This window comes from Tabrizicola sp., assembly GCF_030694085.1.
In the GTDB taxonomy this organism is placed as follows: Bacteria; Pseudomonadota; Alphaproteobacteria; order Rhodobacterales; family Rhodobacteraceae; genus Tabrizicola.
The window spans coordinates 1-53,186 of record NZ_JAUXZE010000032.1; the positions used below are offsets into that span (position 1 = coordinate 1).

Below are 53,186 nucleotides of genomic sequence, written 5' to 3' on the forward strand. Positions count from 1 at the left end.
CTCGACCCCCGCCGCCGCATAAAGCGCGTCCGAAAACCCGGCCCTCGCCCCCGCCCCCGACTGGATGCAGCTCTCATGCCCCAGCTTCGCCAGCTGCAAAGCCGAATCCGGCGTCATCGAAACCCGGTTCTCGCCCGGGAAAACCTCCGTCAAAGCGCCTATCTTCACCCTTTTCCCCCGATCTGGCCTGCGCGGTCATAAACTGACCCGACGCACATAGCATTGCGCAACATTATTTCAAACCCCACTTTTCCGCCCCAGCCACCGTCTTGTCCGGTTGGCCCAGAGATCGAACTCCGGTCCAAAAGCCTCGGTGAGCCGGGCCTCCTCGTCGCGGATGAAACGGGTCTGGATCAGCCAGACGAAGCTGGCGATGAGCGGAAGTGCCAGCACTGCATCCAGCCACAGGATCGCCCCGGTCAGGATCACCGCATCGGCCAAATATATCGGATTGCGTGACCAGGCGAACAGCCCGCCCGTCACCAGGGCCGAGGGGTTCCGTCGTGGGATCACCGTTGTACGCGACAGCACCATCTGCAGCGCCGCAGCCCCCATCACAAGCGCCCCCAGCCCGACAAGGATCTGCCCCAGGACCGCCCCCCAGGCCTCGAAGACCTGCGGGGAGACCAGCGACAGACCCCAGGCCGCGCCGATGTGCAGCACAAGCCAGCTGGGCGGAATGTCGATGTCGCGCAGGGTCAAAGGCACGGGCCGGCTCCTTTTCGTTCCGTCTAGACGCTGGGTCCCACTGCCGCAAGGGCAGCTGTCGCGCGTTGTGGATGAAACGTCGCTACGGTGACATGCCCCGCCCGGAACAGTTTCAAGCTTGAAATTTCTGACGTTCCAAAGCATAACCGGACAAACCATGAAGGACCCCTGCATGCCCGTTGATTTTGCCGCAACCAAGGCCCTCTTTCACCTGCCCGAGGGCGTCGTCTACCTTGATGGGAACTCGCTTGGTCCGATGGTGAAGACCGCGCCGGCCAGGATGCTGCAAGCGATGCAGGAGGAATGGGCAGAGCTTCTGATCCGCGGCTGGAACAAGGCCGGCTGGATGGCGCAGCCTGCCGTTCTGGGCGACCGGATCGGCAAGCTGATCGGGGCCGGGCCCGGTACCGTGGTCCTGGGCGATACCTTGTCGATCAAGGTCTACCAGGCGCTTGCGTCGGCGCTGGAGCTGAACCCCAAGCGTCGGGTGATCCTGTCCGACACCGGCAATTTCCCCTCTGACCTTTACATGGCCGAGGGCCTGTGCCGCACGCTGGGCGGCCAGTACCGCCTGAAGACCGTAGCCCCCGAAGAGGTGATGGCCGCCATCGACGACACCGTCGCCGTGACCCTGATCACCGAGGTCGACTACCGAACCGGACGGCGGCACGACATGGCCGAGATCACGAGGCGCGCGCATGAGATGGGGGCGCTGACGATCTGGGATCTTGCCCACAGCGCCGGCGCGATCCCGGTCGACCTGACTGCCGCAAAGGCCGATTTTGCGGTAGGTTGCACCTACAAGTACCTCAACTCCGGCCCCGGCGGCCCGGCGTTCATCTATGTGGCCCCGAAACACGCCGACACCGCCCGCCCCGCCCTCTCAGGCTGGCTTGGCCATGCGTCTCCCTTCGCCTTCGACCTAACCTACCGCCCCGGCGCAGGGATCGAGCGGATGCGCGTCGGCACCCCTCCGGTGCTGCAGATCGCCGCCCTTGACGCTGCGATGGCGGTCTGGGACGGCGTCGACCTGGCCGAAGTGCATGCCCAGTCGCTGCGCCTTCAGGACCAGTTCATCAAGGGCATCGAGACCCGTGCCCCCATGCTGCAACTGGCCACCCCCCGCTCGCACCTGATGCGCGGCAGCCAGGTCAGCTTCCGCCACCCCGAGGGCTACGCGATCATGCAGGCGCTGATTGCCGAAGGCGTGATTGGCGATTTTCGTGCCCCCGACATCCTTCGTTTCGGCTTCACGCCGCTGTATATAGACGAGGACGACGTGGCCCGCGCGGTTTCGGTGCTGGCGAAGATCATGGACTACGGAACCTGGGACAAGCCCGAGTTCAAGGAACGCGCCCGGGTTACCTGACCCATCGGAGGGATCGATGCCGCGCCTGACCTTTGTTCTGCTGGCCCTGCTGGCAGGTACCGCCCAGGCCGAGCCGATCTCGTTGCAGCGGGGGGTCAACACGACCCTCTGGCTGGAATGGCCCAGCATGAGCGATATGCTGGCCGATCTTACACACCTTGAAAACTTCCCGGACGTCCGCCGCGACGTGACGCCAGCGATGTACGAAGGCCTGCTGGCCCAGGGCTTCGACTTCGTGCGGATGCCGGTGGACCCCGGACCGCTCATCGCCTTCGGCCCCGGCGACCGGCAGAACCAGCTGGTCCAGGGTATCCGTATCGCCGCCGAAACGGCCGTGGACGCCGGTCTCAAGGTGGTGGTCGATCTGCACCCGATCCCGCGTGGCGAAGATATCGGTGGCGTCGAAAGCATCATCGGCGACAAGTGGCCCGACTATGTCACCCTGGTCGGTCGCATTGCCGAAGGCCTGAACGACCTTCCCGCCGACACGGTCGCGCTGGAACTTTTGAACGAACCCCCCTTTGACTGCGACGCGGTCTATGGCGACGCCCCCGCCCGCTGGCCCGCCAAGCAAGCCGAGGCCCATGCCGCCGCCCGGGCCGCAGCGCCCGACATGACCATCGTCCTGACCGGTGCCTGCTGGAGCCAGGCCAACGCGCTGGCCTCGCTTGACCCGGCGCTGATCCCGGACGACAACGTGCTCTGGACCTTCCACAGCTACGAGCCGTTCCTCTTCACCCATCAGGGCGCGGGCTGGACAGGACCGCCGGCGAAACACATCTGGGACCTGCCCTATCCGCCCTCTGCCGTCACCGACGAGATTGCGGCCGAAGTCGCCGCCGCCGCGATCCAGCACATGACCGCCGAGGTCGGCCAGGCTGACGTCGAAGCGATCGAAAAGGCGATTGCCGACTACCGTCAGCTGCCCGAAACCGCCGTCACCTACGACGTGACCCGTGCGACCGAATGGGCGGATCAGCACGGCATCCCCCGGTCGAGCCTTTTCCTGGGCGAGTTCGGGGCCCTGCATACTGCCGGGGACCGAAGCCTGCCGCGCGACTGGTTTCACGCCTTCCTTGCCGACAAGCGTCAGGCCGCACAAGACGCCGGGATGAGCTGGGCCGTCCTTGGCTATGTCGGCGGCATGGGCGTCGCGCCCGACGACGACCCCGAACGCCGCCTTGCCCTGGAAACCTGCGCTGCCCTGGGGCTATCATGCGCCCCGTGACGCTGCCTCCCCTCTGCCGTCCAGCGGGATGGGTCGCCCTCTGGCGACGCATGGGCAATCTGTCGATCCTGAACCGGAAACCCCGTCTCTCCCGCTGAAACCCCTTTCACATCGGAGACACGAGATGACCACCTGCCCCTTCAACCCCGCCGAGGATGGCGCCCAGATGGCCTTTGACGGCCGCATGTCCTATGGCGACTACCTCCACATCGACCGCATCCTCGGTGCCCAGACGCCGCTGACCGATGCGCATGACGAGATGCTGTTCATCATCCAGCACCAGACGTCGGAGCTTTGGATGCGTCTTGCCCTGCACGAGATCGACGCCGCCCGCCGGATGATCGCCGCCGACCGCGCGCAAGAGGCGTTCAAGATGCTGGCCCGCGTCTCGCGGATCTTCGAGCAACTGAATTCGGCCTGGGACGTCCTACGCACCATGACGCCCGCAGACTACACAACCTTCCGCGAAAAGCTGGGCCAGTCCTCGGGCTTCCAGTCCTGGCAATACCGGCTGATCGAATACGCGGTCGGCAACCGCAATCTTGCCATGCTGAAGCCCCACGCCCACCGCCCCGACCTGACCGAAAGACTGGAGGCCGAGCTGGCGCGCCCCACCCTTTACGACGAGGCGCTGCGCCACCTTGCCCGCCAGGGCCTGCCCGTCCCGCAAGACGTCCTGGCCCGCGACCTACGGGACACGTGGACCCTGCACCCCGGCGTGCAATCCGCGTGGGAGATCGTCTACCGCGACCCTACCGCCCATTGGCAGGCCTATGAGCTGGCCGAGAAACTGGTGGATTTCGAGGATTACTTCCGCCGCTGGCGCTTCAACCACCTGACGACCGTCGCCCGCGTCATCGGCATCAAGCGCGGGACGGGGGGCACGTCGGGGGTCTCCTACCTGCGCCGGATGCTGGACGTCGAGCTGTTCCCGGAACTCTGGGCCTTGCGCACCACGCTCTGACCGGACTGCCCGCGCGCCAGAATCTGCGGCACGCGGGCAACTATGCCTTGGAAATCAGCCGTTTTCACGGTCCCGTGATCCGTTTCAAAACCCCACGCGGTTTGACCTGCACGTGACGCTCGGTTAGCGTGCGCGGTAACGGACCTGCGACATTGTGCCGATGGGTCGATCAAGTGTGGATGCTTTTATGCTGCAGACTTCCCGTCGCTTTATCCGACTGACCCCGGCGCTTCTGGCCGCGGCCCTGCTTGCCGCCTGCGTCGATCCTGCCGCCGGACCCACGGCGTCCACCCAGGTGATGCCAAAGGCAGGCGAGAACGTCTACGTCGCCACGATGGACGCCGGGATCCAGATCCCCGCCCTGCCCGTCGAGAAGATCCCCGAAACCCACCGCCGCCAGGTCGTCGCCTACGAGACCGACCAGCCCGCCGGCACGATCATCATCAACCCCAAGACCCGGCTGCTGTACTATGTCGTCGGCAAGAACAAGGCGATCCGCTACGGGATTTCCGTCGGTCGTGCCGGGTTCGAATGGTCGGGCGAGGCGATCGTCGCCGAGAAGAAGCCCTGGCCGACCTGGACCCCGCCGAAGGAAATGATCGCCCGCGACCCCAAGCTTGCCAAGTGGGAAAATGGCCAGCCCGGTGGCCCGACCAATCCGCTTGGGGCCCGTGCGATCTACCTGACCTCGGGCGGCAAGGACTATGGCTACCGCATCCACGGCACGCCGGAATGGCAGTCCATCGGTCGCAACGCGTCCTCCGGCTGCATCCGTATGATCAATCAGGACGTGATGGACCTCTATGGTCGGCTGTCCGGCGGCGAGAAGGTCATTGTCCTCACCGCAAGCGGCGAGATGCCAAAGGGCCTTTACATCCCGAAGCCGCCAGCCCCGAAGGTCGCGGCCAAGCCCAAGGCGGCGAACCCGGTCGTGGTGCCTGCGGGCGCAGTTCCGGCCCTCAAGGTGCTGCCAACGCCCTCTATCGCCGTTGCCACTCCCGCTGCGACATCTGCCGTGGCCCCGGCAACTCCGGCTCCGGCGGCGACGACCACCACCGCTCCGGCTGCCGCAGAGGCCGACTGCAAGGTCCCGCTCGTGAACGGCGCCTGCCCGCCCGGTAACTGAGCCTACCCTCGATGCATAAGGGGGGCGCCCTGCGGCGCCCCCTTTTTCATGTCCAGCCCTTCACTTCAGCCACTGATCGTAGTCGCTGACCAGCAGATGCCAGGGTGCCTCATCCTCGTCGATCTCGGCGAAGCGACCGATAGGTTCGCGGAAGATGTTGTCCGTCAGGTCGTCATTCACGGTCGAGACCTCACCAATCAGCACATCCCCGCCCTCGCCCCAGAAGGCATGCCAGTCACCCGGCATCAGCGTGACGCTTTCACCCGGCGCAAGCTTCAGCTTGGTCCCCGGCCCGTAAGGCGTGTCGATCCCGTCGCAGCGCACCATCCCGCCCTTGTCCCAGGCGAAGTTGCCTTGGTCATCCGACCCGTAAAGCTCGATCACCAAGGTCGCCCCACCCCGGTTGATGATGTCCTCGGCCTTGATGACATGGGTGTGCATCGGCGACAGTTGGTCCTGGCGGCTGATCAAGAGCTTCTCGGCATAGCACATGCCCCCGCCGCGCTGCAGGTCGGCGAGCCGCCCGTTGCGCAGGGTGAACAGGAACAGACCCATCTCGTCGAACTTGCCCTGGCCGTAATCGGTGATGTCCCAGCCGCAGCGCGCCTCGATGATGGCGCTCACGTCCTTGCGCGCCTTGAACTGGTCAGGGGACCAGTTGGCAAACGGCGGCAGCACGAAGCCATAGTGTCGGATCATGTCATCCGCCGCACGCATGATGTCGTTGATACGTGACCGTTTCATCCTGTCTCCTCCCGGTTTCCCGGCACTGTAACGATTACGGAAGACGCCTCAACGGTCTTCTCTCAACGCTTCCCGAAGATCGACCCCAAGATCCCCCGTACTAGCGCCTGCCCGGACTTGGTGCCCAGCTGCCGCGCGAAGCTTTTGGCAAAAGCGGTGCCAACCGAATCCGATCGGCTGGAGGTGCCAGTCCGCTTCGGCTTGTCGGCGCCATAGCCATTCCCGTCATACCGCCGCGCCCGCTCGAACTCGCGTTTTTCTTCGACCTGACGCTCTTCAAGCGCGGCCGCATCGCGTGCGGCTGCGTCGGCTCGGGCACGCAACTTCTCGAAGGCGCTTTCCCGGTCCAGCACCTTCTCGTACTTCCCCCGCACCGGAGACCCCGCAATCACCGCCGCCCGTGTCGCCTCATCCAGCGGGCCAAGCTGGCTTGATGGAGGCCGCACCAGCGTCCGCTCGGCGATGCCCGGAATTCCCTTTGCCTCCAAGAGCGAAGTCACCGCCTCGCCCGTGCCGACGTCGCGGATCGCCTCGTCGATCTTGAAGCGCGGGTTCGGTCGGTAGGTCTCGGCCGCCTTGGCCAGGTCCTTCTGGTCCTTCGCGGTGAAGGCCCGCAGCGCGTGCTGCACGCGGTTGCCCAGCTGACCCAGGATGTCATCCGGTACGTCTGCGGGGTTCTGGGTGATGAAATAGACCCCCACCCCCTTCGACCGGATCAGCCGCGCCACCTGCTCGACCTTCGAGACCAGCGCCTTCGGGGCATCGTCGAACAAGAGGTGAGCTTCGTCGAAGAAGAACACCAGCTTCGGCTTGTCCGGGTCGCCCACCTCGGGCAGCATCTCGAACAGCTCGGACAGCAGCCACAACAGGAACGTTGCGTAAAGCCGAGGCGAGTTCATCAGCTTGTCTGCTGCAAGGATGCTGATCCGCCCGGCTCCGCTTGCGTCCACCGTTATCAGGTCCGCAAGGTCCAGCGCCGGCTCACCGAACAGGCTGGCACCTCCCTGGTTCTCCAGCACCAGCAGCCGCCGCTGGATCGCGCCCACGGATTCCTTCGACACCAGACCATAGCGCGCCGAAATCGCCTGGGCATTCTCGGCCACAAAGGTCAGCAACGCCTGCAGGTCCTTCAGGTCCAGAAGCGGCAGCTCCTCCTCGTCCGACAGGCGGAACGCCACGTTCAGCACCCCCTCCTGCGGCTCGGACAGTTCCAGAAGACGCGACAGCAAAAGCGGCCCCATCTCGGCCACCGTCGCCCGCACCGGATGCCCCTTCTCGCCGAAGAGGTCCCAGAAGATCACCGGAAAGGCCCGGTACTGCAGGTCCAGCCCGATCTGCGCCGACCGCTTGGTGAAGGCATCGTGCAGCTTGTGGCTTTCCGACCCCGAGGCCGCAATTCCCGCAAGGTCGCCCTTCACGTCGGCCATGAAGACCGGAACCCCCGCTGCCGAGAAACCCTCGGCCAGGATCTGCAGCGTCACGGTCTTCCCGGTTCCGGTGGCCCCCGCGATCAGCCCGTGCCGGTTGCCGTATTTCAGCAAAAGCCGTTGCGGGGCGCCGTAGCCCTCGCCGCCGCCACCCACGAAGATGCTGTCCGCCGCCATTCCCTGTTCCGTCACGTCCGCCCCTCACAACCCCTGGTTGAACCATGCCGGAGATACACTCCAGACCACCGACGGGACCAAACATACATTGTTAACTCCATTCTGCCAGACTCAAGAGGTCGGACCCGGCCATCTGTCGGGGCTGACGGTGACTTCCTCCCTGTTAACTGGCCGCGCCCTTGAAAAGGCGCGGTTTTTTTCTGTGACGTTCCGCAAAAGAACCCGTTGACGACGTCCACTTTCCGCCTTAGCGTCCGTTTCCATGAAGTCGGCCAGTCCGACAGGGAGCAAAAAACAATATGCAAAAGGGCCGGAATTCCGGCCCTTTTTCAATTTGGGGCGTGCGGCGGGCAGAACCGCGCCAGAACCACACGGGACACGTTTTTCTCACCTGACTTGCCCGGGACCCCATGCTAGAGACCCAGACAATAATCGACCGACCAAAGGACATGTCGAAGATGGCAAAGACCACGAGCACCGCCCTGGCCCTGATCCTGGCACTGGCAGCCACGCCGCTGATGGCGCAGACGGAAGCGGCCCCGGCGACGGAAGAAGCCGCTCCTGCCGATGGCGTCGACACCCTGGCAATGGGTCAGGAGGTTGGTGCACCCGACGGTCCGGGCAGCACATACACCGCCGCGACCTTCGAGGCCTGGGAGCAGAAGTGCGTCCGCACCGAAAGTGGTGCCGACCCCTGCCAGCTTTACCTGCTCCTGAAAGACCAGGAGGGCAATTCGGTCGCCGAGTTCACGATGTTCAACCTGCCCAAGGGCAGCGAGGGCCCCGCCGTTGCCGGAGCCACCTTCATCGCCCCGCTCGAGACCCTGCTGACCGCCGGGATGACCTTGCAGATCGACCAAGCCAAGAGCAAACTCTACCCCTTCACCTTCTGCGCCCAGATCGGCTGCGTGGCGCGCATCGGCTTTACCGCCGAAGAGATTGCCGCGATGAAGGCCGGGGCCAATGCCAAGATCACCATCGTTCCCTTCGTGGCCCCGGACGAGAAGGTCGAACTGACGCTCTCGCTCAAGGGCTTCACGGCGGGCTACGCAGCAGTCACTGCAGCGAATGACGCCGCGGACGCGGCATCGCAGTCCGCGGCTCCCGCTGAAGCAGCCCCGGCCGAAGGTGCTGCGAAAGAATGATCTGACGATCGTTCCGCTTCCGGGCCGGTCTCTTGACCGGCCCCGCTTCATTCAGCCGCGCCGAAACGCCAGAACGGCGTTCAACCCCCCGAAAGCAAACGCGTTCGACAAGGCGGCAGCGACGCGGGACTGGCGCGCGACCCTGGGTATCACATCCAGCGCGCAGTCCGGGTCCGGGACCTGAAACCCGATTGTCGGGGGCAGCACCCCTTCGGTCAATGCAAGGACACAGGCGATGGCCTCCAGCGCCCCGGTCGCACCGATGGCGTGGCCGTGCATCGCCTTGGTCGAGGACACCGGAGGCGGTGTCCCGCCGAACACCACACGGATCGCCGCCGCCTCGGCCCGGTCGTTGGCCAACGTCCCGGTGCCATGCGCGTTGATGTAACCGATCTCCGCGATCTCCATCCCGGCGTCCGCCAGCGCCGCCCGCATCGCCCGGCCCGCACCCTCGGCACTTGGCGCCACGATGTCTCCGGCATCAGCCGTCATCCCGAAGCCAGCGACCTCGGCAAGGACACGCGCGCCCCGCGCCCGTGCATGCTCCTCGGCCTCGAAGACCAGAACCCCGGCGCCATCGCCAATCACCATGCCCTTTCGGCCCAGCGAGAACGGACGGCACGCATCGGGCGCCAGCACCCGCAGCCCTTCCCAGGCCTTCACGCCGCCAAAGCAGAGCATCGCCTCGGCTCCGCCCGTCAGCATCACATCCGCTGCCCCGACGCGGATCTGCTGCAGCGCCAGGCCCATCGCGTGATTGGCACTGGCACAGGCCGAGGACACTGCCAGCACCGGCCCGGTCAGCCCGTGCCGGATCGACAGATGCGACGCCGGGGCATTGTGCATCAGACGTGGCACCACCAGCGGCGAAACCCGGCTCTTTCCGTCAGCGAAAACGGCACGATAACTGTCTTCCCAGGTCTGGATGCCGCCCGCCGCCGTGCCCAGGATCACCCCGCCACGGGACCCGAGAGCGCCGGACAGACCAGCCATCGCCACCGCTTCCGCCCCGGCCACCAGCGCATATTGCGTCACCCGGTCATAAAGTGGCAGATCGCTGGCTGCAAAGCGGTCCGCGGCCTGCCAGTTGCGGACCTCCGCTCCGACCCGGATTGTCAGGCGGTCGGCATCGCGAAAGCTTAAGGGGCCGATACCGCAGCGCCCCTCGCGGAAGGCCTGGAACGTCCCCGGCACGTCGGGGGCCAGGGCGTTCACCGTGCCGATGCCGGTAATGACGACGCGCCTCATGCCGCCCGCTGGGCGATCAGGCGCTCGACGCCCACGACGATGCGGGGGACGCTGGAAAAGTCGAAATCGGGCTGGTCAGGCTCGTTAGCGTTGAACGGGATCGAGATGTCGAAGCGTTCCTCCAATGCGAAGATCGCCTCGACCTTGCCAAGGCTGTCCAGCCCCAGATCGTCGATCACGGCCTCTGCCGCAATCTCCTCGGGCTGCAGCAACAGCTGCTGCGCCAGGATCTCGATCACCGCCGCCTCGATATTGGCCCGTTCCACCTATTCGACCTCCGGCTCGGCCTGGCCCTTCTCAAGCCGGGCCACCCGGGCGGCCAGCCTGGGCAGACGGCGCAGCGCCTTCTGGATCTCGACATGCGTCTCCATCTTCACCGCCGGATAGCCCAACAGGACCCGGCCCGCCGGCGCGTTGGTGAAGATCTTGGTGGCGCCGCCCGCGATCACGTCGTTGCCGACAAAGATGTTGTCGTTGACCCCGCATTGCCCCGCCAGCACCACCCGGTCGCCGATCCGGGCAGATCCCGCTATGCCCACCTGCCCGCAGAGCAGGCAATCTCGGCCGATCTGGACGTTGTGGCCGATGTGGACCAGATTATCCAGCTTGGTGCCCGAGCCGATCTGCGTATCCCGGATCGTGCCTCGATCGATACAGACGTTTGCGCCGATTTCCACATCATCCCCGATGGTTACGGCGCCCAATGAATGTATCCGCGTCCAAGTCTGATCCCTGATCTCGGCGCGGCTACCCAGCGTCTCCCGGATCTCCTCGACTCCCGACTTCTCGGGCGTCACAAAGGAAAACCCATCCGCCCCGATCACCGCTCCAGGCTGGCAGATGAAGCGGTCCCCGATGGTCACCCGCGCCCCGATCCGTACGCCTTGCAGGATCAGGGGTTCGGCCCCGATGCGGGCACCTTCGGCAATCGTCACGTGGCTGGCAATGCGCGCGCCCGGCCCGATCCGGGCCCCAGCCCCAATCACCACGAAGGGACCGACGGCCGCCCCGGCGCCGATCTCGGCCGTGGGGTCCACCAGGGCCATCGGATGCACCCCTGCCGCAATCGCGGGTCCCGGGTCCATCAGCCGCGTCAGCCCCGCCATCGCAAGCCGACCGCGCGGTGCGAAGATCGCGGCCTGCAGCCCCATGCCGCGCCAGTCCGCACCCGGCCAGACAATCGCAGCCAGCGCCTGTCCCTTGGAAATTCCGTCCGCGTAGCGCGGGTCCATCGCCAGAGCCAGGTGCTCCGGCCCGGCAACCTGTGGCTCGGAGGCACCCGCGACCTCAAGGTCAAGGTCGCCCTCGGCTTCGGCCCCCAATGCGCGTGCGATATCCCCGATCCTGTGGGCCATGACGTCCTCGGCTGTCCAAGCCCCAGACTTAACCCTGAACGCCCGCCAGTTCCACCCCGGCCTCTGACAAGGCGCCCCAAAGCACCGCATCCCGCCCATAGACATCGCGGCGATAGGTCATGCGACCCTTCGCGTCTGGATAGGCGGTGAAATAGACCAGGTGCACCGGAAGATGCTGCTTCAGCTTCACCGTGGTTTCCTTGCCGGTCTTCAGGGCCGCCTCGAACTCGGCCTCGGCATTGTCGGTCTGCCAGGACAGAAGTTCATGCGCCAGCGCGAAGGGGTCAGCGACCCGGATGCAGCCGTGGCTGTAGGCGCGAACTTCCTTGTCGAACAACGACTTCGACGGAGTGTCATGCAGATAGATGTTGTGCACGTTCGGGAACATGAACTTCACCTTCCCCAGCGCGTTCCCGTCCGAAGGCGGCTGACGCATGCTGAAAGGGAAGGATCGCGCGCTGTAGGCCCCGAAGTTCACCGAGCCGCGCGGCACCACCCGCCCCCGTCCGTCGATCACCTGGATATGGCTGACAGCGTTCGGGTTGCGCTGCAAAAGCGGTAAGTATTCCTTGACGATGATCGACCGCGGCACCCCCCAGGAAGGGTTGATGACCATATGCTCCATCTCGTCCGAGAACTCCGGGCTCCGCTGGTCGGGGACGTTCTTCCCGATCACGACGCGGGTCTCGAAGACGGTCTTGCCGTCCTCGATGATCTTCGCGCGGAAGTCCGGCAGGTTCACCCAGACATGCTTGACCTCACGGTCAAAGTGCATCCAGCGCTCGCGCTCCATCGCGACGATCACCGACTTCAGCCGTTCTTCCGGGCCGACGTTGAGTTCGGCAACCGTGCCTTCGCCCGCAGCGCCATCCGCCGTCAGTCCGTGGTTCAGCTGGAACGCCGTCACCGCCGCCTGCATGGCCCGGTCGTAGCTCGCCACGGCTGACGGAGCAAGATAGCCCATCCGCACCAGACGGTCGCGCAGGGCGATGACCGCAGGCCCCGTGTCTCCAGGCTTCAGCGCCACCGCCTGGATCGCCGAACCCCATCCACCTGCCGCGATCTGCGCCTCAATCCCAAGCTTGGCCTTCATCAACTGCACGTATTGCAGAGATTTCGGCAGCAGCCAGGCCAGCACTGCCTCGGGCTCGCCGTTCGCAATGCGCGCAAGCAGAACCTTTGGCTCGATCCGGTTGATTTCACGCACGATACCGGCATCGATCTTCTGCGGCTCCAGCGCGCCTGCCGTAAGGTCCTGCGCCCAAGCCAGATAGGCCCGCGTCATCTCGACCTCGACCCGCCCTCGGTCGCCCTCGGTTTCAGCAGATTGAAGCGCCACCGTCAGCGCCGTCGCATCATAGCGTGGCACCGGCAGCCCGTGATCCCCGGCCGTCGCAATAGCCGCCAGAAGGGCCGCCCGTCGCGCCGCATCCTCGGGCCCGGTCCACAGAGTTTCGTAGTTCGTTGTCCGGTACCACTCGGCAATCGCCGCGTCAGAGGCGGCGGTGGCGGCCAGGGACTGGGTGAAGGCCGTGGCCTCGGACTTCGCCATCGAGCCCATTGCAGGGGCCAATACCAGGGACAGGGTCACAAGCAGCGACAGCCGCGACAGCTTGTGCGGAACGGAAAAATGCATTCGGCCCTCTATTCCAACGACTTGAGTTCTTATTGGCATCTTTTCGCCGATCTGCAAACCCTGTCCAATCACAAACCCGAAGACGGACTTACCGGGACCCACTGTGTCAACTTTGGCAACAGTCCTGCCGCAAACCGATGCAACCACACAACAGTCGGCAATTTTCGGTGGCGTTCAGCAAAAATTTGCCGATTGCGGTTGTGCTGTCCGCGACGCAGCCAATCGGTGCTTGGGCTTCGATTCCACTTGTGCAATAACAACGCTGCACTTGGGGAAGAAGTTGCAAGAAAAGCTGCGAAACGGCAGTCGAAGACAGCACGGGGACAGACGTTAGAATGACGGACAACAAGCTTATCGGCGTCTCGCGGCGCGGCCTTCTTGGTGCGTTCGCTGCGACAGCCCTGGTGGCGGCTCCGACCTACACCAACGCATTCGGTGTCCTCAGGGGCGCCGGCGACATCCGCCGCATCCGCATGTATTCGGGCCGCACCGGCGAAAGCATGGATACGATCTACTGGATCGAAGGCGAATACATCCCGGAAGTCCTCAAGGAAATCAATCATTTCATGCGCGATTGGCGGTCGGACGACACCGTCAAGATGGACATGCGCACGATCGACATCATGGCCGCCTCGCATCGGCTCATGGACGTGTCCGAACCCTACATGCTGCTTTCCGGCTACCGCTCCCCCAGAACCAACGCCATGCTCCGGTCAAGGTCTGGCGGTGTTGCGAAGAACTCGCTGCACATGAAGGGCCAGGCAGCCGACTTGCGGCTTCAGTCACGTTCAGTCGGGCAGATGGCCAAGGCGGCTGCGGCCTGCGCTTCGGGCGGGGTCGGCAAGTATTCGCGCTCAAACTTCGTCCACATGGATTGCGGACCGGTCCGCAGCTGGGGCGGCTGATCAGCTCCACCCCGCTGAAACAGGGCGCCTTCGGGCGCCTTTTTCATTGTCATTCTAGAGAATTGCGGCCGACCACTGCCCTCTCCCCCCGCGGGAGAGGGGCCGGAGGTGAGGGGAGGTCACCCCAGAGGACCCGCGTCAGGGTCAGACTGCCCTTCGCCGCCCTCGACCAGACGGCCGCGGAAGCCCATCGCCACGACGAACTTTTCCGAACTGTCTGCCCGGCTGGCCGGTGGCTTCACGTTTGCCACCTTCTTGAAATTCTTCTTCAGCAAGGTCTGCATCTGCTGCTCGGCCCCGCCCGCCAGCACCTTGGCGACAAAGGTGCCGTCGTCCTCCAGCACGTCGAAGGCAAAGGCCAGCGCCGCTTCGATCAGCGCCACAATGCGCAGGTGATCGGTGCCCTTGTGCCCGCTGGCCGCCGCCGCCATGTCCGACATCACCACGTCGGCACGGCCACCCAGCCAGCCCTTGACCTTGTCTTCCGCGCCATCCTCCAGAAAGTCCAGCTGGTGGATTTCCGCGCCCGAGATCGCCTCGACCTCTTGCAGGTCGACACCCAGCACATAGCCGATCGGTTTCTTCGGGTTCTGCCCCAGCGCGTTGACCCGCAACGCCGCCACCTGACACCAGCCCCCCGGCGCGCAGCCCAGATCGACCACCCGCGCCCCCGGTTTCAGGAAGCCGTACTTGTCGTCCAGCTCCAGGATCTTGTAGGCCGCCCGGCCCCGATACCCCTCTTTGCGCGCGCGGATCACGTAAGGGTCGTTCAGCTGCCGCTCCAGCCACAGCGTCGAGGAAAGCTTGCGCCCCTTGGCGGTCTTGACGCGCACCCGCAGCTCACGCTGCCCGCGCCCGGAGGTCTGTTTCTCGCTCATGTGTAGGGTCCGTCCGAAAGCACGCCGTCCGCGCTCATCTGCGCATAGAGAAGCCCCTCCCTAAGGCCCCTGTCGGCCACCGACAAGCGGTCCGTGGGCCAGATGCGCATCAGGGCCTGCAGGATCGCCGCCCCCGACATGATCAGCGCATGCCGGTCGCGCCCGATCCGCGGGTCGGTCCGCCGCCCTTCCGGCCCCAGCGCCAGATATTCCCGGATCACAAGGTCGATCTGGTCGGATGTCATCTGCAACCCGTCCACCTTGGTCCGGTCATAACGTTTCAGGTTCAGGAACGACGCCGCCACCGTGGTCACCGTGCCCGAGGTGCCGATGATCTGGAAGCCTTCGCGCGGGTTCTCGGCATTGTAGGGGCTGAAGCTGGCCAGGTTCTCCTCGAAGAACCAGCTCATCAGCGCAAAGCGCGCCGCATCGTCATCGACGTCGATGAACTGGTCCTTCAACGTCGCCACCCCCAGCGGCACCGAAATCCAGTCCACCACCCGCGCCACCGCGCCCTCGCCCTGCGCGTTGAACCCCATGTGCAGCCGCATGATCGCGCGCGGCCGGTCGGCGGGGGCCACCGCGCTCAGGTCGATCCAGACCAGCTCGGTCGAGCCGCCGCCGATATCGACCACCAGCAGCTGCTCGGTCGAAGTGTTGACCAGCGGCGCGCAAGAGATGACGGCAAGCCGGGCCTCTTCCTCGGGGGCGATGATCTCCAGCGCCAGGCCGGTTTCGCGGCGCACCTGGCGGATGAAATCCTTGGCATTACGCGCTCGTCTGCACGCCTCGGTTGCCACCAGACGCATCCGGGCGACGCCATGCTTCTCGATCTTCTTCTCGCAGATCCGCAGCGCCTGGATCGTCCGGCCCATCGAGGCCCGCGACAACCGGCCCGAAGCTTCCAGCCCCACGCCCAGCTGCACTGACTTCGAAAAGCTGTCGATGATCGAGAACTGACTGCCCAGAGGTTGGGCAATCAGCATCCGGCAACTGTTCGTTCCAAGGTCAAGCGCCGCATAAAGCGGTGCCGACCCCGGGTCGGATAGGGCTGACGGCTCATCCAAGCGGGAGACCGCCACCGGGGTCTCGACCTGCGTGTCTGTCGCGTCCGCCCTATGGGGACGCTCGGGCGTCATGACCGCCCTCCATCTGTGGTTACCAAAAAGGTAGACGCCTTTTGCCGCCCTGACAAGCTTGCCCGCCACGCTTTCGCGCTGTTGCAATCCTGCCTGCCTCTAACAACCGATTCGAATCAGGCCCTCTCTCGGCATTGACGCCTGCCCGCCCGGCTACTTACGCTGGCAGAAAAAGAAACTGAGGCAGACATGACATCCAGATCAGGACCCCTGGCAGCAGCCGGCATCCTTTGCGTTATTGCCTGTTCCGCTGCACTTGCAGGCGGCCCGGTCGAAACCGCGCCCGCCGTATCCGCGCCCGCCGAACCCGCGCCCCTTGCGCTTGCCGTACCGGAAGACTGGTCCGGCTTTTACATCGGCATCGCCGCCGCCCGGCCGAGGGGCGACAACACCTGGCGTCTGAACGATCTCGATCTCTCGCTCATCCCCAGCGACTGGTCCGGCACCCTTCCGATCCTGACACTTGGCCGTGACTGGCAACGCGGCAGGCTGACCTTTGGTGCAGCGCTCTCGCTGGCAAACGGCGAGATATCGGCCTCGCCGCAGTCTGATCTGTTCCTAAGCTGCTTTCGCTGCGATACCGTGGTCAGCGACCTTATTACGCTGCGCGGCCGCGCGGGCCTCGCCACGGGCAAGATGCACTATTTTGCCACCGGCGGCTTTGCCCAGGCTGATGTTGCGGGCACCAGCGGTGCCGGGGCCACGACCGTCAACAGCGCCACACTGACCGGCTGGACCCTCGGCCTCGGCGTCGAACGCCGCATCGCCGAAAAGCTGTCGTTGACCGCCAGCTATGATCACGCCGACCTGGGTGCCCTCGACCTGTCAGGACATGTCGCTGGCACCGACAGCAGCATCGACTTCAGCCTGATGCAGATTGGCGTGAACTACCGCTGGTGACCGCCGCCAGGCAGGCGGCCATGAACGTGGCTCATCCTTTCCTTGAGAACTTCTCACGCCGTCGCGGCTGGCCTCCCTTTTCGGCCTCCGGTAGCCTGAGGCTGCCACGCCCGGTCCGGGCACGTCGCTCCTTTGCGTCGCCATGTCGAAAACCGACACCGGCTGTCGTGGATCGGCGCATATCAACAGGGTCAGCACTGCAAAGGGGAATCACCGCATCATGGCCGAAGTCACTATCGTCTACTGGCGCGACATCCCGGCCCAAGTCATCGTTGGCAAGGGCCGCAAAGGCTCCAAGGTCCAGCTGACCGAACGCTTCGAACAGGCCATCGACCGCTGCGCCATGAAGATCGGCGCCAAGGACGCGGACGCCTATCTTGCCGAATGGCGCAAGACCGTGGTCGCCGACCTGGAGGGCGAACCCGACACCATAGCCGCCGACTATGCCGCGAAGCTGGAAGCCGACTTCGACACCGCCCGCCTGAAATCGCTGATCGACGCCGAAGGCTGGGCCAAGGCCTGACTTCATGACCCTGCCCCCGCCTTCCACTCTCAAGGAGACCGTCATGGCCCTGTTCAATTTCCGTCGCAAGGAAGAGGCCACCCCCGCCACCGGGTCGCTGGAACCCTTCCTCAAGGGCTACTCGATCGAGGTGATGCCACGCACCGCCGAAAAGGTGGACAGTTTCCGCGACATCCTGCCCTTGGGCACCCGCGTCTACATCGCCCACATCGACGGCACGCCTATCGAGGACATGGTGGCCACCGCCAAGCGGATCGGGGCCGAAGGCTACGATGTCATGCCCCACTTCCCGGCCCGCATCATCAAGGACCAGGCCACGCTGGCCGACTGGGTCGCGCGCTACAAAGATGTCGGCGTTGAACAGGGCCTTCTCCTCGCAGGCGGCGTCTCGCAGCCCGTGGGCGAGTTCAGCACTTCGATGCAACTCCTTGAATCTGGTGCCTTTACCGGCTTCAAGAGGTTGCACGTCGCGGGCCACCCGGAAGGCAACAAGGACATCGACCCCGACGGTTCCGACCGCATGGTCATGGAAGCCGCGCGCTGGAAGTCCGCCTTCATGCAGCGCACCGACGCCCAGATGGCGATGGCCACCCAGTTCTGCTTCGAGGCCCAGCCCGTCATCGACTGGGTGAACCGCCTCCAGGCCGAGGGTATCAAGCTTCCTGTCCACATCGGCATCGCCGGGCCTGCCAAGCTGCAAACCCTGATCAAGTTCGCCATCGCCTGCGGCGTCGGCCCCTCGCTGCGGGTCCTGCAAAAGCGCGCGATGGACGTGACCAAGCTTCTGCTCCCCTACGAGCCGACCGAAGTCCTAGAAGGCCTCGCCGCCCACAAGGCCGCAAACCCGGGCTTCGGCATCGAACAGGTCCACTTCTTCCCCCTTGGCGGCATCAAGACCAATGCCCAATGGGTCACCGAAAACGGCGGCGCCTCGGGCGTTCCGGCCTCCGCCACCGCGTAAGAGAAAGCTTCAAGAATGACCCGTACTGTCATTGAATCCAAAACGAAAACCGTGATCATCGGCTTTGACGAACCCTTCTGCGTGATCGGCGAACGCATCAACCCGACGGGGCGCAAGAAGCTTGCCGCCGAACTGGAAGCCGACAACTTCGACACCGTCATCAAGGACGCCCTCGAACAGGTTGCCTGCGGTGCGACTGTCCTCGACGTGAACTCCGGTGCGGTCTTCACCAACAAGATGGCGACCGACCCGCGCTACGCCGACAACAACTTCGTCGAGCCGCCGCTGATGAAGGCCCTGATCGAGATCATCCAGCAGACCGTCGACGTGCCCCTGTGCATCGACTCGTCGGTCCCCGGCGCCCTCGAATCCGGGCTGATGGCCTGCGAAGGCCGCCCGCTCCTGAACTCGGTCACCGGGGAAGAGCACCGCCTGGACCTCGTCCTGCCGCTGGTCAAGAAGTACAATGTTCCGGTCGTGGCCATCTCGAACGACGACACTGGCATCTCCGAGGACCCCGACGTCCGCTTTGCCGTCGCCAAGAAGATCGTCGAACGCGCCGCCGATTTCGGTATCCCGGCGCATGACATCGTGGTCGATCCCCTCGTCATGCCCGTCGGCGCGATGGGATCGGCTGGCCAGCAGGTCTTCGCCCTCGTCCGCCGCCTGCGCGAGGAGTTGGGCGTCAACACCACCTGCGGTGCCTCGAACATCAGCTTCGGCCTGCCGCACCGCCACGGCATCAACGGCGCCTTCCTGCCGATGGCCATCGGCGCCGGCATGACCAGCGCCATCATGAATCCCGTCCGCCAGCAGGAAATGGAGGCGATTCGCGCCGCCAACTTCCTGATGAACCACGACGCCAATGGCGGCGAATGGATCCGCTTTGCCAAGGTGCTGGAAGCCGTCGAAGGCGGCCTTAGCTTCGCCGAAGCCTCCGCCGCCGCAAGCCAGGCCGCCGGTGGCCGTCGCGGCGGACGTCGCGGCCGGGCGTAAATCAAGCAGGACTGCCCCTTCCCAAGCGGGCAGTCCCACCCATTCATCTGTCCCAAAATATCCCCGCCGGAGGCCCTCCCAGGTCCTGCGTGTCCTTCACACGCAGGGCCGAGACAATGGACTTCGCGCGGCACGCGCTCCATATCCTAACCGCCCGCACCCAAGACGCTGCCGCTCACCTTTGCGGCACCACGCCCGTGCCCCGGTTGCACCGGGCAGGGAAGGTTGGCACCCTTCCCCCATGTTGCGCGCCCTCGCTCTGTCCGTTGTCCTTGTCGCGCCAGCCTCGGCCCAAAGCCCCGGCCTGCCGTTCCCCCTCGACACCACGGGGCGGGCCGCGCTGGAAACCGGCCTCGACATGGCCGCAGCGGCCCTGGCCAACGCCCTCGTCCAGTCGCGTGACGCCGCCTGGGCCGAAGGCACCCAGCCGATGCCGCCCCATGTTCGCACAGCCCTTCTCGACTGGTATCCCGCCGATCTTCTGGACAGCATCGAATACCGCACCGGCATCGCCGAGGACTCGACGCTCCAATCCCTCGCGATCCGCTACGGCGAGGCGACGGCCGTCACTATGGTCGACACCATCGTCTTCGCCGACCCCCGGGACGCAGAAACCAACATCGCCCTCTGGGCGCATGAGGTGAAGCATGTCGAACAGTTCCGCCGCTGGGGCCTGATGGGCTTTGCGCAACGCTATGTCCGCGATCACGAATCCGTCGAGGCCGAGGCCTATGCCATCGGCGCCGAGGTCAAGGCGCTCCACGGCGGGGGCTGACGCCGCTCTTCTTTGCCAGCGCCGTTGCGTCTGCTAGGCTGTGCGCGACAAACGAAAAGCGGCTCGATGCTCACCGGAACCTGTCATTGTGGCGCCTGCAGCTGGACCCTGGCCGAAGTCCCGGCCTCGGTCACCGCCTGCAACTGCACGATCTGCCGCCGCACCGGCGCGCTCTGGGCCTACGGTTTCCTCGGCCAAGATGTCGGCGTCACCGGGGATACCGGCGCCTACCGCCGCGCCGACGGCAAGGAGCTAGAGTTCCACTTCTGCCGGACGTGCGGTTCAATGATGTTCAACATGGCGCGCGAGGCGCGGGCTGACGGCACCCGCTGGATCGCCGTCAACTGCCGCATGACCGACCCGGCACCGCTGATGGACCTGCCCATTGACCATTTCGACGGGCACGATACCTGGGAAGACCTGCCTTCCGATGGACGCAATGTGCGGGACATGTGGTTCTAGTCAACCAGTCAATTGATTAAGGCAGTCTTAAGGTCCACGCGCAACCCCTTGAAATCCCTCATCCCGAAAGCTTGTCCACGGTGGACACCTACCCCGCCACCGCCCGCAAACTGGCCGCCCGGGCGGGCGGCACCCGGTCCACCTCGACGCAGGTAAAGACATGCAGGGTATCCAGCTCCCGGTCCACAACCGCATGATCGCTGACCCAGCCCCCCATCCCCAGATAGGTTCGCAAAAGGGGCGGCAGCCCCGCCAGCGCCGCCCTCCGGTCCAGGACCGGCCCGACCAGCGCAGGATACTCCACCACCTCCGTCGCCTTCCGTCCCGGCAGGTGCTCTACCGGACCGACGAACTCTGCTGCCAGCAGCGAAAGGCCCGCCCGATGCGCCTCCCACCCGGCCCCGCGGAAACTTGAACAGCCGACCAGAAGCCCCGCCTGCCCCTCGTCCACCAGCCGCGTCATCGCCCCCCAGGCCAGCCGCAGCACGTCGGGATGCACGCCACCGGGGGCGACGCAGAACCGGCCCATCTCTGCTATGGGCCGCGCATAGCCCGACAGCGGCTCCACATCGTAGAATCGCGCCGAGTAGCCCTGCCCCAGCCCCGCGCCCCAGCCGAACAGCATGACCCGGAAGTAGGCCAGCATCCCCGCCGGTCCCTCGACCATCACATGCGCCGACAGCCCATCCTGCGCGTCCTCCTCCGCCCCCGACACCCGGGGAAAGCAGGCCGCCCGCAGTGCCATGACCCGGCCCATGTCGGACCGCCCCTCGGCCAGCCTTGCGACCAACACACCCTTTCGAAGTGGCCTCACGCCCTTTCCCCCTGCGGCCGCAGCCCCTAGATTAGCCTCAAAGGAGACCCGCATGGACAAGATCGTCAAGACCGATACCGAATGGCAGGCCCAGCTTTCCGACCTCGCCTACAAGGTGACCCGCAAGCACGGAACCGAACGCGCCTTCACCCACGACAGCTTTCCCAAGGACCCCGGCACCTTCCGCTGCATCTGCTGCGGCGCGCCCCTGTTCGACCAGCAGACCAAGTTTGACAGCGGCACCGGCTGGCCCAGCTTCTATGCCCCCCTCGACCCCGATATGGTTGGCGAGCGGTCGGACAACAGCTGGTTCATGCGCCGGACCGAGGTTCACTGCAACCGCTGCGACGCGCATCTGGGCCACGTCTTCCCGGACGGCCCCGCCCCCACCGGCCTGCGCTACTGTATCAACGGCGTGGCCTTGACCTTCGAACCCGAGGACTAGTCGGCCAGCAGGTCGCCCGCCTGCAGTCGACCGAAGCTGCCCAGGATCTGCTGGATGAAGCCCAGGCCTTTCACGTTCGGCTCGGTCACCCGGCGCGAGATCTGGACGACCTTGCCGTCCTCAAGCCCGTAGCGGGCGACGTTTTCCACGGTCCCGGCCTCGTTGAAGGTCACGGCCAGCACCTGACGCTCGATCTCTTGCGGGGCACGCGGGCCGAAATGCTTGTAGCGGCTTTGCACGTAGAACCAGCCCACATCGTTCAGAAGGCCCGAGGTTGTCGGACGGCCGATCTTCTCACCCACCGTTTCGCGCGTGTCAGTGCCGACCTCGATCAGGGCAAGCTCCTGCTCGGTCGGCACATAGCCGTGATTGCGAAAGACCGGCGAACAGCCAGCGATCATGGCGACGAGGGTCAGTGCAATGACCCCCTTGCGCGACGTCTGGCGGGCCGCAAGCACCGAACGCGCGAACCGGAAATCTGCCATGCCTGTCCTCACGCCCCGCTCTTGTGCCATCGATCAACGCAGGTTCTTCAAAACCCTTGGCGTTCGGGATAACAGACTATGAGCCCCTTGTTCAAGAATGGAACGCCGCACCCTTCCCGTGGGGCGGCCCCGTGAAAGTCCCGCCGATGACCGATGTGCCCCAGCCCCGTCCCACCCGCTTCCGCACCGGCGGGCTCAGTCCGCGCAAGCCCACGCGCTTTGCCTATCGCCCCGATGCGCAGGAACGCGCGGCACTCGCGGCTGATCTGGGCCTTCTGGGCCTGGCTGCGCTGGACCTCACCGGCGAGATCCGCCCCTCGGGGCGCGATGAACTGGTGCTCGAGGCTCGGCTGACCGCCCGCGCCGACCAGCCCTGCAGCGTCACCTTGGTCCCGGTGCCGGCAAGGATCGACGAACCCGTACGCCGCCGCTACGTCGCGGGCTACCAGTTGCCCGATGGCGACGAGGTCGAGATGCCCGAGGACGACACGGTGGAACCGATGCCCGAGGTAATCGACCTGGCCGAGATCGCCGCCGAGGCGCTGGCCTTGGGCCTGCCCCTTTACCCCCGCGCGCCGGGGGTCGACTTCACCCAGACACTCCATGCGGGGGATGGCGTGGACCCGCTTTCCGACGAAGACGTCAAACCGTTTTCTGCGCTGCAGGGCCTTGCGGAACAACTGAAGTCCAAAGGAAAAGCCGGATCGGACAAGGACGAATGACCCTGCCTGCACCCCCTTGCCGCGCCCGCGAAAAGGGGCTTGCGCCGACCGGGAATCCGAGTATGTTCCGCGCCTCATTCAAGCTGTGAAGCAGCATCGGTCCTGCATTGCCGAATCCCGCAGAACCACGCTGAATCGCAAAGGAAATCCGGGGCATGTCCCCACTGCCCAAAGGTTGAGACATGGCTGTCCCGCAGAACCGCACCACGAAGTCCAAGCGCAACATGCGCCGCGCGCATGACGCGCTGGTTGCCGCCAATCCGAACGATTGCCCGAACTGTGGCGAGCTGAAGCGTCCGCACCACGTGTGCAGCGCCTGCGGCCACTACGATTCGCGCGAAGTCGTCTCGATGGCCCGCGAAGTGGATATCGACGAGGACGCGGCGTAAGCCGCGCATCCTGCGCGCGTCCCGATGGCACTCGGACCCGAGTCTGCACCTGCCCCGGCCACTGAGCGCGTAGTCATTTCCGTTGACGCCATGGGTGGCGATCATGGACCGGCAGCTGTTGTTGCCGGTCTTGTCGAATCCCTTGGCCAGCATCCCCGGATGGACGCGATCCTGCACGGCGACGAAGCCGTGCTGCGTCCCCTGATCGCCCGTCATCCCGAACATGCATCCCGCATCACCCTGCGCCATGCCGAGCGTGTCGTGAAGATGGAGGACAAGCCGGCCCAGGTCATGCGCCACGGCCAGGGCACCTCGATGTTCTCGACCATCGACGCGGTAAAGGACGACGAGGCGGCGGCGGCGGTCTCTTGCGGCAACACCGGCGCGCTGATGGCGGTGTCGATGCTGCGGCTGCGCAAACTGCCGGGCCTCAGCCGTCCGGCCATCGCCAGCCTCTTTCCGACGCCCACTCCCGGCAAGATGAACGTCATGCTGGACATGGGCGCCGATGTGAAGGCCGAGCCGACCGACCTGCTGCAATTCGCCTTCATGGGTGCATCTTACGCCCGCAACGGGCTTGCCATCGCGCGCCCGCGCGTCGGTCTGCTGAACGTCGGCACCGAAGAGCACAAGGGCCGGGCTGAACTGCACGAGGCGCATGCCCTTCTGGGCCGCCATGCCGAGGCGGGCAGTTTCGATTACGTCGGCTTCGTCGAAGGCACGGATATCCTGTCGGACCGTGTGGATGTGATCGTCACCGATGGCTTCACCGGCAATGTCGCCCTCAAGGCCATCGAGGGCACGGCGCGGCTGGTGGGCGACCTGTTGCGCCAGACGCTGACCTCGACGCTGCTGGCCAAGCTCGGGGCGTTGCTTGCGCGGGGGGCGCTCCGGCGTCTTCAGATGCGGATCGACCCGCGCCGGGTGAATGGCGGTGTGTTCCTGGGATTGAACGGCACAGTCGTGAAATCGCACGGTTCCGCCGACGCCACCGGGGTCGCCGCGGCCATCGGCCTTGCCTATCAACTGGCACAGGTTCGTTTCCTGGAACGGCTTGCGGCGCGGGTTGCATCCGCCGAAGCTGCGGGGCAGGATGCCGGCCAAGTGGGGGCCGAAATGGCCGGGACCGGAGGCAATCCTTCCGAATGACGATACGCGCCGCAGTCAGGGGCGTCGGGCACTATCTGCCCGACCGTGTCGTCCCCAACTCCGAATTCGAAGCCATCATCGACACTTCGGACGAATGGATCCGCTCCCGCTCGGGGATCGAGCGGCGGCATTTCGCGGCGGAAGGCCAGCTCACCAGCGACCTTGCGACCCGCGCGGCGATTGCCGCACTCGCGGATGCCGGGATAGAAGCCGACCAGATCGACGCGATCATCGTCGCGACCTCGACCCCGGACCTGACCTTTCCGTCCGTTGCCACGATGGTCCAGAACGCGCTTGGCATGACCAAGGGCTATGCCTTCGACGTCCAGGCCGTCTGCGCGGGATTCGTTTATGCCCTTGCCAATGCCAATGCCCTGATCCTGTCCGGCCAAGCGACCCGGGTCCTTGTCATCGGGGCAGAGACCTTCTCCCGCCTGATGAACTGGAAAGACCGCGGCACCTGTGTCCTTTTCGGCGACGGCGCGGGCGCGGTGGTGCTTGAAGCCATCGAAGGCACCGGGACCAATGCCGACCGTGGCATCCTGGCGACCGACCTCAACTCGGACGGGCGCTACAAGGACATCCTTTACGTCGACGGCGGCACCTCGACCGGGACCACGGGACACCTGGTGATGGAAGGCAAGGAAGTCTTCCGACATGCCATTGAAAAGCTTGCAGAAACGGCGCACACCGCGCTGGACAAGGCGGGCCTGACGCCCGAGGACGTTGACTGGATCGTCCCCCACCAGGCCAATATCCGCATCATCGAGGGCACCGCGAAACGGATGCAGGTCGCGATGGACCGTGTCGTCGTCACCGTCCAGGACCACGGCAACACTTCCGCCGCCTCGATCCCATTGGCGCTGTCCGTGGGAAAGGCCCGTGGCCAGATCAAGCCGGGCGATCTGATCGTGACCGAGGCGATCGGCGGCGGACTGGCCTGGGGTTCGGTCGTCCTGCGCTGGTAGGCGCCTTTAACCACGCGTTACAAGTGGTTGATATTGACTCGTAAATCCATCCGGCCCAATCTCGCCCGATAACAACTCGTGGGGGACGAGATGAGCGAGAAGACCCTGACCCGGATGGACCTCAGCGAAGCCGTGTTTCGCGAAGTGGGTCTCAGCCGCAACGAATCTGCCAATCTCGTTGAAGCGGTCCTGCAACATATGTCCGATGCCCTGGCCTCGGGCGAAACGGTGAAGATCTCGTCCTTCGGGACCTTCTCGGTGCGCGCCAAGACTGCCCGGGTCGGTCGCAACCCCAAGACCGGGGAAGAAGTTCCGATCTCGCCCCGCCGCGTCCTGACCTTCCGCCCATCGCACCTGGTGAAGGACCGCGTGGCGGCCGGGAAGAAGCGCTAAGGGCACGGAATGGACAAGTCGCCCGACGCCTTCCGCACCATAAGCGAAGTCGCCGACAGCCTGGATACGCCCGCCCACGTGCTGCGCTTCTGGGAAAGCCGCTTTCCGCAGATCAAGCCGGTCAAGCGGGCCGGGGGGCGGCGCTACTACCGGCCTGCGGATGTCGCGCTGCTGACCGGGATCAAGCGCCTTTTGCATGAGGAAGGCCTGACGATCCGCGGCGTCCAGAAGATCTTGCGCGATCAGGGCGTGCGGCATGTCGCGGGGTTGTCCGACGATTCGGTCAGCATCGATGCAGGTCTTCCGACGGACACGGCGATGCCGGACGATCTTGCTGCCCTGCCGGAAGTGCCCGAGGCCGGTTTCCTTGCCGTCGACGACGAGCCGGAAGCCATTCCCGCGCCACAGGTCCCGCGTCCGCCGCTGCATCCTGCGCAGCCATCGCTCTTCGACCCGCCGCCGGCCCTGGCTCGACCCTACAGCGCAGCTGGCACACCAAAGAAGCCCACCCTGCCAGAGACAGTGACTTTTTCCAGCCTGATCAGGCGGTTGCCGCGCAATTCTACCATGCGAAACCCAGCGCAGCTTGCCGAAGTCGTGCGCCGTCTGACGGCACTTCGCGCCCGTATGGTCGAACGTGCCGAAGGCGGCACCGGCTGACGACAAGATGCGCTTTCCTGCTTGCACCGGCCCGGAATACCGGTATGTATCGCCCCGTGTCGGGCCGTAGCGCAGCCTGGTTAGCGCGTCCGTCTGGGGGGCGGGAGGTCGAGAGTTCGAATCTCTCCGGCCCGACCATCGAAAACCCGCCCGCCTGCCAACCGGCATGGCGGGCGGTTTTTTATCCGGCCGTTCGAGGGATGGATTGGGGGGGATCGCGTTGACATCAGGAGTGCTGCCTGTCCAGGCCTTGCGCCAGCTGATTGCCCGGGGCGCGCTGTCCGCCCAGCCCCCGATCCGCGAAGATCAGATTCAGCCGGCCAGCCTTGATCTGCGCCTTGGCCCCGTTGCCTACCGTGTCCGCGCCTCGTTCCTGACCGGACAGGGACGCACCGTGCAGGACCGGCTTGAGGAATTCACCATGCACAAGGTGAACCTGGGCGATGGCGCCGTTCTGGAAAAGAACTGCGTCTATGTGATCCCGCTTGCGGAACGGCTTACACTGCCCCAGGGCGTCACCGCCGTCGCCAACGCGAAAAGCTCTTCCGGTCGCCTTGACCTTCTGACCCGCACCATCACCGACGGCGGCACCGAATTCGACCGCATCCCCGAGGGTTACCACGGCCCGCTTTATGCCGAAGTTTGCCCGCGCAGCTTTTCCGTCCTTGTCCGCGAAGGCCAGCGTCTGAACCAGATCCGCTTCCGCCAGGGCCAGGCGGTCCTGACCGACGCGGAGCTTGCCGCGCTGCACGCGATCGAGCCTCTCGTATCGGGCGAGGCGGTCATCTCCGAAGGCCTCGGCTTTTCGGTCGACCTCAAGCCCGCGAAAGGCACCCTTGTCGGCTACCGCGCCAAGCCGCACACCGGCGTCGTGGACCTTGACCGCATCGCCCACTACCCCGCCCCCGACTTCTGGGAAGAGCTGCACAGCAGCGATGGTCGCATCATCCTGGACCCCGGCGCCTTTTACATCCTTGTCAGCCGCGAGGCGGTGACGATCCCACCGGACTACGCCGCCGAGATGGCTCCCTACCTGGCCATGGTCGGGGAATTCCGCGTCCATTACGCGGGATTCTTCGACCCCGGATTCGGCCATGCTGCGGCCGGGGGCGCTGGGTCCAGGGGCGTGCTGGAAGTCCGCTGTCACGAAGCGCCTTTCGTACTGGAACACGGGCAGATCGTCGGCCGCCTGGTCTACGAACGGATGTCCGAGCGGCCCGAGACGCTGTACGGCGCGGGGATCGCCTCGAATTACCAGGGCCAGGGGCTGAAGCTCGCCAAGCAATTCCGGTCGGCCTGACGCGCCATTTGTGCTAGACTTGTCGCTGAGGGACCAGGAGGGGTGCCGATGCGGGCCGCGCGCTGGCAGGGTCTGGTGGCAGGCATAACGGCCTTTCTGACCGCCCTGCCCGTCTGTGCCAACCGCCTGACATTCGACGTGCGCCCTGACCCCCTGCCCGATCACGCCGTCGCCTGCTCGGTTGCGTTGACGGACGGCTGGATCAGCCTGGTGCGGATCAAGGGGTTTGGTATGCCCGCGCCGCAACCGTTCCGCTGGCGGACCACCCAGACAGAAGAGGCCGCCCTTCTGGCCGCGTTGGAAGCTTTCGTCTATGGTGATCCACGATCAGTCGAGGCTTACCATTCCCGCCCGCCCGCTCCGCCCTTCGTCAGCGTGACCTGGATGACCTCACTGGATGGAGAGCTGGCCTCGGGCCTCTACCTCCAGCCCGGCCTGCACCTGCCCCGTGTGCTTGCGTCCAGTCTGGAGTCGCTCGGACTTGACCACGCGTGCGGCCTTAGCGCCACAACCGGCGGGTAGCCTTCGAGATTTCCTTCGCCCGCTGTGCCAGTTCGCGCCCCTTCTTGGCTTGCTCGCGTTCTTCGGGGGTCATCTCGGCTTCGGGTTTACCGCGGCTGGCGGCATAGTTGATGCCCGCGTCCACGGCGCTGCGGACGAACATCTTCGTCAGCATGCTGAAAAGGCCGTTCAGATTCATCCGCCCCTCCTGTCGGCCGCCTGCCTGATATGGCGCAGCCCTTGGCAAAAACCAGATCGCCGCGCATGCGGGCGGGTCAATCCTCAAAAAGCTCGCTCTGGCCGGTCGTGGCTTCCTCGTCCTCGTCCCCGGTCGCCCCCTGGCCCGGTAAGGGTCGGCTGTCCAGAAGCCCTGCGGCCCGCAACTCCTTCAGCCCGGGCAGGTCGCGCGCCGATTCCAGGCCGAAGTGGTCCAGAAACTGCTCCGTCACCACAAAGGTCACCGGCCGCCCAGGTGTCATCCGCCGCCGTCCCAGTCGAATCCACTCCAGCTCCATCAGCTGATCCACTGTCCCACGGCTGACCGCCACGCCACGGATTTCCTCGATTTCGGCCCGCGTCACCGGCTGGTGATAGGCCACGATCGCCAGCGTCTCGATCGCGGCACGCGACAGCTTGCGCACCTCAACCGTCTCACGCCGCATCAGGAACCCCAGGTCCGCCGCCGTGCGGAAGGCGTAAGCATCCCCGACCTTGACCAGGTTCACCCCCCGCCCGTCATAGCGCTTGCGCAGATGCATCAAAGCCTCGGCAGGGTCGGCGCCATGCGGCATCCGAGCTTCCAGTTCGGCCAGCGTCACCGGCTCGGCTGACGCGAACAGGATCGCCTCGACCATCCGCTCCTGCTCGCCCATCGGGGGCGCATCGAAGAGGCTCTCTTCGCTTTGCTCGGTCATCATCCGTCCTTCCGGCGCAACTCGATCGGCGCAAAGGTCTCGCCCTGCCGCAACACCACCTGCCCCCGCTTCGCCATCTCCAGCACCGCCGCGAAATGCGCCGCCAGCGAGGACCGCCGCGCCATTGGCGTGCCATCCCACCCGTCCGGCAGGAAGCTGACCAGCGTCGCCCAGTCGCCCACGTAACCGATCAGTCCCCGCATCCGGTCCAGCGCCTGCTCCATCGTGTAGATGTGTTCACGGTCCAGCACGAAGGGCCGGAACTCGTCCTTGGTGCGGATCTGCGCATAGGCGCGCATCAGGTCCAGCAGCGTCGCGGTGTAGCTTACCTTGCGAAGGTGCGTCAGGTCCTCAGGGATTCCGCGCGCGAAGAAATCCCGGCCCAGTTGATCGCGCCCCATCAGCCGCGCCGCCGCGTCACGCATTGCCTGCAACCGTTCCAGCTGGAACGCCAGATGCGCCGCCAGGTCTTCCGCCGACGGCCCCGCCTCGCCCGGCTCCGGCGGCAGCAAAAGCCGCGACTTCAGGAAGGCCAGCCAGGCCGCCATCACCAGATAGTCCGCCGCAAGCTCGATCCGCAGGCTCCGCGCCTTCTCGACGAAGCCCAGATACTGCTCGGCCAGTTGCAGGACCGAAATCTTCCGCAGGTCGACCTTCTGCGTGCGAGAAAGGGTCAACAGCAGGTCCAGCGGCCCCTCGAACCCGTCCACATCGATGATCAGAGCTTCAGCCGCCAGCCGATCCTCCGGCGCGATGCGCTCGGGCTGCTCCCAGGCGTCTTCGTCAGCCATGCGCCAGCTCGGACAAGGCGGCCTCGACATCAACGGTAGCCGGACGCCGCGCAGCCACCGCCGCTTCAGCCCGAGCGCGAGCCTTGGGGCCCATCACACCTGCCGCACCCGCGACCGCAACCATCTCGGCCATGTCGCCCTTGCAGTGGAGAGCGATGTCCACCCCCGCCGCGATGGTCCGCGCCGTGCGTTCGGCCAGCGTCCCGGACAAGGCCTGCATGTTCAGGTCGTCCGACATCAGCAGACCCTGGAAGCCGATCTCCTCGCGGATCACCCGGATCATCGTTGGCGACTGAGTCGCTGGCCGTTCTGCATCCAGCGCCGCAAAGACCAGATGTGCCGTCATTGCCATCGGCAGGTCGCGCAAGGCCCGGAAAGGCGCGAAATCGACCAGGGTCAGCTCGTCCACCGACACATCCACTGTCGGCAAGTCGTGGTGCGTGTCCACGTGGCTCAACCCATGCCCCGGCATGTGCTTCATTACCGGCAGCACGCCCCCTGCCATCAGCCCCTCGGCCACCGCCCGTCCGATCCGCGCGACGGTTTCAGGGTCGCGCCCGTAGCAGCGGTTCATCAGGAAGGGATGCGTTGCGGGCCGCACCACGTCCAGCGTCGGGATGCAGTCGGCGTCGATCCCTACCTCCCGAAGCTCCGCCGCGATCACCGAAGCCCGCAGCCGCATCACCCGTTCCGCCGCCTCGACCGACCCCGCCCCATCCACCGTATCCAGCGGAGGCGTCCACTCGCGCCAGTGCGGAGCGCGCAACCGCTGCACCCGCCCGCCTTCCTGATCCACCAGGATCGGAGCCTGCCAACCCACCGCCTCGCGCAGGTCGGATGTCAGCCGCCGCACCTGATCCGGGTCCTCGACGTTCCGCGCGAACAGGATGAAGCCGAACGGATCGGCGTCACGAAAAAAGGCACATTCTTCGGGCAACAGCGTCGGCCCGGCGCAGCCGAAGATCACAGCGCCCTGGCCCACGGTCATTTGTGCGGCACCGGGATGCAGACGGAATTTTCCGTAACGAAGGCGGAACAGAACCGCCGGGCGTCATCCTCACCCTCGAAGCCATGCGCCCGCAGGCGGTAAAAGGTCCGCCCCCCGCTTTCCGCCGGTTGCACCACCATCGCCTTTGCCGCCATCAGCTCGCCAAAGCGGCCCTGCAACCGGGTCCATTCGGCCCGCGCCTCCTCGATCGTGTCGAACGTGCCGAACTGCACCAGCCGGGTGCCAGGGGTCAGCGTCGCAGGGTCTACTTCGTTCGGGGCTGGCAAGGATTTGGCCGCCTGTGCGACGGAAACCGCCCCGGCCCGCGCGCCAGGGCGGGCCTTTGGCCGGATCGAGACGGTGATCGCGCCCTCGGGTGCCGGGTCGGTCGGCAGCTCCAACACAAGCGTATCCGCCACGGGGTCTTCGACCGGGAACTCGCCCAGCGCCTCGGCCAGGGCGGCATCGATGGCAACTTCGGTCGGTGTCGCGCTTTCTGTGGGCGGCGTCGCCGCCAGCGCCAGATCGGCATTGGCCGTCAGCGCCGACACCGGGGCCGAGGCTTCCTCCAACTCGGGCACCGCAGTTGCGCCCAGGCCGGCTGTATCTTCGGGCGCAAGCTCAACCGGGCGCGGCGCCAGCACCAGTTTCTCCGGCGGTGGTGCGGCGATCCCGACTGCGGCCACTGCGTTCACGGCAAGCCCCTGGTGATCGGCAATTTCCCCACCCGGGTCCTCGGGCGCGATCCGCATCGGGCCCTCCATCGCCTGAATCACCGGCACGCCGCGCACGTCGCGCACCGCCAGTTGATACCCCCAGACGCCCAGGCCCACGACAAGGGCCAGCGAGGTGACGGCACCTGCGATATTGATCGTGCGTTGCACTTTGCGGGCGTCGAGGATTTCCCTTGCACCCTGCCGTGCAGGCTCCTCCCGATGAGAGTAGCCGCCGCCGAAGTCATAATCCGCGTCCGCCATCTGCTGCCCCTGCCTGCGAGACGGTTGATCCGCCCCTGCAATACGCCTCGTTTCCAGCGGGGCGCCGTTGGTCAGCGCATTTCCTCGACCGGAGTGACGCCAAGGATACCAAGGCCTGCGCAAATAACAACGCCCACGGCCCGGACAAGGGCGATTTTCGCCGCAGAAATTGCGGTATCGCCCTGGATGAACCGCAAGCTGTCGTCATCGTTGCCCTTGTTCCACAATCCGTGGAAGTCCGAGGCGAGTTCGTAGAGGTAGAAGGCCACCCGGTGCGGCTCGTGCCCCTTGGCGGCGATTTCGACCAGCCGGGGCCATTCGCCCAGCTTGCGGATCACTTCCAGTTCCGCCTCATGCCCCAGATGGGTCAGGTGTGATGCGGAAAGCGAGGCATCGCTCACGTCCAGGCCAGCGTCCCGCGCTTTCCGCAGGATGCTGTTGATCCGGGCATTGGCGTATTGCACGTAGAAGACCGGGTTGTCCTTCGACTGCTCTGTCACCTTGTCGAAGTCGAAGTCCAGTGCCACATCGTTCTTCCGGGTCAGCATGACGAAACGGACGACATCCGGCCCGACCTCCTCGATCAGGTCGCGCAGCGTGACGAAGGTGCCGGCCCGCTTCGACATCTTGACGATCTGCCCGCCCTTCAGCAGCTTCACCAGCTGGATCAGCTTGATGTCCAGCGTGACCCGGTTCTCCGACAGCGCGCTGACCACGGCCTTCAGCCGCTTCACGTAGCCCGAGTGATCCGCGCCGAATATGTTGATCAGCTCATCGAACCCGCGCTGCACCTTGTTGTAGTGGTACGCGATGTCGGGGGCGAAATAGGTCCACGAGCCATCGGACTTCTGCACCGGGCGGTCCTGGTCATCCCCGAACTCGGTGGAGCGGAACAGCGTCTGCTCGCGCGCCTCCCAATCCTCGGGCGCCTTGCCCTTCGGCGGCTCCAGCGTGCCTTGGTAGATCAGGCCCAGCTTGCGCAGGCGTTCGATCGCCGCCTCGATCTGGCCCGTGCCATAAAGCGCCTTCTCCGAGGAATAGACGTCCATCTTGACGCCCAGTGCGGCCAGATCCCCGCGGATCATTTCCATCATCATGTCGGTTGAGAAAACTCGCACATCCGCCAGCCAGACACTTTCGGGCTGGTCCAGGAGGCTGTCGCCATGCTTGGCCTTCAATGCCTCGCCCACCGGGATCAGATAGTCGCCGGGGTACAGCCCCTCGGCGATCTCCGGCGAAAGCCCATGCGCCTCGCGGTAGCGCTCATAGGCGCTGCGGGCCAACACATCGACCTGCCCGCCCCCGTCGTTGATGTAGTATTCCCGCGTGACTTCGAACCCGGCATAGGCAAGCAGCGCCGCCAGCGCATCGCCCACGACCGCACCCCGCGCGTGCGCCACATGCATCGGCCCCGTCGGGTTGGCGCTGACGAACTCCACGTTGACCTTGCGTCCCTGACCCAGCGACGACCGGCCATACCCGGTTCCCTGCTCCAAAACCGCGCGCACCAACCCCTGCCAGGCCGCAGGCTCCAGCCGCAGGTTCAGGAACCCCGGCCCCGCCACATCCGCCCCCGCGACACGAGGGTCCGCCATCAACCGCGCCGCCAGCGCATCGGCAATCGCGCGCGGAGCCATCCCCGCGGGCTTTGCCAGCACCATCGCCGCATTGGTCGCCATCTCGCCATGCCCCTGATCGCGCGGCGGCTCCACCGCCACGGCAGCAAGGTCCAACCCCGCAGGCAGCACCCCAGAAGCCATCAGCCCCTGCAATTCGGCCACCACAAGCTCACGGATATCGGCGAACAGGTTCATTTGATCACATCCTCTGATGCCCAAGGCCATGCCAGAGGCCCGATCAGAGGTCAAGGATCGGCGGCAGGTTCACTCCCGCCGCCACTCCTCCAGCGCCGCATTCTCCTCGGGCACCGCACCCGCCGCCGCAAACGGAGACACGACCGCCCGGTTACGGAAGTAATGCGTCTCCCGTGCGCCAAAGTAGAAGGCGACGATGGCCCCCAAGAGCCACCACAACGGCTCGGGCACCGCGTTCAGCCCGACCATCCGCTGCGCAAATGCCACCGGGTCCACCATCGCATAGGTGAAAAGCCCCAGCGTACCGAACGCCAGACAAGGCCGCGGCAGCCGGTTCAGCCCGTTCACCATCCGGTCAAACCAGGACAGCGCCGGATGCTGATACTCTTCCCCCAACTGCCGCAAGGCCGCCATCTGCGCCTCGGCCGACAACTCCATCCGCTTGGTGGCCGAAGGGACGAAGATCTCCGCCACCCCCTGCGCGGCTTGCCCCAACGCGGACACCGCAGCCGGGGTCCCGATCAACTTGCCGATCATCCCCCCCATGATCCTAGCCCCATGCCGCCACCCGCGCCGCGTGCTGCGCCGCCGTCAGGTGGTACTTCGCCGAGATGAACTCCTCGGCCCGCACGATCCAGCCACCCTTCCCGCCATCCTTCCGCCGCGCGAACTTCCGGCTCGCCGGGCGCCTGTCTGCAATCGCATAATAGTAGTTGCGCCTTGCGATCCCGTAGGCATCCGGCAGATGCGTCGGCGCCGCCTCATAAGCCATCTGCGCCGCCCGGATCGTCTGAGGCCCGATAGCCCCGTCCGCGTCACAAGGAAACCCCATGTCGCTCAGCAACCGCTGCAGGATTTTCACCGCATTGCCCCCGGCATTGACATACATGTCGAAGACGGATGCCTGCAGCGCCTCCGGCAACGCCGCGATTCCAGGCCCCTCGAAATAGTGCTTGAGGTAGATCTCGACCGCTTGCTTGCGGGTCAGGGCCCGCACGTCTGCCACGTCGATCCGCTTGTCGCGGTTCACGTCGATCCCAAGGCGACGCAGGGTATGGATCGTCACTCCGTGGTTCGTGGCCCCCCCCGGATCATCCGGGTCGTTCACGAACCCACCCTCACGGGCCACGATTTCTTCGGCAATCTGACGGACATCCGGCATCGGCAACCCCCTTTGCAACGGGGGCAACCTCGCAAACCGGCGTTAACGCCGCCCGACCACGGCGCGCGCTCAGCTTTCCGGCTTGGCGTTGGGGTCGACGTAGACGCCCTGCTCCTTCAGCGCATCGACGACTTCCTGCGGCATGTAGGTCTCGTCATGCTTGGCCAGGACCTCGGTCGCGATGAAGGTGTCGCCCTCCATCTTGCCCAGCGCCACCATCCCCTGACCCTCCGAGAAAAGGTCCGGCAGGATGCCATTGTAGCGCACTGGAACCGTCGCATTGGTATCGGTCACGGCAAAGGACACCTCGGTCCCCTCGCCCCGCACGATCGACCCTTCGACCACCAGCCCGCCGATGCGGAACGTCTCCCCGGCCGAGGGCGGCGCGGACATGACCTGGCTCGGAGAGCGGAAAAAGTTGATCCCGTCCCGCATCGCGTATCCCACCAGTCCCGTCGCGCCAAGCAGCGCCACTGCTGCCAAGGCGATGATCTGGATGCGCCGCTGCTTCTTCAGGCCCTTCAGCCCCCGGAAATCCTTCTTCTCGCTCATCCCATCCGTCCCCTGCCGTCAACCGGCCTATGCCACGCCCAAGGTGGGCACGCCTTGATGCGCGTCAAGCCTACGGAAAGACCGGGGCCAGCATCAGCCCTTCGCTCTCGGGCAGCCCCAGCATCAGGTTCGCGTTCTGGATCGCCTGCCCCGACGACCCCTTGGTCAGGTTGTCCAGCACGGCCACCACGACGGCCAGACCCGGCCTCCGGTCGCCGATCACGCCCAGATGGCAGAAGTTCGACCCGGCGATGTCGCGCGTCGAGGGCAGCAACCCAAAGGGCAGAACTTTCAGGAACGGCTCGCTTTCATACGCCTTTTCAAGCGTTTGGTGAACGATCTTCGCATCGCCCCTGACATAAACGGTCGCCAGGATTCCCCGGTTCATCGGCAGAAGATGCGGCGTGAACTGCACCTGCACCGGACGCCCGGCAATCTTGGAGAACTCCTGGTCGAACTCGCCAAGATGCCGATGTTTCCCGCCCGCCGAATAGGCATGCGTGCCCCCGGACAATTCCGCGTGAAGCAGGTTCTCTTTCAGCGACCGCCCCGCTCCCGACACCCCGGCCTTCAGGTCGATCAGGATGTCGTCCAGATCGATGCAGCCCGCCGCGATCAAAGGCCTCAGCGCGAACTGCCCCGTGGCCGCATTGCAGCCCGTCCCCGCGACCAGCCGCGCCGCCGTGATCTCGTCACGGTAGAACTCGGTCAGCCCATAGACCGCCTCCTTCTGCAATTCCTGCGCTGCATGGGGCTGGCCGTACCACTTCTCGTAGTCCGCCGGATCACGCAGCCGGAAGTCCGCCGACAGATCGACGATCTTCAACCCGCGCGGCAGCTTCGCCACCACCTCCTGCGTCGTCGCATGCGGAAGCGCGCAGAAGCACAGATCGACGCCAGAGAAATCGATCTCGTCGATCTTCTGCAGCCGCGGCAACTCCAGGTGCCGCAGGAACGGAAACACTTCGGCCATTGCCATGCCAGCCTTGCGATCGGCCGACAGTGCCACGATCTGCATCGACGGGTGCGTCGCGATCAGGCGGACCAGCTCCGCCCCCGTATAGCCCGAGGCTCCAAGGATGGCGATGCGATGGGTCATTGGCGCGGCTCCTGCAAACGAAACGCGCCTTCTTTGCGCCCCTCGCGCCCTCAATGCAAGACCACCCGGCGCGACGGGCAGAATTCCGGCCGAAGCCCTTTCATCTTTGCCAAAATATCCCCGCCGGAGGCAGCCCGGCGGCGCGGCCTGGGCCTGCGCTGCCCGCCAGATCGCCACGCCTGACCCTGGTGCCTCCCCTCTCCCCTGTGGGGAGAAGGGGCCGGGGGTGGGGGCTACCCGGCCAAATCCTTTCAGAACGGTAAACGATTACAGGCAACTGTTTGAAAATATTCACAAATCTCAGAATGCCCACCGTGGACAGATCACGGCACCGGGCTCCACATCACGTCGTCGATCCGCGGCGCGCCGGTCGCCAGCATCACCACCCGGTCGAACCCCATCGCGATTCCTGTCGCCGCCGGCATCCCTTCCAGTGCCGCCAGGAAGTCCTCGTCCAGAGGATAGCTTTCCCCATAGACCCGTGCCTTCTCTGCCATCTCCGCCTCGAACCGACGCCGCTGCTCGCCCGCGTCGGTCAGCTCCCCGAACCCGTTCGCCAGCTCCACCCCGCAGGCGTAGACCTCGAACCGCTCTGCCACCCGCACATCCCCCGGCACCCGCCTGGCTAGCGCTGCCTCCGCGGCAGGGTAGCGGTCAAGGATCGTCACCCTCCCCATCCCAAGCTGCGGCTCGACCCTCGACGACAAGACCCGGCTCAGCATGTCCGACCAGGTATCGTCCGCCGCCCGCCGCACACCGATCCGGTCCAGCTCCGCGCCGAGCGCCTCCACCTCGGTAGACCCGTCCGCCCGGATCGACCGCATCAGATCCACCCCCGCATGCCTCTCAAAGGCCTCCGCCACCGAAAGCCGCTCTGGCTCGGCAAAGGGATCGCAGGTTTGCTCGCGGAACCGCAGGCCCACGGCCCCCGCCTCTCGGGTCGCGAGGCGGAGAAGGGCCATCGTATCAGCCATCAGGACTTCGTACCCTTCGCCGACCCGGTACCACTCCAGCATCGTGAACTCCGGGCTGTGCAGTGCCCCCCGCTCCCGGTTGCGCCAGACATGGGCAAAGGCGTGGATCCGCTCCTCACCAGCCGCAAGAAGCTTCTTCATCGCGAACTCGGGCGAGGTGTGAAGATACATCCGCCGCCCCTCCCCGTCGGTCCCGATCGCCTCGGTGGCGAACCCATGCAGGTGGGCTTCGTTTCCCGGACTGATCGCCAGTGCGGCCGGATCGACCTCGGTGAACCCCTCCCGCGCCAGCCAGCCCCGGATCGCCGCCTGAATCCGGTTGCGCGTCAGCAGGAGCGGGCGGCGGTCCGCGTGGCGCGAGGGGCTCCACCACGGGCTGGACGGGGTCGATGCGGGATTCATCTGGAATTTCCGGTTGGGATCGGTTACGGGCGCGGGCAGATGCCGGTCTACGGGACCGGTCCCCGATATAACAAGGACCCGACCTTTGAAAGTCATCGCCTCCTCGCTCCGCAAGGGCAACGTCGTCGAAATGGACGGCCGGCTCTACGTCGTGCTGACCGCCTCGAACTTCCACCCCGGCAAGGGCACGCCCACCACCAGCGTCGACATGCGCCGGATTTCGGACGGGACCAAGGTTTCGGAACGTTGGCGGACGACCGAGATGGTGGAAAAGGCCACCGTCGACGAGCGGGAGTATGACTTCCTTTATGAGGACGGCGAGGGGTTCCACTTCATGGAGCCGACCACCTACGAACAGGTCGTCGTCACCGAGGATATCCTGGGCGCCAACAAGGCCTACCTGCAGGAAGGCATGCGCTGCTATGTGAAGACCTTCGACGGCGTTCCGATCGCGATGGAAGTGCCGCAGAAGATCACCGTCGAGATCCTGGAGACCGAGCCGGTCACCAAGGGTCAGACCGCCTCGTCTTCCTACAAGCCGGCGGTTGTGCAGAATGGGCTGCGGGTGATGGTGCCCCCCCATATCGGGCCGGGCGTGCGGATCGTGATCAACACCGACGACGACAGCTATGTCGAGCGCGCCAAGGACTAAGTGTCCACAGTGGTCATTTCCCGACCTCCCCACGATTTCAATAGGTTGGTTGCGGACGTTAAGAAATTGGAAAGCTTTTGAAAGGCACGCCCCGGGCGTGCCTTTTCGCTTTGCCGGGGACCGCAAAGCCCTATGCTGCGGACAAACGGAGGTCGATATGCCCGTGGACAGCCATGATGCCTACAAGCCCGCCGAGATTGCTGCGCTGATCGAAACGGCTGGCGTGGCCAAGGCCGGGCTGCCCTTGCATCGACTGGCGACCCTTGCCCTGCTGGCCGGGGCTTTCATCGGCTTCGGTTCGGCGTTCTGGTGCATGGCGATGGTGGGTGCGGACCCCGGCTTCGGGCCGCAAAGGGTGCTGGGCGGCGTGGTCTTCGCGCTGGGACTGATCCTGGTCGTCGTGGGTGGAGCGGAGCTGTTCACCGGCAATGCGCTGATGGTGATGGCAGCGGTGGATGGGCGCATCAGCCTTGGCGCGCTGCTGCGGAACTGGGGGATCGTCTGGCTGGGCAACCTGGTGGGTGCGGTGGGGTTGGCCCTGGCCTTCGGGATGTCGGGCCTTCTGGACGGGCCGATGGGCGCGGTGGCGGCAAAGGCCGCCTCAGCCAAGGCCGCCCTGCTCCCGGTCGAGGCCTTCGTGCGCGGCATCTTGTGCAATGCGCTGGTCTGCCTTGCGGTCTGGCTGAGCTTTGCGGCGCGGACGGCGACGGACAAGATCCTGGGGGTGCTCTGGCCGGTAGCGGCTTTCGTCACGCTGGGCCTTGAACATTCGGTGGCCAACATGTTCCTGTTTCCGGCCGGGCTCTGGGCCGGGTCTGAGGCGCCGACCGCAGCGATTGCGGGGAACCTGCTGTGGGTATCGCTGGGCAACGTGGTCGGCGGAGCCGGGGGAGTGGCCCTGGCATACCGCTATGCCTATGGCGCGATGCGCGTGTGAGGGCGGTGGGCAGATTGCCCACCCTACGCCAGAGCGAGTTTCGCAGCGTTCCGCGGAATGGTGGGCTAGGATGGTGAGCTGTAGCGCACCTTACGCGACGATGGCACCGTGGGGGTCGATGACGGCGATCTGCTCAAAGGCGGCTCGGCCCGGTAGGGTGGGCGATATCGCCCACCCCACGGTCGGGTCACATCAGGGGGCCAACTCGCCCGCCTCGATCCTGAAGGGCAGGATATTGCCGGGCGGCGGCAGCGGGCAGATCGCGTAATCGGTGAAGGCGCAGGGCGGCGAGATGGCGCGATTGAAGTCGAGGGTGATCTCGGTCTCGGTCGCGTCTTCGCCGAAAAGGAAGCGGCAGGCCGGGTAGGTCTCTCCGGCTGTGGCATCGCGGAAGACGAACATCGGCTTGCCGGATTTCCAGTGGGTCGGTGTCAGGGTGACGGTTTGGCCGTGGTGCTGGAAGGTGGCACGGTGCGTCAGGGTCACAGCGGCAGTGGAGCCGTCTTTCATTTCAACTTCCGAGACTTGCGGTGCGAAGCTTTCCCACCTTGCGCGGATGATCCAGGCCGGAGCCTCGGGATAGAAGCGCAGGTTGACCGAGCGGGTCAGCGTCAGGTCGCGGACCCGCAAGGCCGGGATGCCATCGACAGTGTGGATTTCAAGCAAGAACGGATCGACGCGAAGGTGCGGGAAAGCGTCCGGGACGGGCTGGAAGGGCTCTGGCGCACCTCCCGGTCGGGAAAAGGTTGTGTCCCTTGCGCTCAGGTCCAGCGTCCCAAGCAGATCGGGGCCGGAGGGAAGCTGCACCTCTTGCGCTGCGCCAACCGCATAGCGACCGGGGGCAAGCTCGATCCGTGCGACCAGATTGAGCCAGCCATCCGGGGCGCTGAGAGCGGCGAGGCGGGCCGCGCGCCACTCGGTCAGGGGCAGCATCAGGCCGCCTCGAAGGTGATCTTCCGGCGCAGGAACTGGGTGGCCTTGTTCGACACAGAGGCCGGGTCGCCGGTGGTCAGGAACTTCGACTGCGTTCCGGTGCCGGCGAACTGCGGGCGGCGTTGCAGGTAGTCGGCAAGCGACTCGGCCACCAGGTTGGCCTGGCTGTAAACCTTGACCCCCTGCCCCAGCGCATCGGCGAAGACCTTTTCCATCAACGGGTAATGCGTGCAGCCCAGGATCGCCGCCTCGGGTGCCGGCATCCGGCGTTTCAGCGCCTCGACATGAGAGCGGACGAGGGCTTCGGCCAGGATCTCGTCGCCTTGTTCGATGGCATCGACCACACCGCCGCAGGGCTGCGCTTCGACATCGACGCCGATGGCGCGGAAGGCCAGCTCGCGCTGAAAGGCGCGGCTGGCAACGGTGGCGGGGGTGGCGAAAAGGGCGACATGCTTGACGGCCACCTCGCGCGGGGGGGAGTTGTCGCCCCACTGGCGTTCGGTCAGGGCCTCGATCAGAGGCACGAAGACACCAAGGACTCGCTTGTCCGGCGGGAGCCAGGTTTCCTGCATCCGCTTCAGCGCGGCGGCGGAGGCGGTGTTGCAGGCAAGGATGACCAGATCGCAGCCCTCGGCCCAAAGGCGTTCAGTCGCGGCGCAAGTCAGGGCGAAGATGTCATCATGGTCGCGGACGCCGTATGGGGCGTGGGCATTGTCTCCGAAGTAAACGAAGGGGATGTCGGGAAGGCGCTTTGTCAGCGCATCAAGAACAGTCAGCCCGCCAAGGCCCGAATCGAAGACGCCAACTGCCATGCCTGCCTCTTTCGCCTGGGCGCAATCGCTGCGCGGGATGCCTTTTCGGCAATCATAGGGGGGACGGGCCTGGGGCGAAAGGCCCAAGCGAGCGCCCGCCGGTCGGCCAAGCCGGGGTTTACATGCGATGCTGTCTCCCTATGAAGGGGCGGACGTGGTAGGGTGCAAAACGCTTTGAGGCGAGGGTGAGTATGGATTGGGACAAGCTGAGGATCTTTCACGCCGTGGCGGAGAAGGGCAGCCTGACCCATGCGGGGGATGTGCTGCACCTGTCGCAATCTGCGGTCAGTCGGCAGATCAGGGCTTTGGAGGAAAGCCTGAACGTCACGCTGTTTCACCGGCACGCACGGGGGCTGATCCTGACGGAACAGGGCGAGCTTCTGTTTGATGCCACGACGCAGATGGTGCGGCGGCTGGATGCGACGGCGGCGCGGATCCGCGACAGCGAGGACGAGGTCTTCGGCGAGTTGCGGGTGACGACGACGACGGGGTTCGGGACCCTTTGGCTGGCCCCCCGGCTTGCGCGCCTTTATGAGAAGTATCCGGCGCTGAAGATCGACCTGATGCTGGAAGAGCGGGTCCTGGACCTGCCAATGCGCGAGGCGGACGTGGCGATCCGCATGAAGGAGCCGTCCCAGGCCGACCTGATCCGCAAGCGGCTGATGCAGATCAAGATGCAGATGTTCGCGACGCCGGAGTATCTTGAGGCCCACGGCGAGCCACAGTCGATGGACGATTTCAGCAGTCATCGGCTGATCAGCCAGCATGCGGGCACGCCGCAGGTGGCGGCGGGCGCGCTTCTGGTGGCGGAACTCATGACCCATGACATTCCGTCGACCCTGACGGTGAACAACTACTTCGGGGTCTTGCAGGGCGTGCTGAACCATCTGGGGATCGGGGTTCTGCCGGATTATCTGACCGACGATTTTCCCAATCTTGTCCGGGTCTTGCCCGAGGTTGAAAGCGCCGAGGTGCCGGTCTTTCTGGCCTACCCCGAAGAGCTTCGCCATTCCAAGCGCGTGGCGGCCTTCCGGGATTTCGTGACCGAGGAAATCATGGCCTTCCGCCGCAGGCAGGCCGAGGAGGCGGCGGCCTGAATTGCTGCCATGCAGCATTTGCATAGCGGCAATGCCCAAACGTCGGGCATTCCAGACTTGTTTGCGCAAGCATGGGGCACTAATTGAACACTCGAAGCGGCGATGAGCGTGCTCTCGTCCCTTCGTACCTCCCTGTTGGACTTGGCCGAGCGTAAAGCTCGGCCTTTTTTTTGGCATCACGTCATGAAAAAGGCCCGGCAGCCGCCTGCCGGGCCGTATGATCCTTTGGGGCGGGGTGTCAGCCGCCGCTGCCCTCGGCCGCATCGTCCGACTTGTCGTCGTCCGACTTGTCGTCGTCATCCGAGTCGTTCTGCGCCGGGGCGGTCGGGTCGATGTTCGACGAGATCGCGGCGATCAGCTCGGCCTCGGTCCAGCCCAGCGTCAGCGAACCATCGGCGGTAATGTCGCTGGCCAGCGGGACGGTGAAGGACTTGACGCTGGACTTCGCGCCGAAGTCGCTGTTCAGCGTGACCACGGCGACCGGGCCGCCATCGGCCTCATAGACGTTATCGACCTGGCCGATAACGATCTGGTCCTTGGTGCGGACCTCGTTGCCGACAAAGGCTGAATCGCTCATCATTGACACGGTGGTCATGTCCTCGGGCGCCGCACCGATGGTGATGTCCGAGCTGAGGTCAAGTGCGAAGGCCGGTGCAGCGACCAGCGCAGCCAGCGCCGCAGAGGCCAGCAGGGGTTTGGAATTGAACATTCGTCGTCTCCTGGTGTTGTGCCGTTCGTTCGGCATGCGCAGGTCAACCGCTGACGGCAGCGGATGTTCCAGCAACCAACGTCCTTCAAGTGCGGAGAGCCGTTCGGCGGGGAAGGCGCGGTCGAGAAGCTGGCGCCCCTCGGCCAGTTCAGCCTGGTTCCAGGGGCTGCGGTCCTGACGCGACGGCGGCAGCGTCTGACCATTCGGCCCGGTCCTGGCAGCCGACCGCACATGGGTCAGCAAGCCGCTGGCCCCGAAGGTTGCCGCAGTCTTCCTGGATGTGGCGGACCCGGCTGTTCCTTCGCAAAGACTCGTGTATTCGGCCATCATCGCGTTGAATTCCGGCGTGCAGGGTGCAGGTTCGGCCCCGGGGGCGCCAAAGTCAGAAAAATCTGCGAAAATTCTGCGTGCGCCCGGATGCGGTGGTTTGCCCTTCGCCCGCCTTTCCCTTATGAGGCGGGCCAAGCCGCCAGAGGGATGCCATGCAAGAACCCGCCATCACGCCGGACCTCGTCGCCAGCCACGGGATCAAGCCCGATGAATGGCAGCGCCTGCTGGAGATCATGGGGCGCGCGCCGTCGTTCACCGAGCTGGGCATCTTCAGTGCGATGTGGAACGAGCATTGTTCCTACAAGTCCTCGAAGATCCACCTGCAGAAGCTGCCGACCACAGGGCCTCAGGTCATTTGCGGTCCGGGCGAGAATGCTGGGGTCGTCGACATCGGCGACGGGCAGGCGGTGGTCTTCAAGATGGAGAGCCACAACCACCCCTCGTACATCGAGCCGCATCAGGGCGCGGCGACGGGCGTCGGCGGCATCCTGCGGGATGTGTTCACGATGGGCGCGCGCCCTATCGCGGCGATGAACGCGCTGTCGTTCGGCCTGCCGTCGCACCCGAAGACCGCGCATCTGGTCAAGGGTGTGGTGGAAGGCGTGGGCTCCTATGGCAATGCCTTCGGCGTCCCGACGGTGGGCGGCGAAGTGCGTTTCCATCGCAGCTACAACGGCAACTGCCTGGTCAATGCCTTTGCCGCCGGTTTGGCGGATACCGACAAGATCTTCTATTCCGCCGCGTCGGGCGTGGGCATGCCGGTGGTTTACCTTGGCGCCAAGACCGGGCGCGACGGGGTTGGCGGGGCCACGATGGCATCGGCGGAATTCGACGACACGATCGAGGAAAAGCGCCCGACGGTGCAGGTCGGCGACCCCTTCACCGAAAAGCGCCTGCTGGAGGCCTGCCTGGAGCTGATGGCGTCGGGCGCGGTGATTTCCATTCAGGACATGGGCGCTGCGGGCCTGACCTGTTCGGCGGTCGAGATGGGCGACAAGGGTGGCCTTGGCATCAAGCTGCAGCTGGATGACGTGCCCCAGCGCGAGACGGGCATGACCGCCTACGAGATGATGCTGTCGGAAAGCCAGGAGCGGATGCTCATGGTCCTGAAGCCGGACATGGAGGCCGAGGCGCGGGCGATCTTCGTGAAATGGGACCTCGACTTTGCCATCGTCGGCGAGACGATCCCCGAGGACCGCTTCCTGATCCTGCATGGCAACGAGGTGAAGGCGGACATTCCGCTGTCGAAGCTGTCGTCCAGCGCGCCGGAATATGACCGTCCCTGGGTGCCCTCCCCTGCCCCGGCGCCGTTGCCGCAGGTTCCGGCCATCACGCCGATTGCCGCGCTGAAGGCGCTGATCGGGTCGCCGAGCCATGCCCACAAGGGGTGGGTCTATGAACAGTACGACAGCCAGGTGGGGGCCGATACCGTGGTTCCCCCCGGCATTGGTGCGGGCGTCGTGCGGGTGCACGGGACGGGGAAGCTTCTGGCGTTCACCTCGACCGTGACGCCGCGCTATGTGAAGGCCAACCCGTTCGAGGGTGGCAAGCAGGCGGTGGCCGAGGCTTACCGGAACCTGATCGCGGTGGGGGCGAAGCCGCTGGCGACTACGGACAACCTGAACTTCGGCAACCCGGAAAAGCCCGAGATCATGGGGCAGCTCGTCGGCGCGCTTGAAGGCATCGGGGTGGCGGTCAAGGCGCTGGACATGCCGATCGTGTCGGGGAACGTCAGCCTTTACAACGAGACGGACGGCTCTGGCATCCTTCCGACGCCGACCATCGGCGCGGTGGGGATCATGCTGGCGGATGACCTGATCGCGGGTCAGCCGCAGGATGGAGACATCGTCGTGGTCATCGGCGAGACGCGCGGGCATCTGGGACAGTCGGCGCTTTTGGCCGAGGCCTTCGGGATCGAGGCGGGGGACCCTCCGCCGGTGGATCTGTCGGCAGAAGTCTCGGCTGCCAAGGCGCTGCTGGCAAACCGAAAGCGCATCCGCGCGGCGCGGGACCTGGGCGATGGCGGTCTGGCCCTGTCGGCCTTCCGCATGGCCGAGGGCGCGGGGGTAGGCCTTTCGCTGAAGTCGGGCGAGATCGGCCAGCTTTTCGGCGAGGATCAGGCGCGCTATGTCGTGGCGATCCGGCATGACGACCTTGCGGCCTTCATGGCGACGGCGGGCGGGGTCAAGGTGGCCCAGGTGGGCAAGTTCGGCGGCGACAAGGTCACTTTCGGCACCGAAAGCGCGCCGCTGGCCGAGCTGTCGCAGCTTTACCGCACGGCCTTTGCGGCAGCGGTCGGGGTCTGATGCTGCGCCCTGCGACGCTGGCAGATGTCCCGTTCATCCGGGGCATCGCCAGCCAGCCCGACAACGCGCCCTTCATCACGGATGAGGACGATGCCGCGCTGTCGGTCTACCTGACTGACCCCAGCGCACGCCTGCTGATCTGGGAGGTCCAGCGCCTTCCCCTTGGCTTCGCGCTGTTCTGCCAGGTCGGCGAGCCTTCGGGCGCGGTCGAGCTTCGGCGGCTGGCGCTGGCCGGGACAGGCCGGGGCCAGGGCCAGCGCTTCCTTCGGCTGCTGCTGGACTACGGCTTCGGCACCTTGGGCGCAGCACGGGTCTGGCTGGATGCCTCGTCCGAAAACCCGCGCGCGATGAAGACCTACGACCGGGCGGGGTTCACGCTGGAAGGGCGGCTTCGGCAGCACTGGCATCGTCCGGCGCTGGGGCGGGTTGTGGATCTGATGATATACGGGATGCTGCGCGGCGAATGGGAAACCCTTGAACCCCTTCCGGCGCAAGCCTAGGTTTGTCGTGAAGAAGGAGACCGCCTGATGCCCATCGAAGCCCGCGACATCGAACACCTGATCCGAGAGGCTTTCCCGAACGCCAAGATCAGCGTGCAGGGCGATGACGGCGCGCATTTCGCGGCGGAGGTGATCGACGAAAGCTTCCGCGGTCTGAACCGGGTGCAACAGCAACGCGCGGTCTATGCGGCGCTGAAGGGCAGGATGGATGGCCCGAACGGCGCGCTGCATGCGCTGGCGCTGACCACCAAGGCGCCGGACTAAGGGCACAACATGGCGGCGGAGCCTCGCCAGGAACGGATCGGCGCAACGGTTCTGTCGCTTGGCGCAACCGTGGTGGCTGGGCTGGAATGGCTGGACAGGCCGCAGCCGGGAGAGGTCGCGGAAAGCTTGCCGGGCTGGTATGTCGCTTTCAACGTAGCCCTGCACGGCGCAATCCTGCTTCTGCTGCTGATCGCGCTTCTGCGCCTGCCGCGGATCGTTGCCGACCGACCGGACCTGCGACCGTTGTTTCTGGGGCTGATCCTTGTGGGAACGCTGGCCGCAGCCTATCTGGTTGGACGTGACCTTGGCGTGGTCTGAAGGAGCGTGATGATGCCGGCAGGTGCAGGACTTGGCGGGTTGGCGATGGTGCTGCTGCCGCTGGTGGGGATCGCGACGATCCTGAAGGCGCGGGCGGCGCGCAAGCGGGGTGAGCCGCCGGTCGACGAGGATTTCGAGGCGCGCCGCGCCGCAACGCTGGAAGCCGAACGCCGGATGGCGGCCTATCTGGCCTCACGCGACAGTCGGGAGTAGGAGTGGACCCCGGGCTCGCAGTCTGGCTTGTGGAGAAAGCGCCCTGGGTCGGGCCGTGGCTGGTGGGATTGCTGGTGGTCTTTGCCGCCATATCGGTTGCAAGCCACTGGCCACTGCTGAAATATGGACCAAGACACTGGCGGGTCACCCGGAAGTGGGAATTCCGCAGATGGAAAAGGAAGAACGGGCGATGAGCGCACAGGATCAAATCCGCGAGACGATCACCAAGCACGACGTGGTGCTGTTCATGAAGGGCACCAAGATGATGCCGCAGTGCGGGTTCTCGTCCCGCGTGGCGGGGGTCCTGAACTTCATGGGGGTTGAGTTCGCCGACGTGAACGTGCTGGCCGATGCCGACATCCGGCAGGGGATCAAGGACTTCAGCGACTGGCCGACGATCCCGCAGCTGTATGTGAAGGGCGAATTCGTCGGCGGCTGCGACATTGTCACCGAAATGACGCTGTCGGGCGAGCTGGATCAGCTTCTTGAAACCAAGGGCGTCGCCTTCGACAAGGCCGCCGCCGAGAAGATCCGCGAAGCCAACGCCTGAAGGCGGTTCTGGCAGACGCATGGCCCGCTTCGGCGGGCCTTTTCGCTTAGTCGGTCTTGCAGGTCAGCAGCAGTGTCTCGGCCTCGGGCGTCTTCCAGTACAGCGTGGCCTCGTCACCTTTCGTCCACCAGACATAAGTCGACCCATCCGAAGGCCAGCCATAGCGGGTGCCCGATGCGGCAGTCTCGCCGATCAACGTGATCTGATTGCCGTCGACGTTGATGACGACAAGGCTTTGATCGGGGCCGTTGACGTAAGTCGCGGGAACCTTCACGTCCCGGTCGCAGACATAGGTCGCGCCGGTGAAATCCTGCGCAGCGGCGGCAGACGGCACCAGCGCCAGGATCAACCAAAGCACCTTCATGCCTTCAACTGCTCCTCGACCCGGGCGGCCATCGCTTCGGCGCGGGCGGCGATTTCGGCCAGGGTCTCGTTCACCTGCGCCGGGATCACCGCGACATCGCGGGTAGCGACGGGTCGGGCTTCCAGCTCGGCCACGCGGGCACGGAGCGTGCGTAGCTCGTCCTCGACGGCGGCAGTCTTGTCGGCCAGCATCAGGCCCGCCATCAGCAGCATCTTTGCCTCGGGCAAGCGGCCCATCTGGGCAATGATCGGCGAGGCTTCGGCATCCAGCATCCCGGCGGCAGAGCGCAGGAAATGTTCCTCGCCCGGCTGGCACGAGACCTGGAACGGGCGGCCGCCGATGGTGACTTCAAGTTCAGGCATTGCCGGCCTCCGTCAGGTGGGGTTCGAGGGCCGCGAGGATCTCGTCCATTTCGGCGATCTCGGTCAGGCGGGTGGCGCGCAGCGTCTCAAGCTCGGTCTGCATCGCCTTGTTGATGAGGTGGGGTTCGGTGACCCCGGATGCGGCGGCGGTGCGCAGGGCTTCAAGCTGTTCGCGAAGCGAGGCGTTGACGCGGCGCATCCGTTGCAGCTCCAGCCCCTTGACGTCCAGGTCCTGCGTCAGGCGGTCGACCTTTTCCTGCAGGTCGCCCTTTGCCTCACGGGTGCTGGCGGCACGGAGACGGGCCTGAAGCTGGGCGGTAAGCGATTTCTCCTCCTCCAGCTGGGCGCGGAGGGCGGCATCGGACTGCGGCGTGGCAGTGGCGGCAGGAGCGGAGGCCGGTGCAGTGGCGGGCCGGGGGTTCGCAGACAGCCGGTCCACCCCTTTGCCGATCCGTTCCAGCGCGGCGGTGATCCGCTTTTCCAGTTCGGTTATGTCCTGCATCCCGTACCCCTTGCACATCGGGCGCCCGTCCCGCGCCTGCCGTTCAATCAAACCAACAGGCCCGAATCGCCCCGGTCCCGGTCCTGAGCGATCTTAACGCGAAAGACAGGAAAGGCGACCGGCCTTTCTTCCCAAGGCCTTGGGGTCCAAGCTTGATCTTGCCCGTCCCGGTCGGTAGGACGCTTGCGCGACCCCCCAGCCCTTGCCGAAGGAACCCCGCCGTGGACATCCAGACCCTCCGCCAGACTCACCCCGACCACTGGATGCGCGCCACCGCGATCCGGGCCCTGACGCTGGACGCGGTCGCGGCGGCGAACTCGGGCCATTCGGGGATGCCGATGGGCATGGCGGATGTGGCGACGGTCCTGTTCGAGAAACACCTGAAGTTCGATCCCAAGGCCCCGCGCTGGCCGGACCGCGACCGGTTCATCCTGTCGGCGGGCCACGGGTCGATGCTGATCTATTCGCTGCTGCATCTGACCGGCTACGAAGACATGACGCTGGACCAGATCAAGGCGTTCCGCCAGTGGGGGTCGATCACCGCAGGTCACCCGGAATACGGTCACGTCGACGGGGTCGAGACGACAACGGGGCCGCTGGGACAGGGGATTTCCAACGCCGTCGGGTTTGCCATGGCCGAGGAGTCCTTGCGGGCGCGCTGGGGGGCGAAGGTGCAGGACCACTACACCTGGGTCATCGCCGGTGATGGCTGCCTGATGGAGGGTGTTTCCCAGGAAGCCATCGGTCTTGCGGGCAAGCAGCAGCTTTCGCGGCTGATCGTGCTGTGGGACAACAACGGGATCACCATCGACGGCAAGGTCAGCATCGCCGATGTGACCGACCAGAAGGCGCGCTTTGCGGCAAGCGGTTGGGACGTGTTCGACTGTGACGGGCATGACCCCTTGGACATCGACCGGGCTCTGACGGCCGCCAAGGCCAGCGCCCGGCCCGCGATGGTCGCGTGCAAGACGCATATCGCCATCGGCCACGCGGCGCAGGATACGTCCAAGGGCCACGGTGCCTTGACCGACAAGGCACAGCTTCAGGCCGCGAAGGATGCCTATGGCTGGAAAGGCGGGCCGTTCGAGGTTCCCGCCGATGTGAAGAAGTGGTGGGAGTCGCTGGGGGACCGTGGTGCCAAGGCCCACGCCGACTGGGAGGCGCGTTTCGCTGCCCTCTCCCCCGCCAAGCAGGCCGAGTTCAAGCGCATCTTCGCGCTGGAGGCCCCGGCAAAGCTGGCCGCCGCCATTCGCGGCGTGAAAAAGCAGGCCGTCGCCGACATGCCGAAGCTGGCCACTCGCGCCTCGTCGGAAAAGGTGCTGGCGGCGGTGAACCCGGTCAGCCTTGAGACCATCGGCGGATCGGCCGACCTGACGGGGTCGAACAACACCAAGACCGCCGACCTTGGCGTCTTCACCCCCGAGGATCGCAAGGGCCGCTATGTCTATTTCGGCATCCGCGAGCATGGCATGGCCGCCGCGATGAACGGGATGGTGCTGCATGGCGGTGTGCGCCCCTATGGCGGCACCTTCATGTGCTTCACCGATTATGCCCGCCCGTCGATGCGGCTGTCGGCGCTGATGGGAGTGCCGGTCGTCTATGTGATGACGCATGACAGCATCGGTCTGGGCGAGGACGGCCCGACCCACCAGCCGGTCGAACACCTGGCGATCAGCCGCGCGACGCCGAATACGCTGGTTATCCGCCCGGCTGACCTGGTCGAGGTCGCCGAAGCCTGGGAAATCGCGCTGACCGAAAAGACCCGGCCCACGGTGCTGGCGCTGTCGCGGCAGAACCTGCCCGCCGTCCGCAAGACCCACACCAACACCAACATGGTCGCCAAGGGCGCCTATGTGCTGGAGGAGGCGACGGGCAAGCGTCAAGTGATCCTGATGGCGACGGGCTCCGAGGTCGAAATCGCGCTCAAGGCCCGCGACCAGCTGGAGGCCGAGGGCATCGGCACCCGCGTCGTGTCCATGCCCTCGATGGAGCTGTTCGCGGCGCAGGACGAGGCTTACCGCCGCAAGGTCCTGCCCCCCGGCCCGGTGCGCGTGGCGGTCGAGGCTGGCGTGCGTATGGGCTGGGACCGCTGGCTTCTGGGCGAGCGGGGCCGTGAGGCGAAAGCCGGGTTCGTCGGCATGTCCAGCTTCGGTGCCAGCGCGCCGATGGAGCGGCTTTATGCCGAGTTCGGCATCACCGCCGAAGCGACCGTGGCGGCGGCCAAGGCGCTGCTCTGAGCCTTTGGTTTAGACACTGCGATTAAGCGGCGGCTTAGGGCCGCCGCTTGCTTTTTGGCTGACCGATGCGGTTCGGCTGGCTAGGGTCCGGTCCAACTGGAGGACCGGGATGCGACTTCTGAAAACCGTGCATGGCTGGCTGGGCGTGATCGTCCTGCCTTGGGTCATCCTGATCGGGCTGACCGGCCTGTTCCTGAACCACGAGCGGCTGGTGATGGGCTGGCTGGAGGGTGACGCCTACGACGAGACGCAGTTCGACACCTGGCCGGGCGCAAAGGCCCTGACGGCGAATGAGGCCCGCGTGCTGGCCGAGCGGCTTTATCCCGGCGTGGCGCTGACGCAGGAGGACGACACGGCGTATCACGGACGCGAAGCGGCGGTTTTCGCGGCGGGTGACGCGCAGGTGATCGTCGCCCTTCAGACCGGGCATTACTGGGTGAAAACCGATCTGCGCCGGGTGACCCATTCCCCCGATGGCCTGGTGCTGGAGACACGGACCTACTGGGAAGGCATTTTCAAGCGCCTGCATGAACGCGGCTGGCTGACCCGGAGCTTCGGCACCTTGCTTGCCGACATCACGGCAGCGGCGATGGTGATCTTCGGGCTGTCGGGGATCATCCTGTTCCTGATCCCCCGCCTGCGCCGCAGACAGAACCGGCGGCGGATGCGGGCGGCGGCGACGCCCTGACGGCGTTTCAATTTCCGTTCGTCAGGTCAGGGTCCACGCCGAAACGCCAGAAATGCGGACCGCGCGACCAGCTGACCCGCAGGCGCGAGACGACGCCGCTGGCCCCGGGCGCGGCCAGCGGCGGAATCGTGACGCGGGCCGATCGTGCCTTGGCGCGGGCGCGGCGGCCTTCAGCGCGGGGGGGCGCTGTCCTGGTATTCGTCGCCGGGGGGCATTTCGCCTTCGACATCCTCGTCCAGATCCTTGGGATCGGGCATGCCGTCGTCGTTCAGGTCAGGGTTCTCGGGATCGTCCTCGGCGTTGACCGAGCTGGAGGTCACATCCGATTCGGCTTCGGACACCTCGAAATGGTCCTCATCCGGCTCCTCGTCCTGCGGGAGCACGCCGCCGTCTTCCGAAGCATCGCCATCCGACAGGCGCGGGCCGTCGTCCTCGCGGGCGTGCGGATACGTCTGCTCTTCGCCCTGGTCGGTCAGCGTCGGGAACTCGCCCAGGTTGCCCTGGATCGAGGCTTCCTCGATCACCGGCTTGGCGGTGTCTTCGGGGTCAAGCGTTGGGGGCCGGACCTCGTGCATCGCCAGCAGCTCGCGGGCGGCGTCGAGATAGCGGTCGCGCCCACCGTCAGGACGGCCCGCCTCTACCCAAAGCTGGTCGGCACGGTCGCGGATGCGGTTTTCCCAGGCGTCGAATTCTTGGCGGTTCATGGCGGCCTCCGTTGCTGAAGGCACAACGCCAGGACGACCGGCAGGTTCCGTCAGTGGGCAGCAGCCTTCTTGCCGGTGACGGTGGCCCAGAGCGGGCCGATCACCCGGGTGGCAATGGGGATCAGGATCACACCCAGGATGAGCCCGAAGACGCCATCCAGGGCAGCAGTGACCAGCCATTCGACGAAGCCCTGCGCCACTGGCACGGCATGGGCCACAGCCTCGGCGATGTGGTGAATGGTCTCGTAGGGCCAGGCCCAGAGGTGGGTGACCTCAAGCCCGTGGATGACGATGTTGCCGCCGACCCAAAGCATCGCTGCGGTCCCGACGGTGGAGAGGAACGCCATCAGCTTCGGCATGGCCAGCACCAGCCCGCGACCAAGCGCCCTGCCCCCGGAGGTCCGGCCCGTGGCGGCCATGTGCAGGCCCACATCGTCCATCTTCACGATCAGCGCCACAGCGCCGTAGACCACGACAGTGATGAAGGTTCCGACCACCGCCAGCGTGATCGCCTGCATCCAGAAGCTTGGGCTTTCGATAGTG

At 65.6% G+C, this 53,186-nt stretch carries 62 protein-coding genes, 1 tRNA gene and 1 pseudogene (1 of these 64 running past the window's edge); 33 read left to right on the top strand and 31 right to left on the bottom strand.

The features are described 5' to 3' along the window. Nucleotides 1-168 (bottom strand): annotated as a pseudogene (locus Q8M85_RS04165) (NAD(P)(+) transhydrogenase (Re/Si-specific) subunit alpha); the annotation flags it as partial. 69 nt (nt 169-237) lie between these two features. After that, entirely contained in the window at nt 238-708 is a 471-nt protein-coding gene (locus Q8M85_RS04170) for an isoprenylcysteine carboxylmethyltransferase family protein (protein WP_305540632.1), read from the bottom strand. Nucleotides 709-880: 172 nt separating this feature from the next. Here Q8M85_RS04170 and kynU point away from each other — a divergent pair, with 172 nt between their 5' ends. From kynU to Q8M85_RS04190, 4 genes are all read left to right on the top strand, one after another. Further along, complete coding sequence (kynU, locus tag Q8M85_RS04175; protein ID WP_305540635.1) at nt 881-2,077, top strand: kynureninase; 1,197 nt, start codon at nt 881-883, stop codon at nt 2,075-2,077. Between the two features lie 16 nt (nt 2,078-2,093). Next, nucleotides 2,094-3,305, top strand: coding sequence for a glycoside hydrolase family 5 protein (locus Q8M85_RS04180; protein WP_305540638.1), 1,212 nt, complete (start codon nt 2,094-2,096; stop codon nt 3,303-3,305). 124 nt (nt 3,306-3,429) lie between these two features. Further along, nucleotides 3,430-4,269, top strand: a complete 840-nt coding sequence (gene kynA / locus Q8M85_RS04185) for a tryptophan 2,3-dioxygenase (RefSeq protein WP_305540641.1) — start codon at nt 3,430-3,432, stop codon at nt 4,267-4,269. A gap of 187 nt (nt 4,270-4,456) precedes the next feature. Continuing rightward, nucleotides 4,457-5,395 carry a L,D-transpeptidase gene (locus Q8M85_RS04190; RefSeq protein WP_305540644.1) on the top strand — a complete coding sequence of 313 codons (939 nt, stop codon included), beginning with the start codon at nt 4,457-4,459 and terminating at the stop codon, nt 5,393-5,395. A gap of 60 nt (nt 5,396-5,455) precedes the next feature. Here the strand turns inward: Q8M85_RS04190 and Q8M85_RS04195 are convergent, their stop codons facing one another. Further along, nucleotides 5,456-6,139 (bottom strand): D-lyxose/D-mannose family sugar isomerase, encoded by a 684-nt coding sequence (locus Q8M85_RS04195; RefSeq protein WP_305540647.1) that lies wholly within the window; start codon nt 6,137-6,139, stop codon nt 5,456-5,458. Between the two features lie 62 nt (nt 6,140-6,201). Next, on the bottom strand, nt 6,202-7,743 hold the full coding sequence (locus Q8M85_RS04200) for a helicase HerA-like domain-containing protein (protein ID WP_305541014.1): 1,542 nt from the start codon (nt 7,741-7,743) through the stop codon (nt 6,202-6,204). A gap of 458 nt (nt 7,744-8,201) precedes the next feature. Here Q8M85_RS04200 and Q8M85_RS04205 point away from each other — a divergent pair, with 458 nt between their 5' ends. Next, entirely contained in the window at nt 8,202-8,888 is a 687-nt protein-coding gene (locus Q8M85_RS04205) for an invasion associated locus B family protein (RefSeq protein WP_305540650.1), read from the top strand. 51 nt (nt 8,889-8,939) lie between these two features. Here Q8M85_RS04205 and Q8M85_RS04210 read toward each other — a convergent pair whose 3' ends face one another. The 4 genes from Q8M85_RS04210 to Q8M85_RS04225 are packed head-to-tail and all read right to left on the bottom strand — an operon-like array spanning nt 8,940 to nt 13,127. Further along, the gene (locus Q8M85_RS04210; protein ID WP_305540653.1) at nt 8,940-10,136 is read right to left on the bottom strand and encodes a beta-ketoacyl synthase; all 1,197 of its coding nucleotides are present in this window, start codon (nt 10,134-10,136) and stop codon (nt 8,940-8,942) included. Then, entirely contained in the window at nt 10,133-10,402 is a 270-nt protein-coding gene (locus Q8M85_RS04215; protein ID WP_305540656.1) for an acyl carrier protein, read from the bottom strand. Before Q8M85_RS04215 ends, Q8M85_RS04210 begins: the two co-directional genes overlap by 4 nt. After that, nucleotides 10,403-11,491, bottom strand: coding sequence for a UDP-3-O-(3-hydroxymyristoyl)glucosamine N-acyltransferase (locus Q8M85_RS04220; RefSeq protein ID WP_305540659.1), 1,089 nt, complete (start codon nt 11,489-11,491; stop codon nt 10,403-10,405). A 28-nt stretch (nt 11,492-11,519) separates the two neighbouring features. Then, nucleotides 11,520-13,127, bottom strand: a complete 1,608-nt coding sequence (locus Q8M85_RS04225; protein WP_371135194.1) for a murein L,D-transpeptidase — start codon at nt 13,125-13,127, stop codon at nt 11,520-11,522. Nucleotides 13,128-13,462: 335 nt separating this feature from the next. Here Q8M85_RS04225 and Q8M85_RS04230 point away from each other — a divergent pair, with 335 nt between their 5' ends. Beyond that, nucleotides 13,463-14,032, top strand: a complete 570-nt coding sequence (locus Q8M85_RS04230) for a DUF882 domain-containing protein (RefSeq protein WP_305540661.1) — start codon at nt 13,463-13,465, stop codon at nt 14,030-14,032. 119 nt (nt 14,033-14,151) lie between these two features. Here the strand turns inward: Q8M85_RS04230 and Q8M85_RS04235 are convergent, their stop codons facing one another. Then, nucleotides 14,152-14,910, bottom strand: a complete 759-nt coding sequence (locus Q8M85_RS04235) for an RlmE family RNA methyltransferase (RefSeq protein ID WP_305540664.1) — start codon at nt 14,908-14,910, stop codon at nt 14,152-14,154. Further along, nucleotides 14,907-16,049 carry a Ppx/GppA phosphatase family protein gene (locus tag Q8M85_RS04240; RefSeq protein ID WP_305540667.1) on the bottom strand — a complete coding sequence of 381 codons (1,143 nt, stop codon included), beginning with the start codon at nt 16,047-16,049 and terminating at the stop codon, nt 14,907-14,909. The genes Q8M85_RS04235 and Q8M85_RS04240 overlap by 4 nt, the downstream gene beginning before the upstream one ends. 189 nt (nt 16,050-16,238) lie before the next feature. Between Q8M85_RS04240 and Q8M85_RS04245 the strand changes: the two genes are divergently transcribed. The 6 genes from Q8M85_RS04245 to Q8M85_RS04270 all read left to right on the top strand — a co-directional run bounded on the left by Q8M85_RS04245 (nt 16,239) and on the right by Q8M85_RS04270 (nt 20,666). After that, complete coding sequence (locus Q8M85_RS04245; protein ID WP_305540670.1) at nt 16,239-16,949, top strand: outer membrane protein; 711 nt, start codon at nt 16,239-16,241, stop codon at nt 16,947-16,949. 220 nt (nt 16,950-17,169) lie between these two features. Further along, nucleotides 17,170-17,472 (top strand): virulence factor, encoded by a 303-nt coding sequence (locus Q8M85_RS04250; protein ID WP_305540672.1) that lies wholly within the window; start codon nt 17,170-17,172, stop codon nt 17,470-17,472. A 43-nt stretch (nt 17,473-17,515) separates the two neighbouring features. Then, on the top strand, nt 17,516-18,433 hold the full coding sequence (locus Q8M85_RS04255) for a methylenetetrahydrofolate reductase (protein WP_305540675.1): 918 nt from the start codon (nt 17,516-17,518) through the stop codon (nt 18,431-18,433). 15 nt (nt 18,434-18,448) lie between these two features. Further along, complete coding sequence (locus Q8M85_RS04260) at nt 18,449-19,429, top strand: methyltetrahydrofolate cobalamin methyltransferase (protein WP_305540678.1); 981 nt, start codon at nt 18,449-18,451, stop codon at nt 19,427-19,429. A gap of 241 nt (nt 19,430-19,670) precedes the next feature. Further along, entirely contained in the window at nt 19,671-20,204 is a 534-nt protein-coding gene (locus tag Q8M85_RS04265; RefSeq protein WP_305540681.1) for a DUF4157 domain-containing protein, read from the top strand. Between the two features lie 66 nt (nt 20,205-20,270). Further along, nucleotides 20,271-20,666, top strand: a complete 396-nt coding sequence (locus Q8M85_RS04270; RefSeq protein WP_305540683.1) for a GFA family protein — start codon at nt 20,271-20,273, stop codon at nt 20,664-20,666. Nucleotides 20,667-20,754: 88 nt separating this feature from the next. Here Q8M85_RS04270 and Q8M85_RS04275 read toward each other — a convergent pair whose 3' ends face one another. Next, complete coding sequence (locus Q8M85_RS04275) at nt 20,755-21,480, bottom strand: GNAT family N-acyltransferase (protein ID WP_305540686.1); 726 nt, start codon at nt 21,478-21,480, stop codon at nt 20,755-20,757. Nucleotides 21,481-21,532: 52 nt separating this feature from the next. On the opposite strand from Q8M85_RS04275, the gene msrB reads away from it, so the two are divergent. Continuing rightward, nucleotides 21,533-21,925 (top strand): peptide-methionine (R)-S-oxide reductase MsrB, encoded by a 393-nt coding sequence (gene msrB, locus Q8M85_RS04280; RefSeq protein WP_305540689.1) that lies wholly within the window; start codon nt 21,533-21,535, stop codon nt 21,923-21,925. Here msrB and Q8M85_RS04285 read toward each other — a convergent pair. After that, nucleotides 21,922-22,410 carry an outer membrane protein assembly factor BamE gene (locus Q8M85_RS04285; RefSeq protein ID WP_305540691.1) on the bottom strand — a complete coding sequence of 163 codons (489 nt, stop codon included), beginning with the start codon at nt 22,408-22,410 and terminating at the stop codon, nt 21,922-21,924. The genes msrB and Q8M85_RS04285 overlap by 4 nt on opposite strands. Before the next feature lie 146 nt (nt 22,411-22,556). Here Q8M85_RS04285 and Q8M85_RS04290 point away from each other — a divergent pair, with 146 nt between their 5' ends. From Q8M85_RS04290 to Q8M85_RS04330, 9 genes are all read left to right on the top strand, one after another. Next, the gene (locus Q8M85_RS04290) at nt 22,557-23,132 is read left to right on the top strand and encodes a YceD family protein (protein WP_305540693.1); all 576 of its coding nucleotides are present in this window, start codon (nt 22,557-22,559) and stop codon (nt 23,130-23,132) included. 182 nt (nt 23,133-23,314) lie between these two features. Further along, on the top strand, nt 23,315-23,521 hold the full coding sequence (gene rpmF / locus Q8M85_RS04295; RefSeq protein ID WP_295078639.1) for a 50S ribosomal protein L32: 207 nt from the start codon (nt 23,315-23,317) through the stop codon (nt 23,519-23,521). Nucleotides 23,522-23,545: 24 nt separating this feature from the next. Further along, the gene (plsX, locus tag Q8M85_RS04300) at nt 23,546-24,670 is read left to right on the top strand and encodes a phosphate acyltransferase PlsX (protein ID WP_305540696.1); all 1,125 of its coding nucleotides are present in this window, start codon (nt 23,546-23,548) and stop codon (nt 24,668-24,670) included. After that, on the top strand, nt 24,667-25,638 hold the full coding sequence (locus Q8M85_RS04305) for a beta-ketoacyl-ACP synthase III (protein WP_305540698.1): 972 nt from the start codon (nt 24,667-24,669) through the stop codon (nt 25,636-25,638). The genes plsX and Q8M85_RS04305 overlap by 4 nt, the downstream gene beginning before the upstream one ends. A gap of 90 nt (nt 25,639-25,728) precedes the next feature. Next, a complete protein-coding gene (ihfA, locus tag Q8M85_RS04310; RefSeq protein WP_305540700.1) occupies nt 25,729-26,031 on the top strand; it encodes an integration host factor subunit alpha in 303 nt (100 codons plus the stop codon). A 9-nt stretch (nt 26,032-26,040) separates the two neighbouring features. Beyond that, complete coding sequence (locus Q8M85_RS04315) at nt 26,041-26,691, top strand: MerR family transcriptional regulator (RefSeq protein ID WP_305540701.1); 651 nt, start codon at nt 26,041-26,043, stop codon at nt 26,689-26,691. A 60-nt stretch (nt 26,692-26,751) separates the two neighbouring features. Then, nucleotides 26,752-26,829 (top strand) — tRNA-Pro (locus Q8M85_RS04320). 94 nt (nt 26,830-26,923) lie between these two features. Next, nucleotides 26,924-27,991, top strand: a complete 1,068-nt coding sequence (locus Q8M85_RS04325) for a 2'-deoxycytidine 5'-triphosphate deaminase (RefSeq protein WP_305540702.1) — start codon at nt 26,924-26,926, stop codon at nt 27,989-27,991. Between the two features lie 48 nt (nt 27,992-28,039). Next, nucleotides 28,040-28,513, top strand: a complete 474-nt coding sequence (locus Q8M85_RS04330; RefSeq protein ID WP_305540704.1) for a hypothetical protein — start codon at nt 28,040-28,042, stop codon at nt 28,511-28,513. On the opposite strand, the gene Q8M85_RS04335 is transcribed toward Q8M85_RS04330, so the two are convergent. From Q8M85_RS04335 to epmA, 11 genes are all read right to left on the bottom strand, one after another. After that, entirely contained in the window at nt 28,491-28,691 is a 201-nt protein-coding gene (locus Q8M85_RS04335; RefSeq protein WP_305540707.1) for a hypothetical protein, read from the bottom strand. The two genes, Q8M85_RS04330 and Q8M85_RS04335, sit on opposite strands and share 23 nt — an antisense overlap. Before the next feature lie 76 nt (nt 28,692-28,767). Further along, complete coding sequence (scpB, locus tag Q8M85_RS04340) at nt 28,768-29,406, bottom strand: SMC-Scp complex subunit ScpB (protein WP_305540709.1); 639 nt, start codon at nt 29,404-29,406, stop codon at nt 28,768-28,770. Continuing rightward, nucleotides 29,406-30,197, bottom strand: coding sequence for a ScpA family protein (locus tag Q8M85_RS04345; RefSeq protein ID WP_305540712.1), 792 nt, complete (start codon nt 30,195-30,197; stop codon nt 29,406-29,408). The genes scpB and Q8M85_RS04345 overlap by 1 nt, the downstream gene beginning before the upstream one ends. Further along, entirely contained in the window at nt 30,190-31,185 is a 996-nt protein-coding gene (locus tag Q8M85_RS04350; RefSeq protein ID WP_305540714.1) for a glycoside hydrolase family 3 protein, read from the bottom strand. The genes Q8M85_RS04345 and Q8M85_RS04350 overlap by 8 nt, the downstream gene beginning before the upstream one ends. Then, nucleotides 31,182-32,162, bottom strand: a complete 981-nt coding sequence (locus tag Q8M85_RS04355) for an SPOR domain-containing protein (RefSeq protein WP_305540717.1) — start codon at nt 32,160-32,162, stop codon at nt 31,182-31,184. Before Q8M85_RS04355 ends, Q8M85_RS04350 begins: the two co-directional genes overlap by 4 nt. Before the next feature lie 71 nt (nt 32,163-32,233). Continuing rightward, nucleotides 32,234-33,976 carry an arginine--tRNA ligase gene (gene argS, locus Q8M85_RS04360; protein ID WP_305540721.1) on the bottom strand — a complete coding sequence of 581 codons (1,743 nt, stop codon included), beginning with the start codon at nt 33,974-33,976 and terminating at the stop codon, nt 32,234-32,236. Nucleotides 33,977-34,045: 69 nt separating this feature from the next. Beyond that, nucleotides 34,046-34,522, bottom strand: a complete 477-nt coding sequence (locus Q8M85_RS04365) for a holin family protein (protein ID WP_305540723.1) — start codon at nt 34,520-34,522, stop codon at nt 34,046-34,048. A 4-nt stretch (nt 34,523-34,526) separates the two neighbouring features. Then, on the bottom strand, nt 34,527-35,138 hold the full coding sequence (locus tag Q8M85_RS04370) for a holin-associated N-acetylmuramidase (protein ID WP_305540725.1): 612 nt from the start codon (nt 35,136-35,138) through the stop codon (nt 34,527-34,529). 69 nt (nt 35,139-35,207) lie between these two features. Next, nucleotides 35,208-35,663 carry a cytochrome c maturation protein CcmE gene (gene ccmE / locus Q8M85_RS04375; protein WP_305541020.1) on the bottom strand — a complete coding sequence of 152 codons (456 nt, stop codon included), beginning with the start codon at nt 35,661-35,663 and terminating at the stop codon, nt 35,208-35,210. Between the two features lie 97 nt (nt 35,664-35,760). Then, a complete protein-coding gene (gene argC / locus Q8M85_RS04380) occupies nt 35,761-36,789 on the bottom strand; it encodes an N-acetyl-gamma-glutamyl-phosphate reductase (RefSeq protein WP_305540728.1) in 1,029 nt (342 codons plus the stop codon). A 323-nt stretch (nt 36,790-37,112) separates the two neighbouring features. Then, nucleotides 37,113-38,165 carry an EF-P lysine aminoacylase EpmA gene (gene epmA, locus Q8M85_RS04385; RefSeq protein WP_305540731.1) on the bottom strand — a complete coding sequence of 351 codons (1,053 nt, stop codon included), beginning with the start codon at nt 38,163-38,165 and terminating at the stop codon, nt 37,113-37,115. 85 nt (nt 38,166-38,250) lie between these two features. Here epmA and efp point away from each other — a divergent pair, with 85 nt between their 5' ends. After that, entirely contained in the window at nt 38,251-38,817 is a 567-nt protein-coding gene (gene efp / locus Q8M85_RS04390) for an elongation factor P (protein ID WP_305540732.1), read from the top strand. Nucleotides 38,818-38,974: 157 nt separating this feature from the next. Then, nucleotides 38,975-39,754 (top strand): formate/nitrite transporter family protein, encoded by a 780-nt coding sequence (locus Q8M85_RS04395; RefSeq protein ID WP_305540735.1) that lies wholly within the window; start codon nt 38,975-38,977, stop codon nt 39,752-39,754. A 192-nt stretch (nt 39,755-39,946) separates the two neighbouring features. Here Q8M85_RS04395 and Q8M85_RS04400 read toward each other — a convergent pair whose 3' ends face one another. Both Q8M85_RS04400 and murI read right to left on the bottom strand, forming a co-directional pair. Next, nucleotides 39,947-40,687 (bottom strand): DUF1684 domain-containing protein, encoded by a 741-nt coding sequence (locus tag Q8M85_RS04400; protein ID WP_305540738.1) that lies wholly within the window; start codon nt 40,685-40,687, stop codon nt 39,947-39,949. After that, nucleotides 40,687-41,499, bottom strand: a complete 813-nt coding sequence (gene murI, locus Q8M85_RS04405) for a glutamate racemase (RefSeq protein WP_305540741.1) — start codon at nt 41,497-41,499, stop codon at nt 40,687-40,689. Before murI ends, Q8M85_RS04400 begins: the two co-directional genes overlap by 1 nt. A 191-nt stretch (nt 41,500-41,690) precedes the next feature. Between murI and Q8M85_RS04410 the strand changes: the two genes are divergently transcribed. Next, nucleotides 41,691-42,596, top strand: a complete 906-nt coding sequence (locus Q8M85_RS04410; protein ID WP_305540743.1) for a LysR family transcriptional regulator — start codon at nt 41,691-41,693, stop codon at nt 42,594-42,596. Nucleotides 42,597-42,834: 238 nt separating this feature from the next. On the opposite strand, the gene Q8M85_RS04415 is transcribed toward Q8M85_RS04410, so the two are convergent. Continuing rightward, nucleotides 42,835-43,635, bottom strand: coding sequence for a DUF6596 domain-containing protein (locus Q8M85_RS04415; protein WP_371135195.1), 801 nt, complete (start codon nt 43,633-43,635; stop codon nt 42,835-42,837). Between the two features lie 152 nt (nt 43,636-43,787). On the opposite strand from Q8M85_RS04415, the gene purL reads away from it, so the two are divergent. The 6 genes from purL (at nt 43,788) to grxD (ending at nt 47,786) form a co-directional block, all read left to right on the top strand. Further along, entirely contained in the window at nt 43,788-45,941 is a 2,154-nt protein-coding gene (purL, locus tag Q8M85_RS04420; protein ID WP_305540748.1) for a phosphoribosylformylglycinamidine synthase subunit PurL, read from the top strand. Continuing rightward, nucleotides 45,941-46,441, top strand: a complete 501-nt coding sequence (locus Q8M85_RS04425; protein WP_305540751.1) for a GNAT family N-acetyltransferase — start codon at nt 45,941-45,943, stop codon at nt 46,439-46,441. Before purL ends, Q8M85_RS04425 begins: the two co-directional genes overlap by 1 nt. A 27-nt stretch (nt 46,442-46,468) precedes the next feature. Further along, complete coding sequence (locus Q8M85_RS04430; protein ID WP_305540753.1) at nt 46,469-46,705, top strand: BolA/IbaG family iron-sulfur metabolism protein; 237 nt, start codon at nt 46,469-46,471, stop codon at nt 46,703-46,705. A gap of 9 nt (nt 46,706-46,714) precedes the next feature. Continuing rightward, nucleotides 46,715-47,023, top strand: coding sequence for a hypothetical protein (locus Q8M85_RS04435; protein WP_305540755.1), 309 nt, complete (start codon nt 46,715-46,717; stop codon nt 47,021-47,023). A 12-nt stretch (nt 47,024-47,035) separates the two neighbouring features. Further along, nucleotides 47,036-47,236 carry a hypothetical protein gene (locus Q8M85_RS04440; protein WP_305540757.1) on the top strand — a complete coding sequence of 67 codons (201 nt, stop codon included), beginning with the start codon at nt 47,036-47,038 and terminating at the stop codon, nt 47,234-47,236. A gap of 190 nt (nt 47,237-47,426) precedes the next feature. Beyond that, nucleotides 47,427-47,786 carry a Grx4 family monothiol glutaredoxin gene (grxD, locus tag Q8M85_RS04445; RefSeq protein ID WP_305541023.1) on the top strand — a complete coding sequence of 120 codons (360 nt, stop codon included), beginning with the start codon at nt 47,427-47,429 and terminating at the stop codon, nt 47,784-47,786. A gap of 46 nt (nt 47,787-47,832) precedes the next feature. Here the strand turns inward: grxD and Q8M85_RS04450 are convergent, their stop codons facing one another. The 3 genes from Q8M85_RS04450 to Q8M85_RS04460 are packed head-to-tail and all read right to left on the bottom strand — an operon-like array spanning nt 47,833 to nt 49,014. After that, on the bottom strand, nt 47,833-48,150 hold the full coding sequence (locus Q8M85_RS04450; RefSeq protein ID WP_305540760.1) for an MliC family protein: 318 nt from the start codon (nt 48,148-48,150) through the stop codon (nt 47,833-47,835). Further along, nucleotides 48,147-48,512, bottom strand: a complete 366-nt coding sequence (locus Q8M85_RS04455) for a cell division protein ZapA (protein WP_305540763.1) — start codon at nt 48,510-48,512, stop codon at nt 48,147-48,149. Before Q8M85_RS04455 ends, Q8M85_RS04450 begins: the two co-directional genes overlap by 4 nt. Beyond that, entirely contained in the window at nt 48,505-49,014 is a 510-nt protein-coding gene (locus Q8M85_RS04460; RefSeq protein ID WP_305540766.1) for a hypothetical protein, read from the bottom strand. Before Q8M85_RS04460 ends, Q8M85_RS04455 begins: the two co-directional genes overlap by 8 nt. 221 nt (nt 49,015-49,235) lie before the next feature. Here Q8M85_RS04460 and tkt point away from each other — a divergent pair, with 221 nt between their 5' ends. Both tkt and Q8M85_RS04470 read left to right on the top strand, forming a co-directional pair. Beyond that, nucleotides 49,236-51,251, top strand: coding sequence for a transketolase (tkt, locus tag Q8M85_RS04465; protein WP_305540769.1), 2,016 nt, complete (start codon nt 49,236-49,238; stop codon nt 51,249-51,251). A 109-nt stretch (nt 51,252-51,360) separates the two neighbouring features. Then, nucleotides 51,361-51,939 (top strand): PepSY-associated TM helix domain-containing protein, encoded by a 579-nt coding sequence (locus Q8M85_RS04470; RefSeq protein ID WP_305540772.1) that lies wholly within the window; start codon nt 51,361-51,363, stop codon nt 51,937-51,939. A gap of 170 nt (nt 51,940-52,109) precedes the next feature. On the opposite strand, the gene Q8M85_RS04475 is transcribed toward Q8M85_RS04470, so the two are convergent. Both Q8M85_RS04475 and Q8M85_RS04480 read right to left on the bottom strand, forming a co-directional pair. Next, on the bottom strand, nt 52,110-52,643 hold the full coding sequence (locus Q8M85_RS04475) for a DUF2934 domain-containing protein (RefSeq protein WP_305540775.1): 534 nt from the start codon (nt 52,641-52,643) through the stop codon (nt 52,110-52,112). Between the two features lie 50 nt (nt 52,644-52,693). After that, on the bottom strand, nt 52,694-53,186 hold the 3' portion of the coding sequence (locus Q8M85_RS04480; protein WP_305540777.1) for a DUF808 domain-containing protein. It continues 482 nt past the right edge of the window; 493 of the gene's 975 nt are visible here — the last part of the coding sequence; its start codon lies off the right edge, out of view; its stop codon occupies nt 52,694-52,696.

Excerpts from the sequence above, each read along its gene's own strand:
- kynU (WP_305540635.1), top strand. The coding sequence starts at position 881 with ATGCCCGTTGATTTTGCCGCAACCAAGGCCCTCTTTCACCTGCCCGAG.
- Q8M85_RS04180 (WP_305540638.1), top strand. The coding sequence starts at position 2,094 with ATGCCGCGCCTGACCTTTGTTCTGCTGGCCCTGCTGGCAGGTACCGCC.
- kynA (WP_305540641.1), top strand. The coding sequence starts at position 3,430 with ATGACCACCTGCCCCTTCAACCCCGCCGAGGATGGCGCCCAGATGGCC.
- Q8M85_RS04190 (WP_305540644.1), top strand. The coding sequence starts at position 4,457 with ATGCTGCAGACTTCCCGTCGCTTTATCCGACTGACCCCGGCGCTTCTG.
- Q8M85_RS04195 (WP_305540647.1), bottom strand. The coding sequence starts at position 6,139 with ATGAAACGGTCACGTATCAACGACATCATGCGTGCGGCGGATGACATG.
- Q8M85_RS04200 (WP_305541014.1), bottom strand. The coding sequence starts at position 7,743 with ATGGCGGCGGACAGCATCTTCGTGGGTGGCGGCGGCGAGGGCTACGGC.
- Q8M85_RS04205 (WP_305540650.1), top strand. The coding sequence starts at position 8,202 with ATGGCAAAGACCACGAGCACCGCCCTGGCCCTGATCCTGGCACTGGCA.
- Q8M85_RS04210 (WP_305540653.1), bottom strand. The coding sequence starts at position 10,136 with ATGAGGCGCGTCGTCATTACCGGCATCGGCACGGTGAACGCCCTGGCC.
- Q8M85_RS04220 (WP_305540659.1), bottom strand. The coding sequence starts at position 11,491 with ATGGCCCACAGGATCGGGGATATCGCACGCGCATTGGGGGCCGAAGCC.
- Q8M85_RS04225 (WP_371135194.1), bottom strand. The coding sequence starts at position 13,127 with ATGCATTTTTCCGTTCCGCACAAGCTGTCGCGGCTGTCGCTGCTTGTG.
- Q8M85_RS04230 (WP_305540661.1), top strand. The coding sequence starts at position 13,463 with ATGACGGACAACAAGCTTATCGGCGTCTCGCGGCGCGGCCTTCTTGGT.
- Q8M85_RS04235 (WP_305540664.1), bottom strand. The coding sequence starts at position 14,910 with ATGAGCGAGAAACAGACCTCCGGGCGCGGGCAGCGTGAGCTGCGGGTG.
- Q8M85_RS04240 (WP_305540667.1), bottom strand. The coding sequence starts at position 16,049 with ATGACGCCCGAGCGTCCCCATAGGGCGGACGCGACAGACACGCAGGTC.
- Q8M85_RS04245 (WP_305540670.1), top strand. The coding sequence starts at position 16,239 with ATGACATCCAGATCAGGACCCCTGGCAGCAGCCGGCATCCTTTGCGTT.
- Q8M85_RS04250 (WP_305540672.1), top strand. The coding sequence starts at position 17,170 with ATGGCCGAAGTCACTATCGTCTACTGGCGCGACATCCCGGCCCAAGTC.
- Q8M85_RS04255 (WP_305540675.1), top strand. The coding sequence starts at position 17,516 with ATGGCCCTGTTCAATTTCCGTCGCAAGGAAGAGGCCACCCCCGCCACC.
- Q8M85_RS04260 (WP_305540678.1), top strand. The coding sequence starts at position 18,449 with ATGACCCGTACTGTCATTGAATCCAAAACGAAAACCGTGATCATCGGC.
- Q8M85_RS04265 (WP_305540681.1), top strand. The coding sequence starts at position 19,671 with ATGTTGCGCGCCCTCGCTCTGTCCGTTGTCCTTGTCGCGCCAGCCTCG.
- Q8M85_RS04270 (WP_305540683.1), top strand. The coding sequence starts at position 20,271 with ATGCTCACCGGAACCTGTCATTGTGGCGCCTGCAGCTGGACCCTGGCC.
- msrB (WP_305540689.1), top strand. The coding sequence starts at position 21,533 with ATGGACAAGATCGTCAAGACCGATACCGAATGGCAGGCCCAGCTTTCC.
- Q8M85_RS04285 (WP_305540691.1), bottom strand. The coding sequence starts at position 22,410 with ATGGCAGATTTCCGGTTCGCGCGTTCGGTGCTTGCGGCCCGCCAGACG.
- Q8M85_RS04290 (WP_305540693.1), top strand. The coding sequence starts at position 22,557 with ATGACCGATGTGCCCCAGCCCCGTCCCACCCGCTTCCGCACCGGCGGG.
- rpmF (WP_295078639.1), top strand. The coding sequence starts at position 23,315 with ATGGCTGTCCCGCAGAACCGCACCACGAAGTCCAAGCGCAACATGCGC.
- plsX (WP_305540696.1), top strand. The coding sequence starts at position 23,546 with ATGGCACTCGGACCCGAGTCTGCACCTGCCCCGGCCACTGAGCGCGTA.
- Q8M85_RS04305 (WP_305540698.1), top strand. The coding sequence starts at position 24,667 with ATGACGATACGCGCCGCAGTCAGGGGCGTCGGGCACTATCTGCCCGAC.
- ihfA (WP_305540700.1), top strand. The coding sequence starts at position 25,729 with ATGAGCGAGAAGACCCTGACCCGGATGGACCTCAGCGAAGCCGTGTTT.
- Q8M85_RS04315 (WP_305540701.1), top strand. The coding sequence starts at position 26,041 with ATGGACAAGTCGCCCGACGCCTTCCGCACCATAAGCGAAGTCGCCGAC.
- Q8M85_RS04330 (WP_305540704.1), top strand. The coding sequence starts at position 28,040 with ATGCGGGCCGCGCGCTGGCAGGGTCTGGTGGCAGGCATAACGGCCTTT.
- Q8M85_RS04335 (WP_305540707.1), bottom strand. The coding sequence starts at position 28,691 with ATGAATCTGAACGGCCTTTTCAGCATGCTGACGAAGATGTTCGTCCGC.
- scpB (WP_305540709.1), bottom strand. The coding sequence starts at position 29,406 with ATGACCGAGCAAAGCGAAGAGAGCCTCTTCGATGCGCCCCCGATGGGC.
- Q8M85_RS04345 (WP_305540712.1), bottom strand. The coding sequence starts at position 30,197 with ATGGCTGACGAAGACGCCTGGGAGCAGCCCGAGCGCATCGCGCCGGAG.
- Q8M85_RS04350 (WP_305540714.1), bottom strand. The coding sequence starts at position 31,185 with ATGACCGTGGGCCAGGGCGCTGTGATCTTCGGCTGCGCCGGGCCGACG.
- Q8M85_RS04355 (WP_305540717.1), bottom strand. The coding sequence starts at position 32,162 with ATGGCGGACGCGGATTATGACTTCGGCGGCGGCTACTCTCATCGGGAG.
- argS (WP_305540721.1), bottom strand. The coding sequence starts at position 33,976 with ATGAACCTGTTCGCCGATATCCGTGAGCTTGTGGTGGCCGAATTGCAG.
- Q8M85_RS04365 (WP_305540723.1), bottom strand. The coding sequence starts at position 34,522 with ATGGGGGGGATGATCGGCAAGTTGATCGGGACCCCGGCTGCGGTGTCC.
- Q8M85_RS04370 (WP_305540725.1), bottom strand. The coding sequence starts at position 35,138 with ATGCCGGATGTCCGTCAGATTGCCGAAGAAATCGTGGCCCGTGAGGGT.
- argC (WP_305540728.1), bottom strand. The coding sequence starts at position 36,789 with ATGACCCATCGCATCGCCATCCTTGGAGCCTCGGGCTATACGGGGGCG.
- epmA (WP_305540731.1), bottom strand. The coding sequence starts at position 38,165 with ATGAATCCCGCATCGACCCCGTCCAGCCCGTGGTGGAGCCCCTCGCGC.
- Q8M85_RS04395 (WP_305540735.1), top strand. The coding sequence starts at position 38,975 with ATGCCCGTGGACAGCCATGATGCCTACAAGCCCGCCGAGATTGCTGCG.
- Q8M85_RS04400 (WP_305540738.1), bottom strand. The coding sequence starts at position 40,687 with ATGCTGCCCCTGACCGAGTGGCGCGCGGCCCGCCTCGCCGCTCTCAGC.
- murI (WP_305540741.1), bottom strand. The coding sequence starts at position 41,499 with ATGGCAGTTGGCGTCTTCGATTCGGGCCTTGGCGGGCTGACTGTTCTT.
- Q8M85_RS04410 (WP_305540743.1), top strand. The coding sequence starts at position 41,691 with ATGGATTGGGACAAGCTGAGGATCTTTCACGCCGTGGCGGAGAAGGGC.
- Q8M85_RS04415 (WP_371135195.1), bottom strand. The coding sequence starts at position 43,635 with ATGATGGCCGAATACACGAGTCTTTGCGAAGGAACAGCCGGGTCCGCC.
- purL (WP_305540748.1), top strand. The coding sequence starts at position 43,788 with ATGCAAGAACCCGCCATCACGCCGGACCTCGTCGCCAGCCACGGGATC.
- Q8M85_RS04425 (WP_305540751.1), top strand. The coding sequence starts at position 45,941 with ATGCTGCGCCCTGCGACGCTGGCAGATGTCCCGTTCATCCGGGGCATC.
- Q8M85_RS04430 (WP_305540753.1), top strand. The coding sequence starts at position 46,469 with ATGCCCATCGAAGCCCGCGACATCGAACACCTGATCCGAGAGGCTTTC.
- Q8M85_RS04435 (WP_305540755.1), top strand. The coding sequence starts at position 46,715 with ATGGCGGCGGAGCCTCGCCAGGAACGGATCGGCGCAACGGTTCTGTCG.
- Q8M85_RS04440 (WP_305540757.1), top strand. The coding sequence starts at position 47,036 with ATGCCGGCAGGTGCAGGACTTGGCGGGTTGGCGATGGTGCTGCTGCCG.
- grxD (WP_305541023.1), top strand. The coding sequence starts at position 47,427 with ATGAGCGCACAGGATCAAATCCGCGAGACGATCACCAAGCACGACGTG.
- Q8M85_RS04450 (WP_305540760.1), bottom strand. The coding sequence starts at position 48,150 with ATGAAGGTGCTTTGGTTGATCCTGGCGCTGGTGCCGTCTGCCGCCGCT.
- Q8M85_RS04455 (WP_305540763.1), bottom strand. The coding sequence starts at position 48,512 with ATGCCTGAACTTGAAGTCACCATCGGCGGCCGCCCGTTCCAGGTCTCG.
- Q8M85_RS04460 (WP_305540766.1), bottom strand. The coding sequence starts at position 49,014 with ATGCAGGACATAACCGAACTGGAAAAGCGGATCACCGCCGCGCTGGAA.
- Q8M85_RS04470 (WP_305540772.1), top strand. The coding sequence starts at position 51,361 with ATGCGACTTCTGAAAACCGTGCATGGCTGGCTGGGCGTGATCGTCCTG.
- Q8M85_RS04475 (WP_305540775.1), bottom strand. The coding sequence starts at position 52,643 with ATGAACCGCCAAGAATTCGACGCCTGGGAAAACCGCATCCGCGACCGT.